This window comes from Polaromonas sp. P1_E11 (genome assembly GCF_056405995.1).
On the sequence record NZ_JBFUBA010000001.1, the window covers coordinates 1,068,524 to 1,126,194 of the forward strand.

The window sequence follows — 57,671 nt, forward strand, 5'->3', positions numbered from 1 at the left end:
GGCGTAGGCGTGAAATGAATGCACTCCACGTCGAGCCGGTCCAGGTTCAGGCCGTCGAGCTCATGCACGGGTTCGCGGTCGAACAGCTCGGGGCCCAGTGTCTTGATGCCAACACCCATCCCAACAACGGCATTGAGATCAGCGCGTATGCGTTCACGCACATCGCGCGCATCGGCAAAACGCGTGTTGTTGAAGCTGTTGAGGTAAAGCTTGAAGGATTTGCTTTCGACGATATTGGGTGACTCGCAGGGCACGGTGATGTGGGCCAGTGCCACCTGCGGCTTGCCGCGCATATTGAGCCAGCTCAGCTCAAACGCCGTCCACATGTCTGCGCCGAAAAACGGCGGCGTTCCGGTGACGCCGATCTCGGCACGCTTGCCTTCGCGCGGTATCGGGAACAGCAGCGAGGCGTCGTACTGGTCGATATAGGCCGACGATTTGCCGAGCTGGGATTGTTCAGGGGTGTTCATGCACCCATTTTCGCCGCTAACCGCTGCCAGGCTGAAAGCCGCAGTACAAAGCCCCAGGCTATGGGGCTGTATCAGCTTGCCGCTTTGAAGTGGGGGATCAGCAGCGCCAACAAACGGTCAACAACACCGGGCGGCAAATCGTGTCCCATGCCTTCAATGCTTTCAAAACGGGCACCGGCAATGCGCCTGGCCGTGTCCTGCCCGCCGGCCATGGGCACCAGCCGGTCTGCCTGGCCGTGCACCACCAGCGTGGGCGCCGTCACCCTGGCAAGTGCGGAGGCGCGGGCACTGTCAGCGGCAACGGCCACCATCTGACGCAGAACGCCCTGCGGATGAAAGCTGCGCTGCGCCGCGGCAGTGACTTTTTCGCGTATCTCGGCATCGTCCATGGGAAAGCCCGGGCTGCCGATGGCCTTGAGCAGCTTCACCGTGTGGTCGACGGCGGCCTGCACACCTCTGCCAGCAGGCCGGCTGAGCAGAACACGGGCCACCGCCGGACTGGCTTCCGGCAGGCCGCGCGCGCCGCTGGAGCTCATGATGCTGGTCAGGCTGAGCAGGCGCGAGGGAGCCAACACCGCAACGCGCTGCGCGATCATGCCGCCCATGCTCACACCCACCACATGTGCCTTGCCGATTTGCAGCGCGTCCAGCACGCCCACGGTATCGGCGGCCATGTCTTCAATGCTGTAGGGCGGCCGGATGCGCCAGCCCATGCGGAATTTGAGGCCCTCCCACAAAAGGCTAGGCGAGCCGAGGTGGTCAAAGTGCTGCGAAAGGCCGATGTCGCGGTTGTCAAAGCGCACCACACGAAAGCCCGCATCAGCGATCGCCTGCACCATGGCCGGCGGCCAGGCAATCAGCTGCATGCCCAGCCCCATGATGAGCAACACCACAGGTCGGCCCGTGGTGTCACCGGGGTGGGTGTCTTCAACTTCGATGTCGATGTTGTTGGTTTTGATTTTCATAAACCATTATGGTCCCCACCCCCGGAAGCCAGTCAATCACGGCGTCGCGCAAGCGTCATGGCGCATTCCCAACCAGCAGGGGCCGCGGGACTGGCTTTGCCAGACCGCAGGCGCCGCCCCCTGCAGCGGGGCTAACGCAGTGAGCCCCAATAGGGGTGTTAATCAAATTGTTTTTGCCGAAGCCATTTGGTGGCAATCCATTTCTCGCCAGTGGTAACCGGCTCGCCGCCATGCAGCGTGAGGCTGGAAGGCAGTGCCTGCGGGTAACTGAAAAACACCGCATTGCCGCGCCGTGGCGCCACCCGCACCTCGATATCCGGGAACACCGTGGCGCCGCCTTCCTCGGGCTCATACAGGTACATGATGAGCGTCGCCACGCGCTGGCCGCCGCGCTGCAGTATGGCGGGGGTGCCGGGCTCGGTCGGGTCAAAGTAGTCGTAGTGCGGCTTGTATTCGGTGCCGGGCCCGTAGTGAAGCACCTGCAGCCCTTCGCCGTTTTCCTGCGGCCAGCCGAAGATTCTGGCAATACGTGCCTCCACCTGGCGCACCACGGCGTTTTCAGCGCGCCTGAAAAACATGCCCTCGCTGGTACGGTCAGGGTTGAGTTCTTCGCCGCCGGTCTTGGTGTCCACCGTCAGCGAACGCACCAGCCGCGGCCGGGCGGCCTCCATCAGCGCCTCGCATTCACTCGGGCCCAGCAGGTTGCCCAGCACGATGACATTGGGTACCTGGGCGAAAAAAAGTATTTCCACCCACTTGTCGCCGGCATCGACCATGTTGTTGGTGACCGGCAAAGCCAGCGCAGGCACAACCACTGCGGCGAGATCTTCGGGCGTCAGCCGCACCGCCCGCGTGGCGGCGTCGCGGTTCCAGCCGGCTGCCAGCATGGCGTTAAAAATCTCGTCCCTGGAGTGGCCGAGGTTTGCCTGCGCCGTCATCCACGCCAGCACTTCCGGCGTGAGCTGCTGGTCGGTGCGGGCGGGCGTGCTCATGCGGGGCTGGGCTGCTCAGGCGGCCTGTTTGCGGCGGAACACCAGCCGGTCGGGTTCGGACACTTTAGGATCAAACCGGTAGCCTTCGGCGTCAAAGCTCTCAAGCTTCTTGACGGTAGACAGCTTCTTTTCGATCGCATGGCGCACCATGAGCCCACGGGCGCGCTTGGCAAAAAAACTGATGACCTTGTACTTGCCGGCTTTGTATTCCTCAAAGACGCAGCTCACCACACGCGCCTTGAGCGCCTTGCGGTCCACGGCCTTGAAGTATTCCTCGCTGGCGAGGTTGACGATGACCGGTGTGGTGTGGGCGGCCGCGCGCTCGTTCAGATAGGCGGAGATTTGCGAGCCCCAGAACTGGTAAAGATTTTTGCCTTGGGGCGTGGCCAGCGGCGTGCCCATTTCAAGCCGGTAGGGCTGCATGCGGTCCAGCGGGCGCAGCACGCCGTAAAGGCCGCTCAGGATGCAGACATGGTCCTGCGCCCAGGCGAGTTGTGCCTCGCCCAGCGTTTTTGCATCGAGCCCGCCATACACATCGCCGTCAAACGCCAGCGCGGCCTGTTTGGAATTCTTCGCGGTGAATTTCGGCGACCAGGCCTGGTAGCGCGCGACATTCAGGCCTGCGAGCGAATCTGACAGCTTCATCAGTTCGCTGATCTGCTGCGGGGTTCGGGTTTTGAGCACGTCAATCAACTGGGCCGACTGGCGGGTGAAGAGGGGTTGGGTGTGGGTCGCGACGTGCGGCGGCGTGTCGTAGTCCAGGGATTTGGCCGGCGAGATAAGAAACAGCATGCTTTGAGTTGTGGGGGTGAGGCAAGTAAGGCGAAACCCCCACTTTACGACAGGAGGGCGGCGCCACGGCCATGAGCCTTCAACTACTGCAGGTCGCTGGCCAAAGAGGCGAGCGTTTCCGCTGCAATCGTGGTGTGCGCCGGGTAATGCGTGTGGTCGCAGCCCAGTTTCACGCTTGCGCCTGCCTTGACAGCCGCGCACATCACCGCGTCCAGCTCAAAGCGCACAAAGTGCACGGCCGAGGTCTTCTCGTCGTTCTCGCGGTCCATGTCCTCGTCGGCAATGGCGTAGACACGGGCATGGCCTTCGACCTCGATGAACATGCGGTCTTCCACACCGATCAACCGGGCCAGTTCGCGCTTGCGTTCGTTGACGTCGGGGTACTCGAGCATCAGCGTGCCCTTCCAGTTGCTGCCGTCGGGCATCAGGGGCGCATAGGCTTCGATCTCCTGCTCTATGCCCTCCTCTTCAAAGATTTTCTCGACGCGCAGCATCTCCTGGATCTGGTAGCGGATGCTGGTTTCGCTTTCAAACTGGAGGTTGATGTGCTCGCCCAGGCGCACACTGCGCAGCTTGCGGTGGGCGATGATGGCGGGCTTGTTTTCCTTGCGGTACTTGCTGTAGGCCTCCAGCGTCATCAGGGATTCGCGCGTGATCTTTCCGGTGGTCTTCATGGTGTGATCTCATTTCAGGCCGTAGGCCGTGCGTATCAGCGTGAGCGGGTGCTTTTGCGGTGGCGCGCCCAGGCTGTTGACGTCAAAGCCCTGGGCGATGTGGTGGCCGCCCAGCGGGCAGTCGCTGCTGATGACGTCGGGCAGGCCGCCGTCTTTGTGGCTGGCCATGGCTTTAAAAAGCGGCTTGCCGATCTTCATGGCCTGCTGGTGGTAGGGCACCTTCACGCCGAAGGTGCCGGCATGGCCCGAGCAGCGCTCATGCGTGTGCACGCTGGTGCCCGGCACCATCTTGAGCATTTCCTCGGTTTTCTTGCCGATGTTCTGCACGCGGCCGTGGCAGGGGATCTGGTAGCTGATCTTGCCCAGCGGCGTGCTGAATTCGGTCTTGAGCAGGCCGTCGCGCTTGCGGGCCATCAGGTATTCAAATGGGTCCCACATATGCTCCTTGACGAGCTGCACGTCGGCGTCGTCGGGGTACATCAGCGGCAGCTCCTGCTTGAACATCAGCGTACAGCTGGGTACGGCGCTCAGGATGGCGTAGCCTTCTTTGGCGTACTCCACCAGCACCGGGATGTTGGCCTCCTTGCTGGTGTTCACCGAAGCCAGATCGCCGAGCTCCAGCTTGGGCATGCCGCAGCATTTTTCTTTTTCGACCAGCACGTAGGGCACCTCGTTGTGGTCCAGCACTTTGAGCAGGTCGTGGCCTATGCCGGGCTCGTTGTAGTTGATGTAGCAGGTGGAATAGATCACCACCTTGCCGGGCGTTTTGGCGCCGTCTTTCACCGCATGCGGCGGCGACTCAAGCGCGCCTGAGCGGAATTTCTTCGTGGCCAGGTCGGGCAGCCAGGCATTTTTGTCAACGCCCAATACTTTCTCCATCACGGCGCGTGCCGGTTTGGTCTTGTTGACCGCATTGGCCACCTGGACCACGATGGGGATGCCGGCGAACTGGCCGTGCACGTCGGTGGAGGACAAAAACCTTTCACCCGCACCGACTTCGCCCTTCTTGAACTTGATGGCCTTGGCGCGCAGCATGGTGTGGGGAAAGTCGAGATTGAATTCGTGCGGCGGCACATAGGGGCACTTGGTCATGTAGCAGAGGTCGCACATGTAGCACTGGTCGACCACTTTCATGTAGTCCTTCTTGTCCACGCCGTCGACTTCGCCGGTCTTGCTTTCGTCGACCAGGTCAAACAGCGTGGGGAAGGCGCCGCACAAACTCACGCAGCGGCGGCAGCCGTGGCAGATGTCGAAGATGCGCTCCATCTCGTGCAGGGCCGCGTCCTCGTTGTAGAAGTCCGGGTTTTTCCAGTCGATCGCGTGGCGCGTGGGCGCCTGGAGGTTGCCTTCTGTGGCCATGCTTGCCTCTTCTTTTTGAATCTCAGGTGGGATTTGAGAAAAGACTCTCGTGCGGAATCTTTTCCAAAACCCGCCACGCCTTGGCGGCGCAGCGAGGGATCAATCAGTCAACCAGTTCAGCCAAGGCCTTGGTATAGCGATTCGCGTGTGAGCGTTCGGCTTTTGCCAGGGTCTCAAACCAGTCGGCCACTTCATCATGGCCTTCGTCGCGCGCGGTCTTGGCCATGCCGGGGTACATGTCGGTGTACTCGTGGGTCTCACCGGCCACAGCGGACTTGAGGTTGTCGCGCGTGGCGCCAAACGGCAGGCCGGTGGCGGGGTCGCCGCATTGTTCCAGCCATTCGAGGTGGCCGTGGGCGTGGCCGGTTTCACCTTCTGCAGTGGAGCGGAACAGCGCCGCGACATCGGGCTGGCCCTCAACGTCGGCCTTGTTCGCGAAATACAGGTAGCGGCGGTTGGCCTGTGATTCGCCGGCAAATGCGGCTTTCAGGTTCTCTTCCGTCCTGGAGCCTTTAAGAGCAGCCATGGAAATCTCCTTCGTGGGTTGATGAACGAACAAATCGCCAATGCTTCAAACCCACACCCGACTTCTGGCGCAGGACCGAAGACTAAGGCCTGTTAAAGCTATTTATGCAAGATGCGTTGCGAGTCAAAAAGGCTTTGAGCAAGGCGCAAAACGCAGGCGGGTACGCCCCGTCAAGGCTTTGCAACGCCGCGCAAGGCCTTTTTGATCGCAACCCGGAGGGAGTGGGGTGAGAAAGCCGCCACTCGCATTTGCATAAATAGCTTTAACAGGCCCTAAACACCATAGACCTGTTGGAGGGATTCGTCTAATTGCCGGAATCAATGCATGACATTGATAAAAACTATCAAATTTATATTATCAATAAATTTAAAAAATTAAAGAAGTGGCAACCCATAGCCAGCGACGTACGGCAGCAAATTCATCGTTGAATTACGTTATGGTAAATTTATTACGGATAGGTAAACAATACGGTCAGAGCGGCCCACCGGAGCGGGCCTCCAGGAGAAGTGCATTCCGGCGTCCCGCAGTTGCTATTCTTTTGATAGCTGCTCGCGCCCGTCCAGAATGGCTAAAACGCCTGAAACACGTAAGAACCGCAGGAACAATCCATGCCGGAGACAAGCACAAAAGGCAGCGCCGCTGCGGCCACACTGGCGGCCGCGTTCACCAACGGCTATGAATTTGCCCAAGGCACGGGCTACACCCTGCCCGAATACCCGTTTGTGGAACCGCCCGAGCTGCAAACAGGCGAGGTCAAACGGCACCCCATCGTCATCGTGGGCGGCGGCATCACCGGCCTGACCCTGGCTTGCGCGCTGGCGCACTACGGAGTCAAAGCCGTATTGCTGGATGAAGACAATACCGTGGGAGTGAAGGGCGCGTCGTCGCGCGGCATTTGTTATGCCCAGAAAACCCTGGAAATCTTCAAGCGCCTGGGCATCTACGAGCGCATCGCCGCCAAAGGCGTGCAATGGAGCGTGGGCCGCACCTTCGCCGGCGCCGACGAGGTGTATTCGTTTGACCTGCGCCAGCAGCAGACGCATTCACTGAGCCGGCAACCGCCCTTTATCAATATCCAGCAGTTTTATGTCGAAGGCTTCCTGGTGGAGCAGCTCTACCGACCCGCGCCTGAGGACCGCCTCATTGATCTCCGCTGGAGCCACCGCGTCACGGCCTTCGGGCAGAACGACGACTTCGCGACGCTGCAGCTTCAAACGCCAGCGGGCGCCTACACCCTGCAGGCCGAACATGTGATCGATTGCACGGGCTCGCGCAGCCCGTTTCGCGCCTGGTGCGGCGCGGCAGTCACCGCGCAAAAAGGCGACGATCGCTGGTGCATTGCCGATGTGCGTTTTAAAAACCCGCCTCCGGTGGAGCGCCACACCTGGATCGAAGCGCCTTTTAACGAAGGGCGCGCCGTATGGCAGCACCTGATGGCCGACGGCGTCTGGCGCATCGACTACCAGATGCCGCCGCACGCCAACCCGGAAGAAGTCAGCCGCGAAGACGTGGTGCGCGCACGCCTGAAGGCGCAGTTCAAAAGCCAGGCGGGCCAGGTGCTGGACGACGCCGACTACGAGATTGTCTGGGTCGGCCCCTATGCATATCGCAGCGAATGTCTGGACAACCTGCGCCACGGCCACGTGTTTTTTGCCGGTGACGCAGCCCATGTGATGAGCCCCTTCGGCGCACGCGGCGGCAATTCGGGTGTGCAGGACGCCGACAACCTGGCCTGGAAGCTGGCCGCTGTGCTGCAAGGCCGCGCCGCGCCCGCACTGCTCGACAGCTATCACCATGAACGGCACGAGGCGGCAAAGCACAACGTGCTGGTCACCAACCGCACCGCACGCTTTTTGCGGCCGGCCGACGGCGCGGAGCGGCTGTTTCGCACGGCGGCATTGGGGCTGGCGCGCGAACACCTGTTTGCGCGCCAGCTCGTCAACACCGGGCGCATGTCGGCGCCGAACCATTACACGCGTTCCAGCGTTTGCGGCTCTGGCGGCGGGCGGGCCACGCAGAACGTGGGCTTCACCTGGGCCGACGGCAGCCCAGGTGAACTGCTGGACTTGCTGGCCTGGGCTCAGGGGCGCCTGCTGCTGCTGGTGTTTGGCGATGTGTCTGCCGCAGGGCTGGTGCGGCTGGCGGCGCTTTCCAGGGAAGCGTGCGTGCGCTGCGTGCAAGTGCTGGGGCCCGGCGAGAAAGCAGCAGCAAGGGAGCACGTGATCGACCGCGAAGGCCATCTGCAGGCGACCTGCCATGTTTTTGGGCATGCCTGGGCATTGCTGCGGCCCGACGGCCATATGGCGGCCACCGGCGAAAGCGTGGATGCCTCGGTGGTCCACGCCGTCGCAAGCGCCATGGGTGCGGGCGCCGGCCACGCAACAAGGGATGCATCATGAAGCAAGACACCCCAATGACCACCCGCCTGCATTTTCAGGACGCCGATGCGTTTTACGAATGCCTGCTGGACGCCCACCAGGGCCTCTCCCGGGAGGAATCCGAGCTGCTCAACGCCCGGCTGATCCTGCTGATGGCCAACCAGCTGGGCGACACCGCGGTACTGCAGGCTTGCGTGGCCGCAGCCCGCCAGGACTGAGCGCTACAAGGCCAACGGCCGGCAAGCGCAGCGGCAAGCCCCAGTCGAATAAAATCAGCGGAGTTTCACCCAACCCAAGGCGGCATCCCTTCGATGCCGTTTTTCATTGCCCCATGACCAACGCTGCCGCCCCCACCCTTGCCACCCCTGCAGATACCGCCAACACTGCTCCTGAGGCCGTGAAAGTCGCCACACCGGGGCTGGACGGCCTGGCCAAGTCCTTCGAGCCGGCCGCCATTGAAAGCCGCTGGGGCCCCGAGTGGGAGCAAAGCGGCCAGTACGAGCCCACGCTGGATGCGTCCAAACCCTCGTTCTCCATCCAGCTGCCGCCGCCCAACGTGACGGGCACACTGCACATGGGCCATGCCTTCAACCAGACCATCATGGATTCGCTCACGCGGTACCACCGCATGCGCGGCCACAACACGCTGTGGGTGCCCGGCACCGACCACGCCGGCATCGCCACGCAGATCGTGGTGGAGCGCAAGCTGCAGGGCGAGGGTAAAAGCCGCCACGACCTGGGCCGCAAGAATTTCGTCGCGAAGGTGTGGGAGTGGAAGGAAGAGTCCGGCACCACCATCACGCGCCAGATGCGCCGCATGGGTGACTCGGTGGCCTGGAAGCACGAGTACTTCACGATGGACCCGAAGATGTCGACGGTCGTCACCTCGACTTTTGTGCAGCTTTACAAGCAGGGCCTGATCTACCGCGGCAAGCGCCTGGTGAACTGGGACCCGATCCTCAAGTCCGCCGTGTCCGACCTGGAAGTCGAGAACGAAGAGCGCGACAGCTTCATGTGGCACATCGAGTACCCCTTCAGCGACGGCCCGCAAAAAGCCGCTGACGGCTCGGCGCTGCGCGGCATGCACATTGCCACCACACGGCCCGAAACCATGCTGGCCGACGGTGCGCTGGCGGTGCACCCGGACGACGAACGCTACAAGCACCTGGTCGGCAAGATGGTCGACCTGCCGCTGTGTGACCGGAAAATTCCGGTGATCACCGATGACTACGTTGACCCCGAATTTGGCAGCGGCGTGGTGAAGATCACCGGCGCGCACGACTTCAACGACTATCAGGTCGCCCTGCGCCACAACCTGCCGCTCATCACCATCTTCACCCTGGACGCGAAGATCAACGAAAACGGGCCCGCCCAATACCAGGGCCTGGACCGTTATGACTGCCGCAAAGCCGTGCTGAAAGACCTGGAAGCCCAGGGCTTCCTCGAAAAAGCCGTGCCGCACAAAAACATGGTGCCCGTGTGCGCGCGCACCGGCGCGGTGGTCGAACCCATGCTGACCGACCAGTGGTTTGTGGCGCTCAGCAAGGTAAGCGACCAAGACCCGACCGGAAAATCCATTTCGCAAAAGGCGCGCGATGCGGTGGCCAGCGGCGACGTGAAGTTCGTGCCCGAGCAGTGGGTGAACACCTACAACCAGTGGATGAACAATATCCAGGACTGGTGCATTTCGCGCCAGCTCTGGTGGGGCCACCAGATCCCGGCCTGGTATGACGAAGACGGCAAGGTCTATGTCGCTGAAAACGAAGCGGCAGCACAGGCGCAGGCGCCCGGTAAAAAACTCACGCGCGATGAAGACGTGCTGGACACCTGGTACTCATCGGCACTCGTTCCTTTCTCCTCGCTCGGCTGGCCCGAGAAGACTAAAGAACTCGATCTCTTTTTGCCATCGAGCGTGCTGGTCACCGGCTACGACATCATCTTCTTCTGGGTCGCCCGGATGATCATGATGACGACGCACTTCACCGGCCAGGTGCCCTTCAAACACGTGTACATCCACGGTTTGGTGAAGGACGCGCAGGGCAAGAAGATGAGCAAGTCCGAAGGCAATGTGCTGGACCCCGTCGATCTGATCGACGGCATCGAACTGGCGCCCTTGCTGGAAAAACGCTCGCAAGGCCTGCGCAAGCCCGAGACCGCGCCACAGGTGCGCAAGAACACCGAGAAAGAATTTCCGGCCGGTATCCCCGGCTACGGCGCGGATGCGCTGCGCTTCACTTTTGCCTCGCTGGCCAGCCTGGGCCGCAGCATCAACTTCGACAGCAAACGCTGCGAGGGTTATCGCAACTTCTGCAACAAGCTGTGGAATGCGACGCGCTTCACGCTGATGAACTGCGAAGGACAGGATTGCGGGCTCGAAGAGCACACCAAAGAACAATGCGCACCCGGCGGAGAGTTTCACAACTACCTGAGCTTCTCGCAGGCCGACCGCTGGATCTCATCGACCATGCAACGCGTGGAAGCCGATGTGGCCAAGGGCTTTGCCGACTATCGCCTGGACAACGTCGCCGGAAGCATTTACCAGTTCGTCTGGGACGAGTTCTGCGACTGGTACCTCGAGATCGCCAAGGTGCAAATCCAGACCGGCACGGACGCGCAAAAGCGCGCCACGCGCCGCACGCTGATCCGCACGCTCGAAGCCATCCTGCGCCTGGCGCACCCGGTCATTCCGTTCATCACGGAAGAGCTGTGGCAGACCGTGGCGCCCGTCGCGGGCAAGACCGGCAAGTTCATCGGCGTAGCACCGTACCCGCAAAGCCAGCCTGAAAAGATCGACGAGAAGGCGGAAGCGCACGTCGCCAAACTCAAGACGCTGGTAGACGCCTGCCGCAACCTGCGCGGTGAAATGAAGGTGTCGCCGGCTACCCGCATGCCGCTTTACGTGCTGGGCGACACCGCCTTCATGCAGGGCGTCGCCCCGGTGCTCAAGGCACTCGCCAAGCTCAGCGAAGTGAAGGTGTTCGACGACGAAGCCAGTTGGGCCGCTGCGGCGCAGTCTGCACCTGTGGCCATCGTCGGCGAAGCGCGCCTGTGCCTTTACATGGAAGTCGATCTGGCGGCGGAAAAGGTTCGCCTGCAAAAGGAGGAGGCTCGGCTGGCAGGAGAGATCACCAAGTCCGAAACCAAGCTCGCCAATGAAGCCTTCGTCAACAAGGTGCCCCCGGCCGTGCTGGAACAGGAACGCAAGCGCCTGGCCGATAACCTAGCCGCCCTGGCCAAGATTCGCGAACAACTGGCACGCTTGAAATAAGCGACAGCCACTCAGTAAAAAGCCCCGCAATGCGGGGCTTTCTATTGTTTGAAATGCGAAGCGAGCCCTAACAAGATCAGCAATGCCCGTCAAAAATAGAGGCCCTCTTCACCAGCAGGGGCCGCGGGACTGGCTTTGCCAAACCGCAGGCGCAGCACCCCCTCGGGGGGCAGAGAGCTACGCGTAGCGAGCGAACGTGGGGGCTTCTATCACTCCGCGGAACCGGCTTTGCCGGGCCGCAGGCGCAGCGCCCCCTCGGGGGCAGAGAGCTACACGAAGTGAGCGAACGTGGGGGCCAACATCTATCTGATCATGAATTCGGGTTCAGACCACTGCGACGGCGGGACACTGCCCGGCGACTCCAGACCCATAGGGGTGCTGGTCAACTGGTCCATGCCGCTGTGCTGCGTGCCCAGGGCTTCATGCATACGATGGGCTACATACCAGCTCGAGCGCAGGCGTGCCTCGCGTGTGTGGGAACCCAGGCGGGGCGTAACAAACAGGTTCTTCAATCCTTTGAGCGGTGAAGCATCGCCCAGAAAACTTGCTTCAGCGCCATCCAGGATGCAGGCTTCAATGCGGCCGTCGCACAGCGCAGCGGCCAGTGCGCCCTCATCAAACAATTCGCTGCGGCTGATGCCGACCCACAACTGGTTGCGTTTGCAGCCCGCCAGGAGTTTGTCGTTCACGAAACCCCGGAAACGCGTGGCATACAGCATTTGCACAGACACCGCGTCAGACTGGCTGACCAGTTCAGGCAGCGAAACAGGCTGTATGCGCAGGCGCTCCCAAATGGGCGCAGTGTGATGAACCGCAGGGTCATAGCCGACAAGCCGCACGCCGAGCCCGCTCAGCATGCCGGCCAGCGTGTGCGCCGTCGGGGCCAGGCCCAGAATGCCCACGGTGCTGCCATGAAGCTCGCGCCCCATTTGCGTCGTGGGATGGCGGCGTCCCATCAAGGCCGAGACAAGGCCGCGGCGGTACAGCAACAACAGGCTGCTCAAAAGGTATTCTGCGTTGGAGCGGACGTTGGCGCTGCTGGCATGCACGACCTTGATGTCGCGCTCCTTGCAGGCCTCCAGGTCGGTGTTGTCGGTACCCACGTGCAGGCGCCCGATGGCCTTGAGCCTGGGCAGGAAATCGAGGAACTCGCGCGTGACCACAGTCTGGCGCGGAAAAACAATGCCTTTGGTTTTGTACGCGATCTTGCGCAGCGATGTCAGATCGTCGGCAAGCTCTGGATGGTAGGCGACGCCATGCCGGGTTTCAAGCCAGGCCATTGCTTCGGGCACTAACGCATCAAGAAGTAAGATGTCCACTCAGTCAATCCTTTTTCCTGCAAACTCTCGATTGCGTGCTGTGCTCACGCAGATTCGGGCATTTGTCCGACCCATGCGCTGTACCAACAACGCAACACTTTAGGCTTTTATTCGGTCAAAGTCGATGCAAAAATTTACATTAAATAAAGCCGTTTTTCCGGTTGCTGGTCTCGGCACCCGTTTTCTGCCAGCCACCAAGGCCCAACCCAAGGAAATGCTCCCTGTGGTGGACAAGCCGTTGATCCAATACGCAGTGGAAGAAGCCTACGCCGCAGGCATCCGACACATGATTTTTGTTACTGGACGCAATAAACGGGCCATCGAAGATCACTTCGATACTGCTTATGAACTAGAGAACGAACTTGAAGTAGCCCAAAAGCACGCACTGCTATCACTGGTGCGCTCTGTCCAACCGGACGACATGAATTTTTCCTATGTGCGTCAGCCCCGCTCGCTGGGCCTCGGCCATGCCGTGCTGTGTGCCGAGCACCTGGTGGGCCAGGAGGCTTTTGCCGTGTTGCTGGCCGACGACCTGATGGTCGGTCCGAAGGGCGGCCAGCCCGTGCTGGCCCAGATGGCGGCGCAATTTGCCGAGGTCCAGCAATCCATTCTGGCGGTGCAGGAGGTCCCCCTCGATCAAACCCGCCGTTACGGCATCGTAGCCACGGAAGGCGCCAGCACCGGCCTCATGAAAGTCAAAAGGATTGTCGAAAAACCGGCGCCTGAGGTGGCACCTTCACGCATGGGCGTGGCCGGACGCTACATCCTGACGCCCGCGATTTTTGGGCACATCCGCAAGCAGACATCCGGCGTGGGCGGCGAGCTGCAGCTCACCGACGGAATTTCAAGCCTGCTGGGCCAGGAGAGCGTGTATGCCTTCCAGTACGAAGGCAAACGTTATGACTGCGGAAGCAAGGAAGGCTTCCTGGAAGCGACCGTAGAGTTGGCTCTGGAGCACCCAGAAGTGGGTGTGTATTTCCGGAATTACCTGGACAACCTGCAAATTGGTTGGTCGGGCCGGGAACGCCGCAAGCAGGTAGCCTGATAACCACCTGTTACAGAATCAGCGCCGCTTTAAAACGTGAATAAAGTCACTACCGGCAACCTGCTGCTCGACCAGTTCGTTGCCGGTTTGTTTGGCAAATGCCTGGAAATCACGCGTAGAGCCGGCGTCGGTTGATACAACTCGAAGCAGCTGGCCGCTGAGCATTTCCGTCAGCGCTTTTTTGGCTTTCAGGATGGGAAGCGGGCAATTGAAGCCGCGGGTGTCGAGTTCTTTGTCAATGTTCATGAAGATCCTTGGGTTGCCGCGATTTTAAGCAAAGCGCAAAGCCCCTTCTACCCGGCAATATCCGGTTTTACCCGGCCTTGCTGTCGCCGTCCGGTTCCACCTTGCTCAGCACGGTAGCCCAATCCACAAACTCAGGCTCATGGCCGCGCGTGCGCAGCCAGTCGGCCAGCGCGTAACCCGTGCCCGCAGGCCAGCATTTGAGCTTGTCCAGGTCGTAGAGCCGGTAGTCCACCAGTTCTGGCGACAGGCTGACATCCCCCGTGCAGACGGCGTGGTAGGCAATGATGATCTGGTTCATGCGCTGGAAGTCATAGACGCCGATCAGGTCCAGCGACGTGGTGTCCAGGCTGGTTTCTTCCTTGATTTCACGCGCAATGCCGCCTTGGGGCGTTTCCCCGGCCTCCATGAAACCGGTGATCAGCGCGTACATCTTGCCGGGCCAGGCGGCATTGCGGGCCAGCAAAACCTGGCCCTTGTATTCGATCACTGCGGCCAGCACGGGCGTGGGGTTGTTCCAGTGGGTGTAGCCGCAGGCCGGGCAACGCAGGCGCGCCTTCTCGCCACCGTCTTCCATCTGCGAGACCATGGCCAGCGGCGTCGCGCAGTTGGGGCAAAACCTGAATTCGTGGGTCATGGTCAGAAAGGAAAGAGGAAGAAAAAAGAGGATCTTGAGGCGCGCAATTCGCTATCTTTTTAATAGCTGCTTGCGCCCGTTCCATATCAGCTACAGCCCGTTTTACACCTTAAGACCGACTCAGGCCGGAAAGACCCCGGTCGACAGGTAGCGGTCACCGCGGTCACAAACGACAAAAACAATCACGGCATCTTTCACGGTTTTGGCGATTTCTTGCGCGACCCAGAGCGCCCCGGCCGCCGAGATGCCGGCAAAAATGCCTTCCTCGCGCGCCATGCGCCGGCACATGTCTTCAGCGTCAGCCTGGCTCACCAGCACCAGTTCATCGACCTGGCGGGGGTCATAAATCTTGGGCAGGTACTCTTGTGGCCATTTGCGGATGCCGGGAATGCGGGATCCTTCGCTGGGTTGGGCGCCGATGACCTTGACGGCCGGGTTTTTCTCTTTCAGATAGCGAGAAACGCCGGTAATCGTGCCGGTCGTGCCCATCGCACTGACAAAATGTGTCACCTTGCCTGACGTATCTGTCCATATTTCGGGCCCGGTGGTATCGTAATGGACGCGTGGATTGTCCGGGTTGGCGAACTGGTCCAGCACCCGGCCCTTGCCTTCTTTTTGCATCTGGTCGGCCAGGTCGCGGGAATATTCGATACCGGCGCTTTTCGGTGTCAGGATCAATTCGGCGCCAAAAGCCTTCATGGTCTGGGCGCGTTCGATGCTCAGGTCTTCCGGCATGATCAGGACCATCTTGTAGCCCTTGATCGCCGCGGCCATGGCCAGTGCAATGCCCGTGTTGCCGGAAGTGGCTTCAATCAATGTATCGCCGGGTTTGATGTCGCCGCGTTCCTCTGCCCGCTTGATCATCGACAGCGCCGGGCGGTCTTTCACGGAACCGGCCGGGTTGTTGCCTTCGAGCTTTCCCAGGATGACATTGCCGCGGGCGGCGTTTTCGGCGGCGTAAATGCGTTGCAGCGCGACCAGAGGCGTTTTGCCAATCGCGTCTTCAATGGTTGGATAGTTCATGGCCACACTGTGCCATAATTTGAGGCTTCGCTCCTCGCGGCCCGGGTGGTGAAATTGGTAGACGCAGGGGACTCAAAATCCCCCGCCGCAAGGCGTGCCGGTTCGATTCCGGCCCCGGGCACCACATCCCGAAAGCCGGACGGTTTCAGACCGATCCGGCTTTTTCTTTTGCCGCCGCAGCCAGCACAACGCAACCGGCATTGGTGAACACCACCACCAAACCGGCGCCAGGCACCAGAATTTCAAGACCAGCACGCGCACGCGCTGGTCGCAGCGGGTTGGTTCGGGAATATACCGGCCCGCAGGCCTGTTACTTTTTCTCTCTGATTTTTTTGACCCTGCTGCTTGTAACGCCATTTAATAACGAGCATTCTTGCGTTGCGTGGGGGTTGTTCCTTCCGTTCAGGAGTCCGTCATGTGCACCTTGCGTCAGTGGCTCTGCATCCTCCTTTCAAGCTTATTGCTGTCCGGCGCGCCGTGGCTTGCCACTGCACATGCGGCCACAGTGCAGCCACCGGCGGCACAAGCCATGATGGATGCGCTGACCCGTGCCACAACGGCAGTGGTCGGCGTCAAGGTCACCGCGATGGAAGATGCACGCTCGGCCGAAACGCTGGGCCTGCGCCGAGCCGGCTCGGGTGTGCAGATCAGCCCAGATGGGCTCATCCTCACCATCGGCTACCTGATGCTGGAGGCCGAACACATAGAGATCGTGACGCAGGACAACCGCACGCTGCCGGCGCGCGCCGTCGCCTATGACCTGGCCACCGGCTTCGGGCTGTTGCGCCCGCTGCTGCCGCTGCGTGGAGTGGGGGTAGCGGCCCTGGGCAACAGCAAAGACCTGCAGCCGGGCGAACCGCTGATGGCCGTCACCGGCCCGCAGGCAGATGACGACGGCGACGTGAGCATGACCCGACTGGTCAGCCGGCGCGCGTTCTCCGGCAACTGGGAATACCACATCGAATCGGCGCTCTTCACCAGCCCACCCGTGATGGCCAGCGGCGGCAACCACAGCGGCGCCCCGCTCTTCAACCAGAAAGGTGAGTTGATGGGCATAGGCTCGTTGCTCGTGTCCGACGCCACAGGCGAAAACCGCCGCCTGCCGGGCAATATGTTTGTACCGGTCGATTTGCTGCGCCCCATCCTCGCGGAGCTGCAGCGTTCAGGCGCCAGCACGAAAAGCCGCAGGCCGTGGCTGGGCATCACCTCCAATGATCAGGGCGGGCGCATACAGATTCTGCGGGTCAGCAAGGAGAGCCCCGCGGACCTGGCCGGGCTGGAGGCGGGCAACGTGGTGCTGGCAGTGGACGACGCCAAGGTCGTCACGCTCGAAGCTTTTTATAAAAAGCTGTGGGACCGTGCTGCGCCCGACGCGGAAGTCAGGCTGACGGTGCTGCAGGGTGCAGAAGTCAAAACCATTGTGCTCAAGCCCCAGGACAGGATGCTGACGCTCAAGAAGCCTGCCGGCATCTGATTTTTGCAACAAAATAGGCTGTAGCCAAGATAGGACGGGCGCAAGCAGCTATTGATTTAATAGCACTACAAGGGCTACGCGAATTGACAGCCCTGGCCCCACAAGCCAGGAATGGGCACAAACAGCGGAGCCTTCAAAAACGGTAGGCGACTTCGGTCCACATACGCGTTGAATCTGTCGTCCTGACCAGCTCGGGAGTCGACCCCAGGGGCGAGGCCAGATAGGCCCGGGCCCGCCACTGGTTAAACCCGGTCCAGTCAAGGCCGACCCCCGCTCCGCTGAGCGTTGCGCTGTTCGCACCTGCCACCCACGGCCGTTGATTGACCTTCAGGTAGGCACCGTCCCAGAACGCGACCGCCTGGAGCTTGCCGCCGACAACCTGCCCCAGGTCGTAACGCAGCTCGACGCTTGTGCGGTAACCCGTATCACCCGACAACGCACCCACATCGTAGGCACGCACCGAATAGGGCCCGCCCACGGACATTTTTTGCGACGAATCGAGGTTGGTGTTGGCCCACTGGCCTGCCCATGAAAAATGCAGCGTGCTGTTTTGCCCCAGGCGCTGCAGGCGGGAGAAGCCCAGATTGGCCTTGGAAAACCAGCCCTGCGTCCTTGCGCTGGCCGCATCGTCCAGTTGCGCCTCCGCGGCGTCAAAAACCACCCTGCCCCGGGTCCATCCCAGGCTCCAGGTGTTGATCCCGCCGGACAGCAAGGTGTCCCGCCAGTCCCCGGTCAGGCTCGACGTCCAGGAGTCGAGATGCCGGTCTGTTTTGATTCCCGCCACGTCGACACGCTCGCGCAACTGCACCGTGTCGTACTGAAGCTGTCCATAGACGTTGACCGTCTGGCTTCGCACCAGTGGATGCTTGCCCCAGAGGCTGCCGGTTTCGGCGGAACCATGCGCGCCAAGTATCTCAAGAGACCCGCCAATTCTGTAGTCCAGCAAGGAATAGGCGACTCCTGCGCGGGTGCCCTGGCCGTTCAGCAATGATTCGTAGCCCACCCGTCCGTAGTTCAGCCCCTTCCCGGAATTCAGGCCGCTCAGGCTCAGGACATCGCCATGCTTCAAAGGGTTGTTGACATACACCGTACCGCCCAGGCGGGCTCTTCCTGTGTAGGTGTTGCCGTAGTCGTCCACAACCAGGCTTCCTGAAACCGCCGGGCCGGGCGTGGTATCGATACTCAGATCGGAGGTGCCCATCCCGTCGCCGGGTCTTAAGGTTGCCTGCACCACCACACCGGGTATGTCCGACAGCAACAGCAGGGACTTGTCCAGCAAGGCCTGGTCGACTGGCTGCCCGTTTTTCAGCGGCGCTACCGTCGCCTGCAGCAGCAAGTCGTTCACACGTGTCTGGTTGTTGACGCCGACCTTGCCGTAGCGCGCCTCAATCACCAGAAAGCGAACAACGCCCGACTGGATCACCTGCGCAGGTACCACGGCCCGGGCAAAGGTTTGCCCCCGGCGGTGGTAGTACTGACCTATGCGCGCGGCCATTTCATCGAGCTGGTCAAGCGTCAGGCTTTTCCCTTCGGCATCGGCCACGAGTGCATGCAGCGTGGCTGTCTCGAACAGGGTGTTGCCGATGATGTTGATCGATTTGACATCCACCGTCACGGCGGGACGCGCAGGTGGCGGCGGGACATTCCCCTCATTGCTGAGGGGCGGCCTTTCTCCGCGGGGCGATGGGACGGCTTGCTGGGACGGCTGAACCTGCTGGAGGATGGTGCCGATATCAACCGGCAGTGGATCAGCCGCCTGGGCCGCAAACAGGGGCGCGGCTGCCAACAGCAGCACAGCCTGCTTACCGGATACGTTGCATTTCATGAGAAAACTTTTGTGGGTGGCCGTATTTACTTTTGAGCGGCCAGCACACCGTTTTGCAGCTGCACGCCGCCGTCAACGATATGCAGGCGCGGATCTTTTCTTACTGTGGCAACCACATCCTGCAACACCTCGACGGCCCCGCCGGAAACCACCAGCTCGCCTCCACCGGAGGCATCGGAGCTTGCGCTGCGGGTCACGCGGAGGACAGGCGACACCTCGATCAGGCCGGATTTGGAGCGTGTCCCATCCACGGCCTGTTGCATGGCGGCGTCGGCACCGTCATCAGCGCCTCCCCGCCCAAGCGTTCCCGCCCTTGTGGGCACGGCTGAGACAGGCAAGGGGGTGATAGAGGCCGTCAGCCCGGTCGGTTGCACCACCGTGTAGTTGGCCGCGTCAACCCCGCCCAGGGTATAGCCGGTCACGGTCACGGGCTTTGCGTTGCCCACATTCGCGTTGGCAAAAGCACCGCTGCCGCCGCTGACGCTGACCACATCGCCACCCAGGGCTGCCACAGCGGCGGTACCGCCCAAGGTGGCCGCAGCCGTACCGTCAAAAACCTTGTTCTGCGCATTCACACCGGTGACTGCCAGACTGGCCGGTGTGATGTTTGCCGTGACACCTGCAGGTTGCACCACGGTGTAGTTGCCGGCGTCGGCACCGCCCAGCGTATAGCCGGTCACGGTCACGACCTTGCCGTTGCCCACGTTTTTGTTGGCGAAGGCGCCACTGCCGGTACCACCCACAGTCACCACATCACCGCCCAGGGCTGTGACCCCCGCCGTTCCGTTAAGCGTGGCGTTGGTGGTGGTGTCGTAGACCTTGTTGTTGGCTCCCACACCCGTAATAGCCAGGCTGGCCGGTGTGATGTTTGCCGTGACACCTGTGGGCTGCACCACGGTGTAGTTGCCGGCGTCGGCTCCGCTCAGTGTGTAGCCCGTGACAGCGACGGCCTTGCCGTTGCCCACGTTCTTGTTGGCGAACGTACCGCTGCCGGTACCAGCCACAGTCACCACATCACCGCCCAAAGCAGCCACAGCGGCCGTGCCGTTGAGCGTGGCGTTGGTGGTGGTGTCATACACCTTGTTGTTCGCCCCCACACCCGTGACCGCGAGGCTGGCCGGTGTGATGTTGGCCGCGACCCCAGTGGGCTGCACCACGGTGTAGTTGCCAGCGTCAGCACCGGCCAAGGTGTAGCCGGTGACGGTCACGACCTTGCCATTTCCCACGTTCTTGTTGGCAAACGTACCGCTGCCCACTCCCCCCAAAGTTACAACATCACCGCCCAGGGCCGCGACGCTGGCCGTGCCGTTGAGTGTTGCGTTGGTGGTGGTGTCATACACCTTGTTGTTTGCCCCGACACCCGTGACGGCAAGAGTGGCAGGCGTGATGTTCCCCGTGACGCCGGTGGGCTGCACCACGGTGTAGTTGCCGGCATCGGCTCCGCTCAGTGTGTAACCTGTCACGGTCACAGCCTTGCCATTGCCCACGTTCTTGTTGGCAAAGGTGCCGCTGCCGGTACCGCCCACTGTCACGACGTCACCACCAAGAGCAGTAACGCTGGCCGTGCCATTGAGTGTCGCGGTGGTCGTGGTGTCGTAAACCTTGTTATTGGCCCCCACTCCCGCGACAGTCAGGCCGGCTGGCGTGATGTTTGCCGTGACGCTGGCAGGCTGAACCACGGTGTAGTTGCCCGCATCGGCGCCACCCAGTGTGTAACCTGTCACGGTCACAGCCTTGCCATTGCCCACATTCTTGTTGGCAAAAGTACCACTGCCGGTCCCACCCAACGTCACGACATCGCCCCCCAGTGCCGTGACGCTGGCCGTGCCATTGAGCGTGGCCGCAGTGGTCGTGTCGTATACCTTGTTGTTTGCGCCTACACCCGTGACAGCCAGGCTGGCCGGCGTGATGTCGGCGGTCAGCCCGGTGGGTTGCACCACGGTGTAGTTGCCCGCGTCAGCACCGCCCAGGGTGTAGCCGGCGACCGTCACAGCTTTGCCATTGCCCACGTTCTTGTTGGCAAACGTGCCGCTGCCGCCACTCACACTCACCACGTCCCCACCCAGTGCATTCACAGCGGCCGTGCCATTGAGGGTGGCGGCATTGCTGGCGTCATACACCTTGTTGTTCGCCCCCACACCGGTAACAGTCACACTTGCCGGTGTGATGTTTGCCGTGACGCCAACAGGTTGCACCACCGTGTAGTTGCCGGCGTCAGCACCGCTCAGGGTGTAGCCGGTGACATTTACGGCCTTGCCGTTGCCTACATTTTTGTTGGCGAACGTACCGCTGCCTGTGCCGCCCAGGGCCACCGTGTCACCAGCAAGCGCCGTGACTCCCGCTGTACCCGTGAGGGTGGCGGCATTGCCGGCGTCATAMACCTTGTTGTTTGCCCCCACACCKGTGACRGCCAGGCTGGCYGGSGTGATGTTTGCCGTCACGCCGGTGGGCTGGACAACGGTGTAGTTGCCGGCGTCAGCTCCGCCCAGCGTATAGCCGGTCACCGTCACAGCCTTGCCATTGCCAACATTTTTGTTGGCGAACGCCCCGCTGCCGGTGCCGCCCACAGTCACCACATCACCGCCCAAAGCCGTGACCCCCGCCGTTCCATTAAGCGTGGCAGTGGCGGTGGTGTCGTAAACCTTGTTGTTTGCTCCGATGCCCGTGACCGTCAAATTTGCCGGTGTGATATTTGCAGTCAACCCTGTTGGCTGCACCACGGTGTAGTTGCCGGCGTCGGCTCCGCCCAGCGTGTAGCCGGTCACGGTCACGGCCTTGCCATTGCCCACGTTCTTGTCGGCAAACGTTCCGCTGCCACCACTAACCGTCACCGTGTCGCCTGCGAAGGCCGCAATGCCGGCCGTGCCGTTGAGGGTGGCAGCGTTACTGGCGTTGTACACCTTGTTGTCCGCGCCCACGCCCGTGACGGCGCGGCTGGCYGGYGTGATGTTTGCCGYAACGGCGGTRGGYTGCACCACGGTGTAATTGCCGGCGTCGGCACCGCCCAASGTGTAGCCGGTCACGGTGACAGCCTTGCCGTTGCCCACATTCTTGTTGGCAAAGGTTCCRCTGCCGGTACCGCCCACCGTCACGACATCACCGGCGAGGCCCGYGACGGCCGCCGTGCCATTGAGTGTGGCGGTGGTGGTGGTGTCGTAGACCTTGTTGTTCGCGCCTACACCCGTAATGGCCAGGCTGGCCGGTGTGATGTTGGCCGTGAACCCTGTGGGTTGCACCACGGTGTAGTTGCCGGCATCGGCGCCGCCCAGTGTGTAGCCGGTCACGGTGACTACCTTGCCGTTGCCCACGTTTTTGTCGGCAAACCGGCCGATGCCCGTGCCGAGCACGTTCACCGTATCACCGGCGAAAGCTGCAACGCTGGCCGTGCCGCTGATGGTGGAGGCGTCGTTGGCGTTGTACACCTTGTTCTGGATCGTCACACCGCCAACGACAACGCTGGCCGGTGTGATGTTCGCGGTCAGGCCCGTGGGCTGCACGATGACATAGTTGGCGGCATCGGCGCCGCTCAGCGTATAGCCGGTGACGGTCACGGCTTTGCCGTTGCCCACGTTCTTGTTGGCGAAAGCACCGCTGCCGGTGCCGGCCACGCTCACCGTGTCGCCGGCAATGGCTGTTACGCTGGCCGTGCCGTTGAGGGTGGCGGTGGTGCCGGCGTCATACACCTTGCTGTTTGCGCCTACACCTGTGACCGTCAAGCTGGCGGGATTCACTGTCAGCGTGCCATTGGCGTAACTGATGTCGTAGCCCTGCTGGTTGGAATACAGGCCGGACGCTGTCACCGTATAGCTTCCGGCATTGACCGCGCCCTGGGCGGTTCCGCCGAAACTGATGCTTCCCGACAAGCTGCCGCAGGCCACGTTGAAGCAACTGACACCGGTTCCACCATTCCAGGACAGCCTGTCGTAGGTCTTGCTGGTACTGCCGACGGTGACCGTGGTGGCCTTCATGAGTGCCTTGAGCAGGGGGCGGCTATTTCCCTCATAAATACGCCAGACGCTGGTGAAATCCCAGTTCGGGTTGACGTTGCCGTTGGCAGCCGTGGCCGAGCTGAAATTGGCCTGTTGTTGCATCTGGGCTGTGGTCATGCCCATGCCGCCGCCCGAGCTGGTGGCCCGCCCGGTTGTGACGGTGTCCCAGAAACTGTTGTTGATCGCCGTCCCGGCGTCCCACAAGCCGACCAGCCCACCCAGGTTGCTGGTGCCGCTCACGGCCCCGGTCGCGTAGCTGTTGTTGATGGTGCCACCAGCATTGAACTTATAGCCCACCAGGCCGCCGACATTCGTGGTGCCGGACACCGTGCCACTCGCATAACTATTGCTGATCACAACATTGGCGGTGCCATTGCTGTCCCAATACCCCACGAGCCCGCCGACATCCTGGCCGGTGCTGGTGACGTTGCCGCTGGCGTAGCTATTGCTGACGCTTCCGCCGTTGAGCATGTCGCCCACCAGCCCGCCAACCCGCGAACTCGATGCGCCGACAGAGCCGGTGGCATAGCTGTCGCTGATAAGGCCCTGGTTCCAGCCAACCAGCCCGCCCACAATGAACGAGCCGATCACCGCGCCGCTGGCGTGGCTGTTGCGGATTACGCCCTGGCTGGTCCCCACCAGCCCACCAGCCTCGGATCCGGAGCCGGTCACTGAGGTGCTGGCGTAGCTGTTGGTGATATTGCCATTGCTCCACCCGGCCAACGCGCCGACTTTGGTTTGGCCCGTGACGCTGCCGCCGGCCAAGCCCAGATTGTTGATTCGCCCCGAAGCGCCTACATAGCCGAACAGACCGACGTAGGTGGCGGTGGGCCGGTTGATAGTGAGGCCGGAAATGGTGTGGCCCAAACCGTCCAGGATGCCACTGAACTGCGCCAGGTTGTTGCCCAGCGGTTCGAATCCACTGCCGCCGTTCCAGGCGCTGGTTGGCGAGGCGTCGATGTCAGCGCCCAGTGCGTAGCGACCGTTGAGATTGCCGCTCATGCCCTGTAAATCTGTGCCGCTGGTGCTGGTTGCGGTGCCCAGGTCAGTGATCACCGTATAGGCGACGGGGGTACCGTTGCTGCCTTGCTTGGTGCTGAAATTGTTGCCTGCCGGCAAATTGATCTTCGCGCCGTTGTTGAAGTTGTAAGAGTTGGTGATGCCGTTGGTATTGCCCTGGCCGTATTCCAGCGCCAGCTTGCCGGTGCCCGATGCGTTGAGGTTGGCGTTGATGTTGATGTTGTTCTGCGCGTTGAGCGTCAGCTGGTTGATGCTCCAGCTCACCACGTCGTTGACGTTGACGTCGCCCGCTGTGCCCGTGTTCCCGCTGCTGCTCTGGATGACGACGTTACCTGAGGCCAGGTTGGCACTCAGGGCCGCACCCGTGATGTTCCCGCCCGCAGCAGCGATGGTGAAATCCACCGGGTCGATCAGCCAGGTGCCGCTGTTACCGGCGGGGGCCCCCGTGGTGATCCGGGCGCCGTCGGCAATGTTCACCTGCGCGCCCGAGGTTTCCACAAAGCCGCCGTTGCCGCCGTTGGGCGCCGAAGCGTCCAGCGTGCCCGCAATGTTGGCGGTGCCGGCGGCCATGCCGCCCAGCAGGATGATGGTGCCGCTGCGGTTTTCCACGGTGCGCGCCTGGATCACCCCGGTGTTGTTGACTGCGCTGGCCAGCAGGGAATCCTTGGCACCGGCGCTCATCAGCGCCTGCCCGCCGTCAGCCAGAATCAATCCGCCGTTCTCGGCCAGGCTGTTGAGAACGCTCTGGTCCACCTCGATCTTGAGCAGCTGGTTGCCCTGGAAGGTCAAAGTAGCCGCGCTGCCTGCCGCCAGCGCCACGCTGCCCTGCGGGGCGTTGATGGTGCCCTGGTTGCGCACGGTATTGCCGACCAGTGCAACGTAGCCGCCCGTGGCAGCATTGATGCGGCCCTGGTTGACCACACTGCCTGCGCCTGCGCCGCTGAAGCTGCGCTTTCCGTTGCTCAGGTCCGCATCCTTGACATCCAGCGTCGACGCCACCAGCCCGCCCACATTGACCTGGGCGCCGGCGCCAAACAGGATGCCATTGGGGTTGATCAGGAAGACCTGCCCGTTGGCATTGAGCTGGCCCAGGATCTGGCTGCCATGGGTGTCCAGGATGCGGTTGACCGCAATCGCGCTGGCCGAAGGCTGCACGAAGTTCACGCTTTCCTGCGCACCTACGTTAAAGCTCTTCCAGGTCAGCGAAGCGTTCTGGCTGGATTGATTGATGGTGGTAGCGGAGCCGCTCTGCGAGATGCTGGCTGCGCCCGAAGTGACCTGGCCGTCCACTGGTCCGGCCTGCGCTGTTGCCGCTCCCAGCAGCAAAACAGCCGTTACGGGCTTGCGCAGGGTCCATCTGCCTGCGGCGCTGCCGGCCATCCGCCCCGGTGCATCAGAAAACGGCGGTGCCGCAGTGGGTGCGCACCAGTCGATATTTGTTACAACTTGCGCTGCCGCACGCGAATTTTTCGAGCTTTTTCTGTGCATTTTTCACATCCCGCGAGTCCCTTTGCGTCAGTCGATTGCAAGAAAAGGGGCACTCGGGTTAATAGTATTCACAATGGAATCAAGGCACATCAGGTAAAAAAAAGTTCTTTTTGCAGTTAATAGAAACGTGCGTAGGTCGACAGTATTGGTTTCAATTTGTTACCGCTTTGGTTGTAACATTCGACCGCAGCGCTGTTGCCAAAAAAATACACACAAATGAAAACGGGCTGCATGATGCAGCCCGTTTTCATTTCGGGGGGTCAACGGCATTCACTACGCCGCACCGCGCGCCCGGCGCGCTCAACGATCGCGCAGGCCGAGCGCTACTGTCGGGTAGCGCAAACGAAGCCGCAGCTCCTGCTTCAGGCGGGTGTTGTCCAGCCGGCGCGACTCGCTCATGAAGCTCAGCAGCATCAGTGGCAACTCTTCCTGTGCCGTGCCCCGTGCCAGGCGGGGCGGCCGCGGCAGGCCGTAGAGGTCCGCCGCCAGGTCGAAATAGTCGCCCATCTTCAGCTGCGTGTCGTCATTGGCATTGCTGACGCGCTGGGGCTTGCCGCGCCACAGCGCCGCCAGGCAGGCACGGGCCAGGTCGTCAGCGTGGATATGGTTGGTGTAAACGTCGTCTTCGGCACGCAGCACGGGTGTGCGCTTGAGCAGCCGGCCACGCGGCGTGCCGCCTTCGCGGTCGGGCGCATAGATACCCGGGATGCGCAGCAGGTGCACACGGGTGCCGGTGGCCCGGCCGAAAAGCCGCAGATGCGCCTCGGCATGCACACGCCGCTGGGCACGCGGTGTGTGGGGACTCAATGGCCGCGTTTCGCGCACCCATTCGCCGCCGCAGTCGCCATACACCCCGCTGGTGGAGCCGTACACCAGCGATTGCGGCAGGCTGCGCAGGCGCAGGGCGCGCAGCAGCGCCAGTGTCCGTGGGTCGGTATGCCAGTCGGGTTGGTCGCCGGGCGGCGGCGCCAGGTGCACCACCCGCGTAGCCAGCCCGGCAAGGCGCCGCAGGGAGGCAGCGTCGTCCAGGTTGCCTTGCAGCGGCGTGATGCGCTTTGCGCGTAGAGCCGGCGAGCGTTCCGGCGACGAGGTCAGCGCCATCAGGCGGACATTGCGCGGCAGCAGGCGGGCCACGCGCAGGCCGACATCGCCGCAACCGACGATCAAAACCCGCTCGCGGCGGAAGCGGAAAGGCAGCGCGCCTAGGGGGTTCAGGTTTGAGGGCAAAATTGGGGGTTGCCGGGGAAACCGGCCGAGTCGAGAACAGATACCGCAAGGATACCGAATATGAGCTTTAACGTGACCGTGCAACCCAGTGGCCGGACATTCATCGCCGAGGCGGATGAACCGCTGCTGGCAGCCGCCATTCGCCAGGGCATCGGCCTGCCCTATGGCTGCAAGGACGGCGCCTGCGGCTCCTGCAAGTCCAAAAAGCTGGAGGGCACCGTCCTCCATGGCGCGCACCAGGTCAAGGCCATGTCACCCGAGGAAGAGGCGAACGGCTTCATCCTGACCTGCAGCGCCAGGGCGACGAGCGATATCGTCCTCGAATCACGCCACGTCACGGATGAAAGCGCCTTCCCGGTCAAGAAAATGCCGGTGCGCGTCAACAGCCTGGCCAAGGCCTCGCACGACGTGATGCTGGTGCGGCTGCAATTGCCGGCCAGTGATGTCTTCAAATACCACGCTGGCCAGTACGTGGAATTTTTGCTGCGCGACGGCGACCGCCGCGCGTATTCGATGGGCAATGCGCCGCACACCCAGGCCGACAACCCGGGCGTCGAGCTGCACATTCGCCACATGCCGGGCGGCAAATTCACCGAGCATGTGTTCGGCCCCATGAAGGAAAAGGAAATCCTGCGCATCGAGGGCCCTTTCGGCAGCTTTTACCTGCGCGAAGACAGCGACAAACCCATGGTGCTGCTGGCCTCGGGCACCGGCTTTGCGCCCATCAAGGCGCTGATCGAGCATCTGCAACACAAGGGCATCACGCGCCCGGCCGTGCTGTACTGGGGAGGCCGCCGCCCGGCCGATTTGTACATGGACGAATGGGTCAGGGCCAAGACCGCGGAAATGCCGAATCTGCGCTATGTCCCGGTGATTTCCAACGCGCTGCCTGAAGACAACTGGACGGGCCGCACCGGCTTTGTCCACCAGGCCGTGCTGGAAGACTTTTCCGACCTGTCGGGCTATCAGGTATACGCCTGCGGCGCGCCGATCGTCGTGGACTCAGCCAAGGCCGCGTACACGACTGCGGGATTGCCGGACGACGAGTTTTATGCCGACTCTTTCGTGACGGAGAAAGAGAAGGCACAGGCTTCCGTACCCGCCGAGACCTGAACGGCGCATACACACTCGACAAAAAAAGAAGCGCCCCGGCTGATGCGTCAGCCGGGGCTTTTTTATGGGAATGCGCCCGGCTCAGGAAAAACCGGATTCGCTGCAGGCCAGCGAGACCCGATTATTTGCAACAATACGAAGCATGAACATTCGACCCGTTTCCCTTTTCACTTCCCTGCCCGGTAAATGCCTGGGTGTCCTTTTCATTGCCGGCGTGGCACTGTCAGCCCCCCTGGCACACGCCCAGCCCAAAGTCATGCGCATCATCGTGCCGTATGCAGCCGGTGGCCCGATTGACGTGACGGCCCGCCTGATGGCCGAACGCGTCAAGGACACGCTGGGCCCGGTCATCATTGAAAACAAACCCGGCGGCGGCGGCAACATTGGTGTCGATGCGATTGCCAAGGCGCAGCCCGACGGCATGACGATCGGCATTTCCGCCGTCGCCACGCACGCCATCAACCCCTGGCTTTACAGCAAGATGCCGTACAACGCGGCGACCGACTTTGCGCCCATCACACAGCTGGTGCGCGTGCCCAATGTGCTGGTGATCAACGCCGACTCTGCGCGGCGCCTGAACATCAACACGCTGACCGACCTGATCAAGTACGCCAAAGCCAACCCGGCCAAGCTCAATTACGCCAGCGGCGGCAACGGCAGCGCCGGGCACCTTGCCGGCGAAATGTTCAAGGCGCAGGCCGGCATCTTCGCGCTGCACATTCCCTACAACGGCGGCAACCCGGCGCAACTGGCGCTGCTGAGCGGCCAGGTGGACTACAACTTTGACAACCTGGCCACGGCGTCCGCCAACATCAAGGCCGGCAAACTCAAGGCGCTTGCGGTCACCACGGCCAAGCGCAGCGCCATGCTGCCCGATGTGCCTACAGTGGCTGAGACGCTCAAGGGTTTTGAGATCGACACCTGGTGGGGACTGGTGGCACCTGCGGGCACCCCGAAAGACGTGATCGCCAAACTCAACCAGGCATTCGTCGCCGCGCTGAATTCACCCGAAGCCAAAACCCGCTTTGCCACACTGATGGCGGAACCCGTAGGCAACACGCCCGAGCAGTTCGGCGCCTTCATGAAAAGCGAAATGGCGAAGTATGAAAAAGTGGTGAAGGCGTCAGGCGCGAAGGTGGACTGAAATAGGTCCACCCCCTTCCAGGCTCACTGCGTGTAGCCTGTTCCCCCCTCAGGGGGCGGCGCCTGGGGCCGGCGAAGCCGAAAAATTGGCACACCCCTATCGGGCTCACTGCGTGTAGCCCGTTTCCCCTTGCAGGGGACGGTGCCTGCGGCCCGGCAAAGCCGGTTCCGCGGCACCCACTGGTGAATACCTCCGCCGATAGTGCCCAAAGAATTCTTAAACCCAGCATGAGCCCCGGAACCGGCTTTGCCGGGCCGTAGGGCGGGCGGCCCCCTCGGGGGGCAGGGAGCTACACGCAGTGAGCGACCGTGGGGGCTTCATCACCACCGTGGGGGCTCAGCGGGTTACGCGATCCCCGTATCGAATGCTCTTCAGGGAACCGCCCTCAAACAGCAACATGGTCATGAACTGCCCGTAACCCGGGTTGTAAGTCCACTCTTCCACCTGCTGGCAGGTATTGATCGTCACGTTGGTGGTGGTGCTGGCGGTGGAACCTGCGGTATTTGGCGTCACGACGGTCGAGCTGGGCACTGCGTCAGGCGTGGCTTTGCAGAACGTGTCTTTCATGACAGGCTCGCCGCATTTTTGCAGGATCGTGCCTTTGGAATTGCCGATCTGCGCCAGGTCGCCCTTGCAGCGCAGTGACTGGGCCGAAGCCCCGGTGAAAAAAGATGAGGCCAGAAAGGCGAACATCACGACAGCAGTGCGGACAACATACTGGTTCATTTTTGGCTTCCCCCAGGTTCAACAAGGGTGCGCGTGGTGCGCACCTTTCGAACTTTATGCGTAAATATTTGGCGCCGCAAGGCATTTATGCCTTGCGCCGGCTGGTCAGATTTACGGGGTAACGCGCGTCCCGCGGCGCCTGCCGGCCAGCGGGCGCTCACTTATTCGCCGAGGTAAGCGGCCCTGACGCGCGGATCGTTCAGTAGCGCTTTCGCGTCACCGTTCATGGTGACGTTGCCCGACTCCATGACATAGCCGCGGTTGGCAATGCCGAGCGCGCGGCTGGCGTTCTGCTCAACCAGCAGCACCGTCACGCCGCGGGCTGAAACGTCCTTGACCACTTCGAAGATCTTGTCGACCATGATGGGCGACAGTCCCATGGAAGGCTCGTCCAGCAGCAGCACCTTGGGCCGGCTCATCAACGCGCGGCCCATGGCCAGCATCTGCTGTTCGCCGCCCGACATGGTGCCGGCCAGCTGGTCCTTGCGTTCACGCAGACGGGGAAACAGCACAAACATCTTTTCCATGTCTTCGGCGATGCCCGCCTTGTCGCTACGGATGTAAGCGCCCATCTGCAGGTTTTCGGTGATGGTCATGCGGGTGAAGACGCCGCGGCCTTCCGGCACCATGGCCAGGCCTTCCTTCACCAGATCCCAGGCGCCGCGGCCCTTGATGCTCTTGCCCAGGTATTCAATGTCGCCGCCCAACATCGGCAGCGTGCCGGTGATGGCTTTCATGGTGGTGGTCTTGCCGGCGCCGTTGGAGCCGATCAATGTGACCAGTTCGCCGTCGTTGACTTCGAAGTCAACGCCCTTGACCGCCTGGATGCCGCCGTAGGCGACCTTCAGGCCGGTCACTTTAAGGAGTGTGTTTGCCATGTTCTTGCTTTCCTTCAATGACCTGTGCCCAGATAGGCGGTGATCACTTTTTCGTCTTTTTGTACGTCCGCGGGCGCGCCTTCGGCGATCTGCTTACCGTAGTCGAGCACAGTGACCCGGTCGCACAGGCCCATGACCAGCTTCACGTCGTGCTCGATCAGCAGGATGGTGCGGTTGTCCTTGCGGATCCGGTCGATCAGCTCGCGCAGTTGCACTTTTTCGGTCGCGTTCATGCCGGCGGCCGGCTCGTCCAGCGCGATCAGCTGCGGGTCGGTTGCCAGGGCCCGGGCAATTTCCAGGCGGCGCTGGTCACCGTAGCTCAGCGTGCGAGCCTTGAAATCGGCGTATTTGCCGATGCCCACGTAGTCGAGCAACTCCTGCGAACGCTTGGCAATCGCCGCTTCTTCCTGCTTGAAGCCCGGTGTGCGCAGCACGGCGCCGATCAAGCCCGAGTTGGTGCGGATGTGCCGCCCGACCATCACGTTCTCAAGCGCCGTCATGTCGGCAAACAGGCGGATGTTCTGGAAGGTGCGGGCAATGCCGGCCTTGGCCACTTCGTGCACCGCCGTAGGCTTGTAGGGCTTGCCGGCGAGCTCGAAGGTGCCGCTGTCGGGTGTGTAAAGGCCCGTCAACACATTGAAGAAGGTGGTTTTACCGGCGCCGTTGGGACCGATCAGGCCATACACCTGGCCACGCTCGATATGGATGCCGACATCGGAAAGGGCCTGCAAACCGCCGAAGCGTTTGGAGACACCCGAAACTTTAAGAATGGTTTCGCTCATGTCCATTCTCCTTAGGGGTTGATTGACTGGATAGGGTCCGGGCCGACGGGCTTGTTCAGCGACTTGCCGTGCTCGGAAGCGGGCCACAGGCCGCGCGGACGCATCAGCATGACGCTGATCATGGCCAGTGCGATCAGCAACTGGCGCAGGATGGCGGAGTCGAGCCGGCCGTCGGTCATGGCCTGCAGCGGGCCGGCCACATGGCGCAGCACTTCAGGCAGCGCGGCCAGCAGCAAGGCACCCAGGATGACGCCGGGCAAATGGCCGATGCCTCCCAGCACCACCATGGCGACGATCATGACCGACTCCATCAGGCTGAATGACTCGGGAGACACGAAACCCTGGAAGGCGGCAAACATGGAGCCTGACACACCACCGAAGGTGGCGCCCATGCCGAAGGCCAGCAACTTCAGGTTGCGGGTGTTGATGCCCATGGCCTTGGCGGCGATTTCGTCTTCGCGGATAGCCATCCAGGCGCGGCCGATGCGGGAATTTTCCAGGCGGTGGCAAACCACAACCGAGACGATCACCAGCACCAGGAAGAGGTAGTAGTACATCGACACCGAGTTGACCTCGAAGCCGAAAAACTCATGCGGCTTGCCCAGATCGAATCCGAAGAACTTCATCGAGTCGATCTGGTTGATGCCCTTGGGGCCGTTGGTCAGATTGATGGGGCGGTCCAGGTTGTTCAGGAACACGCGGATGATTTCACCGAAGCCCAGTGTCACGATGGCGAGGTAGTCGCCGCGCAGCTTGAGGGTCGGCGCGCCCAGCACCACGCCGAAAAAGCCCGCCAGCGCCGCGGCCATCGGGATGATGGCCCAGATCGGCAAATGCAGCCCGTTCGGAAACTGCGCTGCAATCCAGGGAAAGGCGTCGGCCAGATGCGGCGAGCCGAGCAGCGCGAACAGGTAGGCACCGACCGCGAAGAACGCGACATACCCCAGATCCAGCAGGCCGGCGTAGCCGACCACGATGTTCAGGCCCAGGGCCAGCAGCACATAGAGCAGCGCCATGTCGACAATGCGCACCCAGGCGTTGCCGCCCTGCTGCAGGATCAGCGGCAGCACCAGCAGTGCCGCCGCGACGATCAGGAAGGTAATGAGTTTTTTCGATTTGACAGAATTCATGATTGTTCTCCTTGTGTACCGGATGGACGCGGCGTCACGCCCGGTCCGCTACACGCTCACCGAGCAAGCCTGAAGGCCGCAGCGTGAGCACAAAAATCAGCACGATGAAAGCAAAGATGTCGGAGTACTGGCTGCCCAGCACGCCGCCCGTCGCCGGGCCGATGTAGCCGGCGCCGATGGATTCGATCAGGCCCAGCAAAATGCCGCCAAGCACCGCGCCGCCCAGGTTGCCGATGCCGCCGAACACAGCCGCCGTAAAGGCCTTCAGACCGGGCAGGAAGCCCATGGTGTGCTGCACCGTGCCGTAGTTGGAGGCGTACATGACGCCGGCCAGCGCAGCAAGGATGGCGCCGATGATGAAGGTGGCCGAGATGACGGTATCGGGGCGCACGCCCATGAGCGCCGCGACGCGGGGGTTTTCAGCGGTGGCACGCATGGCGCGGCCCAGCTTGGTGTAATGAACCAGCCACATGAGGACAGAAAGGGAGACAACGGTTGCGCCCAGGATGAAGAGCTGGGTCACGGTGATGACGGCGCCGCCGACCTGGAAGGGCTCGGAAGGCAACAGCGTGGGATAGGGTTTGTAGTTGGGCTTCCAGATGATCATGGCCAGGGTCTGCAGCAGCAGCGACATACCGATGGCGGTGATCAGCGGGGCCAGTTTGGGGGAATTTCGCAGCGGCCGGTAGGCGATTTTTTCAATCGCGAAATTGAGGGCCCCGCACACCACAAAGGCGATCAGCAGCGAAATCAGCAAAATAATCCAGCCCGGCGTGCCCGGCATGGAATCCTGCATCAGGCCGATGATGGTCCAGCTGGTCAAAGCCCCCACCATCAGTACTTCGCCGTGTGCGAAGTTAATCAGGTTGATGATGCCGTACACCATGGTGTAGCCCAAGGCGATCAAGGCATACATGCTGCCCAGCACCAGACCATTGATGATCTGCTGTAGCAAAACTTCCATAACTCACTCTCCCGTCCAATTGATGAAATTGCGAACTCCGCCTGGCGGCTACCACCCACCGGGATCGCCGGTGACTGGCTTGAGTTAACAAAAAGCCCGCCTATCAAAGCCGGATGGCTGGTGAAGTTGGCGAGCTAATCCGCAAATTGTAGCCAAGCGTCTCTAGCGAGAATCGAGCCAGCGGTGCGGTTTTCGCGGGGTTTACCCTTGAGGAAGTGTATTTTCGGGGCTGGATCAGCCTTTATCAGCGGCTTTTGTTTTTTATCAGTTTTTCTTATTGTTCTTAATTTTCAACTCATTCAGCTTATCTGCGATACGTATCTCCAGCCCCCTGTCGACGGGACGGTAGAAACCTGGAGGCGGCATGCCCTCTGGAAAATAATTCTCACCCGCGGCAAAGCCGTCTTCCTCGTCGTGGGCGTAACGGTAGTTTTTGCCGTAATCGAGCTGTTTCATGAGCTTTGTTGGTGCATTGCGCAAATGCAGGGGCACCGGGCGGGTGCCGTCCCTGGCGATAAGCGCCTTGGCCTCGTTGAAGGCCTTATAGACCGCATTGGACTTGGGCGCGACCGCCAGATAGATGACGCACTGGGCCAGCGCCAGCTCGCCTTCGGGGGAGCCAAGGCGTTCGTAGACTTCTGCGGCGTCCAGCGCCATGCGCAAGGCACGCGGGTCGGCCAGCCCGATGTCTTCACTGGCCATGCGCACCAGCCGGCGCGCCATGTAGCGCGGTTCGGCGCCGCCGTCGAGCATGCGCATGAACCAGTAGAGCGCGGCATCGGGGTCGGAACCGCGCACCGACTTGTGCAGCGCGGAGATGGTGTCGTAGAACTGTTCGCCGCCCTTGTCGTAGCGCCGCATCCGCTCGCCCAGCACCTTGAGCAGCCAGACGTCGCCGACGTCGGCCACTTTTTCGGCCTTGGCCGCCACGCTGAGGGACTCGAGCGTGTTCAAGAGGCGGCGGGCATCGCCGTCGGCATAGGCAACCAGTCGGTCAACGGCTTCACTTGCTATTGTTTCAATAGCTGGCAGCGCCCGTTCAGCAAGCACCTTGGCCACAATTTGCTTGAGATCCGCCTCCCCCAGCGGTTGCAGCACATACACCACGGCGCGCGAGAGCAAGGCCGAATTCACCTCGAACGATGGGTTTTCAGTGGTGGCACCAATGAAGGTGAAAAGGCCGCTTTCCACATGCGGCAAAAAAGCGTCCTGCTGGCTTTTGTTGAAGCGGTGTACTTCATCGACAAAAACGATGGTGCGGCGCCCGCTCTGGGCTTGCCAGATGCTGGCCTGCTCCACGGCTTCGCGGATGTCTTTGACGCCGCCCAGCACAGCGGAGATGGTGATGAAGTGAGCGTCAAAACTGCTCGCCATGAGCCGCGCGATGGTGGTCTTGCCAACGCCGGGCGGTCCCCAGAGGATGCAGCTGTGCGGCTGGCCTGATTCGAACGCGATGCGCAGTGGCATGCCTTCACCCAGCAGGTGTTGCTGGCCGATGACCTCCCCAAGTGACCGGGGGCGCAAACGTTCTGCTAGAGGTTGATTTTTCGTTGGCATAAGGGGTATAGATGCGACATATGATTTGCGCGAGAGCCTTGGTGTTTGATCAGCAAACGCCTTGAGGTCGCACCCTGATAATCACTATTGACTCATTAACTCATCAAAACCTGCGGTAACTCTTCATGAAATTAAATCTTGGTTGCGGCCACAACAAGTTTGCCGGGTGTGTCAACGTGGACGCATTTCAGGAATGCAACCCGGATGTAGTTTTTAACGTGGAAGTGACTCCGTGGATTTGGGACGACAGTTCAGTCGATGCCGTCATCTTTAATCATTCTCTTGAACACATGGGCCAGCAATCCAGTGTTTTTCTGGGAATCATGAAAGAACTCTATCGGGTATGCAAAAACAATGCTGTCATTGAAGTTAACGTACCCCATCCCAGGCACGACAATTTCATCAGCGATCCTACGCACGTGCGAATCATCACGCCCGCCCTGTTTGCGCTGTTTGATAAAAAAAACAACGATGAGTGGAAATTGAATGGCTTCCCCAACTCACCCTTTGCCCACTATCTGGGGGTGGATTTTGTGACCACTGATGTAGAAGTAGTGATCGCCGATCCTTATAGCCAGATGTTTTCGGAGGGGAAAATTTCAGGCGAAGAGCTGGAAATCATGGCGCGCGAAAAAAACAATATCGTCGCAGAATACAGAATCAAGCTGTCGGTAAGAAAGCCGGAAAACCGGGTTTGATACTCCCATGAGTCCGCGAACTGAAACCAGCACGGGAAAACTGCCGCAGGCGTCTACTGGCGAATCAGATCCGCGCCAGCCGGTGGCTTGAACTGGAAGGCGGCAGGGCCAAGCGCAGGGTTGATCTCAAACTGACTGAAGGTCATCACTGACTTCTGGCCGAAGCTGTCGAGGATTTCCAGCATGGCGAGTTCGCTGCCCTTCCCGGTCGGTCTGAAACCGACGCTGATGCTCTGCAACTGGCCGTCTTTGGTTTTGGGTTTGGCCTGTATCCACTGCAAGCCATCCCTGTCAGGCAAGGAAGCAAGATTGAAATCGGCTTGCAGGCCCTTGAGGTCAGCAGCAGCAGCGATCACGGCGGCCGGGGTTCCGTTCAGTACCTGGGCCAGCTTGCGCGAGGTGACCTGGTTCAAGTCTGCGTCATAAAGCCACAAGGTCTGGCCGTCGGCCACGATCGTTTGCTCAAAAGGCTTTTTATAGACGAAGCGGAAACGGTTGGGCCGCGAAAACTCAAACGTACCGTTCGACGTCTTGCTGCGCGCAGCCTGGCCGTCCTTGCCAGGCGCAGTCACCACCTGGGTGAACTCGGCGCGGCCGCTGCTGACGGTCTTCACGAAAGTTTCGAGGCTTTCCAGGCCGTCGGCCCATACGGAATGGGCGCAAGCAGCTATCAAAACAGTAGCAAAATATTTCTTCATGATCGTCACTCCGCCCGTGAGGGCACCAGGATTTCGCGCTGGCCGCTGCCACTCATGGCGCTAACCAGCCCGGCTTTTTCCATGTCTTCGACCAGCCGCGCCGCGCGGTTGTAGCCGATCTTGAGATGACGCTGCACCAGCGAAATGCTGGCCTTGCGGTTCTTCAGCACGACTTCCACAGCCTGGTCGTACATCGGGTCTTTTTCACCGCCGCCGTTGCCGCCACTGCCGCCATCACCCAGCAAGTCGCCGTCTTCGCCATCGACGGTACCGCCTTCCAGCACGCCGTCGATGTAATTGGGTTCGCCCTGCAGCTTGAGGTAGGCCACCACGCGGTGCACTTCGTCATCACTCACAAACGCACCATGCACCCGAATTGGAAAGCCTGTACCACTCGGCATGTAAAGCATGTCACCCATTCCTAACAATGCCTCAGCGCCCATCTGGTCAAGAATGGTCCGGCTATCGATCTTGCTGCTGACCTGGAAAGACAGGCGCGTCGGGATATTGGCCTTGATCAGGCCGGTAATCACATCCACGCTTGGTCTCTGGGTAGCCAGCACCAGGTGGATGCCGGCGGCCCGGGCTTTTTGCGCCAGACGGGCGATCAGCTCTTCAATCTTCTTGCCGACCACCATCATCAGGTCGGCCAGTTCGTCGATCACCACCACGATGTAAGGCAGGCGCTCCAGCGGCTCAGGCTGCTCAGGCGTAAGACTGAAGGGGTTGTAGATGAATTCGCCCTTGGCCTTGGCCTCGTCAAGTTTGGCGTTGTAGCCGGCCAGGTTGCGCACGCCCAGCTTGCTCATGAGCTTGTAGCGCTTTTCCATTTCGGCCACACACCAATTCAGGCCGTGAGCGGCCTGGCGCATGTCGGTGACCACCGGCGCCAGCAAATGCGGAATGCCTTCATAGACACTCATTTCCAGCATCTTGGGATCGATCAGCAACAGCCGCACGTCACGTGCATCGGCCTTGTAGAGCAGGCTCAGGATCATGGCGTTGATGCCCACCGACTTGCCGGAGCCGGTGGTACCGGCCACCAGGCAGTGCGGCATCTTGGCAAGGTCGGCCACCACCGCGGCGCCGCTGATGTCCTTGCCCAGGCCGATCGTGAGCATGGACTTGGCTTCGTTGTAGACCTGCGAGCCGAGGATTTCACTGAGCTTGATGGACTGGCGCTTGGCGTTGGGCAACTCCAGCGCCATGTAGTTTTTGCCGGGAATGGTTTCGATCACGCGGATGGAAACGAGGCTGAGCGCGCGTGCCAGGTCCTTGGCCAGGTTGACGACCTGCGAGCCCTTCACGCCCGTGGCGGGTTCGATCTCATAACGTGTGATGACCGGGCCGGGAGCGGCGGCCACGACACGCACCTCGACGCCGAAATCTTTCAGCTTTTTCTCGATCAGGCGCGAGGTCATTTCCAGCGTCTCGGGCGCCACGGTTTCCTGGCGCGTCAGCGCACCGTCCAGCAGATCAACCTGCGGGAGCTTGGAGTCGGGCATTTCACTGAAGAGCGGTTTTTGCCGTTCTTTTGCCACGCGCTCGCTTTTGGGAATGTCGACGAGCACGGGTTCGATCAGGACCGGCACCGGGTGGTGCTCCTCAATCTCGATACGCTCGTCGATCAAGGTCTCTTCGCGCTCGCGCGCAGCCAGTTTGCCGAAGGCGAGGTCTTCGGCAATTTCGCGCTTTTCGCGGCGCGAATCGATCAGGTTGTCAATCCACGCGCCGACACGCAAGGCCACATGCGCCCAGGAAAAGCCGAACACGGCGGACACGGCAATCACGCCGAGCGCAATGAAAACCAGGCCCGAGCCAGCAAAACCCAGCCATTTCTCGCCCTGCGTTCCAGCCAGGTAACCGAGCACGCCGCCCGCGTGGCCGGGCAACCTGAATTCAAAACGATACAGCCGGGACCATTCCAGCGCCGCGCTGGCCAGTAACAGCAGGAGCAGGCTTAGCCAGAACCGGATCCGGCCGGCGGAGTGGGATGAATCGGCAGCAAGAGGCTCGCCGCGAAGCCAACGCGCCAATGAAGACAACCAGACCTGGGCACCCGCCGCCAATGCCCACCAGACGGAAAAACCCAGCAGGAAATAGCTCGCATCTGCCAGCCATGCGCCCAGGCGGCCACCCCAATTGCGGGCCACCGCTTGAGCGCCGCTCAAGACATCCGCGGTACCGGATGTCGACCAGGCAGCATCTTGCGGTGAATAGCTGAGCAGTGCCGCGAGCCAGAAAATCAGGCCGAGCAAACCCAGAATCAGGCTGACTTCATGGGCAAAACGTTTGATGCCGCTGGGCGCACCCGCGGCTGGGGAATTTCTGGAGTTCAGGGTATCGAGTGAGTAAGTCATGGCCCGGCTAGTACTGCAAGCCGGAAGTAGCGAGACAAAATGAAAGGGATGGATTCGTGCCCAGGGCAAGGCGCGAGCCACAGCGAAGGCTATATGCCTTCGCAAGGCTTGCAACGCCGCCATGGGTATGAAGACGCGCTTTCATGTTTCGATATTTCCGGGTTGCAGTACCAAGCTTACCGCAGTTGGATAAGGGCTTTGAGGGGGCGCTACAGACGCCAAACCGTACGGCAGGGAGTCTGCCAGGGCCCTATCCCAGCGTATGAAGACGCTCTTTCACCAAAAGCGAGCCATCGTCGCGGGTTTCGATGAATCCGCGCTCTTCAAGATCCTTCATCACACGGCTGACCATTTCGCGCGAAGCGCCGACCATCTTCGCCAGATCCTGCCTTGAAACCTTGTCGCGGATCACGGCATTTCCGCTGCCGTCTTCATTGGCGAATTCGAGCAATGCCCTGGCCACACGGCCATATACATCCATCAGGGCCAGCGACTCAATCTGCCGGTCTGCATGGCGCAGTCGCTGGACCAGCCCCTTCAGCACCGCATAGGCCATGGAGCTGTTTTCCGGAAGGCAACGTGCAAACTCCAGGCGGCCCAGGATCAGGGCATCGGTCTGGATCTCAGCGCGCACCGTGGCGGAGTGAGGTTCGTTGTCGATCAGGCTCATTTCACCCACATAATCGCCGGGGTGCATGGTGGCGAGAATGACCTCGCGGCCCCGGGAGTCCGTGGTGATGACGCGCGCGCGGCCGGTCAGGATGATGGAAAGGGCGTTGGATTTTTTGCCCTGCTCCACGATAGGCTCGCCGCGCTTGAACCGGCGCTTGACCACGGTATCGGCGACCGATGCAGCCTGGCTGGCAGTCAACACGGAAAAAAGAGGGACCCGGCGAATCAATTCCAGGTTAGACACCATCGTCGTCATAGCAGATATCTCCCAACCTCACATCCGACGGCTAGTCGCGTGAGTTCTTACAATGACACGTAATCTCATAAGAAATCAAATGCCTGAAAAGTACCAGCAGCTGTTTTTACTTGACGCTGCACTTATGCGGCATGACTCTACATGAGTTCTTACACTTTCCCAATCAGTTTTTCATCATGAAACATTCCAGAGTCCTCATCCTCGGTTCAGGGCCTGCGGGCTACACCGCAGCCGTCTACGCAGCGCGCGCCAATCTCAACCCCGTATTGATCACCGGCATTGCGCAGGGCGGCCAACTCATGACTACCACCGAGGTCGACAACTGGCCGGCCGACGTGCACGGCGTGCAGGGACCAGACCTGATGCAGCGTTTTCTGGAGCACGCCGAGCGCTTCAAGACCGAAATCATTTTTGACCACATCAACAAGGTCGACTTCAGCAAACGCCCCTTTACCCTGACCGGCGACAGCGGGACCTACACCTGCGACTCGCTGATCATCGCCACCGGTGCCTCCGCCAAATACCTGGGCCTGGAGTCGGAGACGGCATTCATGGGCCGTGGCGTTTCCGGCTGCGCCACCTGTGACGGCTTCTTCTACCGCGGGGAAGAAGTCTGCGTGGTGGGTGGCGGCAACACCGCCGTCGAAGAGGCACTGTATTTATCCAACATCGCCAGCAAGGTCACCTTGGTACACCGCCGGGACAAATTCAAGGCAGAAGCCATCCTGATCGACAAACTGCACGAAAAAGTGGCCGCGGGCAAGATCGAGCTCAAACTGCACCACACGCTGGAGCAGGTGCTCGGTGATGCTTCAGGGGTAACTGGCGTCCGTCTGAAGAGCACAAACAGCGATGCCTCGCAAGACATCACCCTCAAAGGCTGTTTTATCGCGATCGGGCACCAGCCGAACACCGACATCTTTGCAGGGCAGCTGGAGATGAAAGACGGCTACATCATCACTAAAACCGGCCTGCAGGGCTTTGCCACCATGACCAGCGTTCCGGGCGTCTTCGCTGCCGGCGATGTGCAGGACCATATTTACCGCCAGGCAATTACCAGCGCCGGAACAGGCTGCATGGCGGCGCTGGATGCCCAGCGCTTCCTCGAACAAGGCTCCTGAAAACCAGAGGAAGCGCTGACTTCCTCTTTTTGTCTCTTTTTTCCAGCTCTTTTGCCACCCTGCCGAGGCTCTCAATCGGCAGAATTGGACCAAATCAGTTTTCAGGCTATAATCTATGGCTTAGCTGAGCATTTGCAGGTCTGTCTCGTGCAGATTTACCCTTTGCCAGCATCCGATTTCTAATTTTTTACGGAGAGTGCTCATGGCACGCGTCTGTCAGGTAACGGGCAAAGGCCCGATGGTGGGAAACAATGTTTCTCACGCAAACAACAAAACCAAGCGCCGGTTCATGCCTAATCTGCAGTACCGCCGCTTCTGGGTCGAAAGCGAAAACCGCTGGGTGCGCCTGCGCATCACCAGCGCCGGTCTGCGCTTGATCGACAAAAAAGGCATCGATGCAGTCCTGGTGGACCTTCGTGCCCGCGGTGAAGTCTAAGGAGAAGCATCATGGCTAAAGGCGCACGCGAAAAAATCAAGCTGGAATCGACTGCCGGCACGGGTCATTTCTATACGACCACCAAAAACAAGAAAACCACGCCCGACAAGATGCTGATCATGAAATTTGATCCCAAGGCACGCAAGCACGTGGAATACAAAGAAATCAAGCTGAAATAAATAGTTACGAGTCCGTGCGTAGTTAATAACTACCCGCCCGGTCTGCACATTCAGAAAAGGACACCTCGGTGTCCTTTATTTTTTTGAGGTTCAGAAAGAAAAACTTCCACCAAATAGGCAGGTTGCTACGCGGCTTGTTTGAATCCTGTCGAAATCTGATCCACATAAGCCCCATCTGTGGTTCAAGTCTTTAAAGACGGGCGCATCACGCACAGCGCAATCACCCGGCAAGCCACTTCCGCAACCAACTCAGGCTAACTCCAAGAGCAGGGCCACCGACGCAAACTTATAGGCCATCTCCCAAATAGGGCCAGAAGGTTATGACACCGGTTGCCGCTGCTGCGCAAGCCGCAATTAACACGCCGCCGGCAGCAAGATCCTTTGCGCATTTGACTGCCAATGAATATTGTGGCGACACAACATCGCAGAGCGACTCCACTGCAGTGTTCATGGCCTCTGCCATCCAAACCATGGTCATCGCACCAATCAGCCAGCGCCAATCGCCGGCGTCCACTCGGCACCAACCGGCCAGCCCCGTCACTAGTATTGTGGCGATGAGATGCAGCCATGCGTTGTGCTGTGTTTTAAGCATCAAGGCAATCCCCTCGAAGGCATAACCAAAGCTCTTGAGGCGTGCGACCAGAGTGAATCGTTGCGCCGCGCGGGCATGAGGGACTTCTTTCATTTCCCATCCTTCCTGTTTACCAAGCGCCAAGCCTGGGCAACACATGAACGTCGAACGGTGCACACCTGCATAACCTGCAACCCATACAAGCAGCCCCATACCGTGGCCATCAAAATACAGCAACCCATCACAGCGCGCAGGCCGGCTCCAGCGTCAAACAGGTGCGCCCAGCAAGCGGAATCTGCAAGCACACATTTCCCATGCCATCAGCCAGAACCTGCGTCGGGCATGCGCCTGTGACCCGATAAGGTGCCAACGGACGCAAGCCCGACACGCCCAAGCTCTTAATGCCATCACCGGCTCCGCCGTACAGCACCGCTTGCAAAGAGCTGCTTACAGCATCTGAGTGCGCAGCCGCAACCAGCACATCGGGATAGGACAGGGGTTCCAATCTGGGACCTTTTGATGGAAGCGGGTTACTGATCAGGTTTCGAAAGCTGTCGCGCCCTCCCGAGTGCGCCATCAGCTCGACACCATGCGCCCATACCGAGGCCTTATTCCTGTGGGCGACCCCGTGACTGAGAGTAGTTGGACACTCGTACTCCAGGGCATCCATGCAGTTTTGATACACAGACTCATCGCCCAACTCTGCCGCCGCCAAGGCCGTCGCTGCGTAGGCACTGCCTCTTGAGAAACCATAGTTTCCTGTGTCGATGGGCCAGAATTCACTGCGTCGAAGTCCCTCACGACTATCGAACAGCTGACGTCTCAACAACAGCCATTGGCGACGCGCCAGGTCAGGTTCCAGCGCATTCAAAAAGTAGCAGGGCATCGCCAGGGGCATTGCGCCACCAATGGCGGGCAAGGCCAGTCCCGTGTACGTAGAACGGCATGGCACGTAGCGACCCATGCCATCCAGAAACTCCGCGTCCAGATGCCGGCGAAACTCTGGCGCGTGACCGGCCCATTTCATCTGACCGTACTGCGCATCGTGGGCACGCAATGCCGCGGCTCCCATTGTGTTGCACAGGGGATAGACCCAGTTGGGCTCGCAGGCCATCAAATAGAAGGGTGAACGTTCGTATTCTTTTTCCAAACTGTACAGCAAGGACTCAAAACTGTGTTCGTAGCGTTTTCCGTTCGGATGCACCAGCGTAAAGGCACCTTTTTTCGAAAACTCCTGACTTCCTGTGCTGGCCTGGAACAAGGCCATCTGCAGCGCCACGAAGCCCGTGTACATGATGTTTTCACGGGCAGCAGGGTCGGGGTTCCACCGCAAGTTTCCCCATAGATTTTCCAGCGACCAGTAGGCCCATGCGCGATGCTGTGTCTGCTTGTTCAGCAACCTGCTTTGCGCGTCGCTCATGTACCCGCCTAACGCAGGCGTGAAGCGTGCCTGCGTCAAGGCAATGCCATAAGCCAGAAAGTTGACTTGATACCGAAGCGCCGCCGTCTGAAATTGATCGCGTTGCTCGAATCCCGAAAATTCATCGAAAGGTTGCAGAGCTCGATCGAGTGCGAACCTCAGACGACGCAGATGCGCCAAAGACATTTCCGGTTTTTGCCTTGATGATTGAGCTGTGAAGATCACGTCCAATCGAGCCATTTGTCGAACCAGGTAATCGTTATCGATGCGCCTTTGCCGGCTTGAAAACATAAACCAGGCCAGCATCGACAGGCAGCCCGCCGCAGCAAACAGCGCGAGCACGCAGTACACATTAAGAACCACACCTGGCTGAATTGCACCATGGCTCATGCTCGCGGCCCAAAACGCCGAACCGAGCCAAACAAGCGGAGGCAGCAGCACATTGCCCGTGCCAAACCAGACCAACAGCGCAAACGCCAAGGCACCAACCGAGCACAGCCAGGCGGCTATATGACCTATGCCACGGCCTGTGCAGATATCGGCGTGCGCCAGAAATCCGCCGCCCGGCACCATCAACCCCAAGCCGAAAATCTGCAAGCCATCCTGATGCCCGAAAAGCAGCAAAGCCGAGCCGCCCGCAACGAGCAGCAGATACAGTTTTAAAAGTCGGACAGTCTTTCCCGTCGTTACCGGACCGAAAATGCGTGTGTATGGCGGAAGAGTAGCGACGCTACGGATTGAACTCACAGACCGACCTTTCTTCGAAATGAAAACACCAGGTTGATGCACTCGGCTTTCGATAGGTGCAGTCTGATATGCGCCTGTGAGGTCTTGATGAACTGTATGAAGTGGGTGTGAAGTCGACTGCCAGACGACCATTTACGCTGCGGAACATCGACCCAATAGCCCGTTTTGAGTTGCGGGTGTGTAAATCTGCATCAAGGTGCACCGCTGTTTCCGCGATTCTTGCCTCGAGTATTGGCAAACAGCCGGCTTCCTGGAGGAAGAACCTCAAGCACTACGACCTGCCGTTGGCAGCGTTTGGCTCGTCAGTGGGCGCGACCACCAGCTGTCGAATGTGGGGACAGCGCTTTCACCTCGAGAGTGTGTCAGGTTCAGCGCAATTCACGTGAGAAGGCTCTTCTGTGTGCAGAAGATGACGAATCTCGGACGCCCTGATCAGTGCGCTGGTAGCGACCCTACCATTACCAAATCCTGGGGCGCTCGATCATGGAACTCGTACTTTGCGCCGAACAATAAAAAACCGCTCCTGGATTTCTCCGGAAGCGGCCTTGAAGTTTCGACCGGGTGACCAGGTCGGATATGTAGCGTCAGGTCAGGTGCGGGCAGCCCGCAGCTTCATCGAGAATTCGCGCAAGGCGGCGATACCGCTTTCCTCAGCACGGTGGCACCAGGCCTGCAGGTCCGCAGCCAGCTGCTCGCGGGAAGCGGAAGTGGTCAGCCACATCTGGCGCAGTTCTTCCCGCATGGTGACCATCTTGTCCAGCACGGGGTGTTCGGCGCGAGCCTGCGCCAGCTGGGGTTTGGCGGCGGCCGGCACCTTATCATCATCGCGGTGCAGCCAGCGATTGGCTGCGCGCAACACGGACACGTCGGCTTTCTTGGCCTTCAGCACTTCGAGTTCGGCCCTGCCGGCGCGGCGCAGTTCGCGCGCGAAACCCGCCATGACTTCGTAGCGATGGGCGATCAGGGCTTCCAGGGTTTTTTCATCTGCCACAGGCTGGATGGAACCCAGCTGGAGCTTGGGCGGGACCTTCTTGACGGAGGCCAGGCCAACTTTTTCCATGGCACGGATATACACCCAGCCGATGTCGAATTCGTAGGGCTTGACCGAGAACTTGGCCGATGTCGGGTAGGTGTGATGGTTGTTGTGCAGCTCTTCGCCGCCAATCATGATGCCCCAGGGCGAAATGTTGGTGCTGGCATCAGGCGCCTCAAAATTGCGATAGCCCCAATAGTGGCCAATGCCGTTGATGATGCCGGCCGCCGTCACGGGGATCCAGGCCATTTGCACGGCCCAGACAGCCAGGCCTGCAGCACCGAAGAGCGCCAGGTCGATGATCATCATCAGGCCCACGCCCTGCCAGCTATAGCGGGTGTAGACGTTGCGCTCAATCCAGTCATTGGGCGTGCCGTGGCCGAACTTGGCCATGGTTTCCTTGTTTTTGCTTTCGGCGCGGTACAACTCGGCGCCTTCCCAGAAAACCTTCTTGATGCCGTAAGCCTGCGGGCTGTGCGGATCTTCAGAGGTTTCGCACTTGGCGTGGTGCTTGCGGTGAATGGACACCCATTCCTTGGTGACCTGGCCCGTACCCAGCCAGAGCCAGAGACGGAAAAAATGCGAAGGAATCGCGTGCAGGTCCATGGCGCGGTGCGCCTGGTGACGGTGCAAGTAGATGGTGACGCTGGCAATGGTGATATGGGTGGTCACCAGCGTGTACAACACGATTTGCCACCAGCTGGCGGCAAGCAACCCATTGGCAAGCCAGTCGAGGGCCGCATCAAACAAGATCATAAAAATCCTTTAAACAATCTGAAGCAGTCGCCCATCCAGATGTGTCTCCAGGCGCTGCAAAAAATAACCACTTATTGTAAGGCGATCCCCCACAAATACCAAGTCACTTTCAGCACAGGACCCAAGGTCAAAACAGTGCGAAAAATCACGAATGAATATGTAACTTCGGCCTATCTGTCGTCTTTTGTCGCCAAAAATATCACGACTTTTGCCATACTGCTGCGAAAAACCCGTCCGTCTGATGCAGGTAAGGCCAGAGCCGAAGGTAGGGTCCGCGGCAGAGTTTTTCAGCGTGTTCCACCCCCAGATGAGTCAACAAGGGCCCTGTTTCAAGGACGTTGAACTCTTTATTCGCCTCACTGAAGGCTTCAGCGATGGCTTCGTTTTCTTCACGCAAAACGCTGCAGGTCGCGTAAACCAGGCGTCCGCCGGGCTTTAAAAGCCGCGCAGCGCTCTGCAAAATGGCAGTTTGCTTGGCCCTGAGCTCTTCAATCGCCTTGGGCGTCTGCCGCCATTTGAGGTCAGGATTGCGCCGCAAGGTGCCCAAGCCCGAGCATGGGGCGTCCACCAGGACCCGGTCTATCTTGCCGGCCAGGCGCTTGATCCGGTCGTCACGCTCATGGGCAATGGCCACCGGATGAACATTGGAAAGGCCGCTGCGCGCCAGCCGCGGCTTGAGCGCATCCAGCCGGTGTCCCGACGTATCAAACGCGTAAAGGCGCCCGGTATTGCGCATGGAAGCCCCGAGGGCCAGGGTCTTGCCGCCCGCCCCTGCACAAAAGTCGACCACCATCTCACCTCGCTTGGCATCGACCAGCAGGGCCAGCAGCTGCGAGCCTTCGTCCTGCACTTCAATGGCGCCACGCGTGAAAGCATCCAGTTTGCCCAGCTGGGGCTTGCCGTCGGCAATGCGCAGGCCCCAGGGTGAATACGGTGTTGCTACGGTTTTGATAGCTGCCTTCGCAAGCTCCTTCTGGACTTCAGCCCGTTTATCCTTGAGCGTGTTGACGCGCAAATCAAGTCCGGCCGGTGCGTTCAGGCTCTCGACCAGCGGCCAGAAATCATCACCCAGCTGCTCTTTCAACGGGTCAACCAGCCACTGCGGGAGGTTGTGGCGATGCAGCTCCATCAGGTCCGATGGTTTGACCTGGTCGCAACGCGCCAGCCAGTCTTTTTCCTGGTCGGTCAGCGCACCCATAAGAAAGTCGCGGTCCGCCGCAAAACCGAGAATCGCAAGACGCCGCTCCGGCGCGCCGCTGCCATGCTGGGCCAGATAGGTATAAAGATTTTTCTTGCGCAGAACGCCGTAAATCGTTTCCGCCACAGTGGCGCGTTCACGCGGGCCGAGGCGATAGTCGCGGAAATAGCGCGACACCACCATGTCGGCGGGATGATCAAATTTGAGGACCTGCTTGAGAAGCTCGGAACAACTGTCGAGTAAGGCTTTAGGATGCATAGCCTCCATTGTCCCACCGAGCCACCGCGCAATATTTTTAAACCCCCTGATCCCTCATGCCAGAAGCCACCGCACACGCATTGCCTCCCCTGATAGAAACCCCGCCCGGTCTGTACCGCCACTACAAGGGCATGCTGTATGAGGTGGTCGGCACCGTGCGCCACAGCGAAAGCCTGGAGCCGATGACGCTGTACCGCGCGCTGTATGGCGAAAAAGGGCTATGGGTGCGGCCTGCTGGCATGTTCAATGAAGAGGTCGTGATCGACGGGGTGAAGCAACCGCGTTTCGCCCGGCAACCTGGTTAAGCACCGCATCCCCAATAAGAGAAACGGCGGCCGCCGCGCCGGGCCGCCCCAAGCAAGGCCAGCCCCCTCGGTGGGCAGCGACCCGCGTAGCGGTGAAGCGTGGGGGCCACATTCCAGCGCCGGACGCTCCCAGCCCCTGTTTCACAGGAAAGGGGCAGCGCCCCACACGCAGTGTGGAAGCGTGGGGGCCACCTCACCGATAATCATGGGTTATGTCCGACACCCAAGCTTCCACCGAAATCGAAAAACAGGTCAAGCGCCGCCGCACGTTTGCCATCATCTCCCACCCCGACGCGGGTAAAACCACGCTGACTGAAAAGCTGCTGCTGTTCTCGGGCGCGATCCAGATCGCCGGCAGCGTCAAGGCCCGCAAGGCCGCACGCCATGCCACGTCCGACTGGATGGAAATTGAAAAGCAGCGCGGCATCTCGGTGGCCAGCTCGGTCATGCAGATGGAATACCGCGACTGCGTGATCAACCTGCTCGACACACCGGGCCACCAGGACTTCTCCGAAGACACCTACCGCGTGCTGACCGCCGTGGACGCGGCACTGATGGTGATCGATGCCGCCAACGGCGTGGAGCCGCAAACCCGCCGCCTGCTGCAGGTCTGCCGCGCGCGCAACACGCCCATCCTGACTTTCGTCAACAAGATGGACCGCGAGGTGCAGGATCCGATGAGCGTGATGGACGAGATCGAACGCGAGCTCGGCATGACGGTCATTCCCTTCACGTGGCCGGTCGGCATGGGCAAGCTTTTCCATGGTGTCTACGACAGGCGCGAAGACCGCATGCGCGTTTTCAGCCCCGGCGAAGAAAAAGCCGGTGGCGACGATGAAATCCTGGCCGGCCTGGACAACGCCGAAGCCGCCAAGCGTTTTGGCGCCGAATACGCACAGGCGCAAGGCGAAATCGAACTCGTGGCCGGCGCCACACCTGAATTCAACCGCGCCGAATTCCTTGCCGGCAAGCAAACGCCCATGTTCTTCGGTTCGGCCATCAACAACTTCGGCGTGCAGGAAGTGCTGGACGCGCTGGTCGACCTGGCACCCGCCCCCGCGGAGCGCGAAGCCATCCAGCGCGTGGTGCACCCCGAAGAGAAAAAATTCTCCGGCGTGGTCTTCAAGATCCAGGCCAACATGGACCCGGCGCACCGCGACCGCATCGCATTTTTACGTGTGGCCAGCGGCGAGTTCACCCGCGGCATGCGCCTGAAGGTGGTGCGCAGCGGCAAGGAGCTGCGGCCCAACACCGTGGTGAGCTTCATGAGCCAGCGCCGCGAGCTGCTCGACACCGCCTTCGCCGGCGACATCATCGGTATTCCCAACCACGGCGTGCTGCAGCTGGGCGACACGCTCACCGAAGGCGAAGCCCTGCAGTTCACCGGCCTGCCCTTCTTTGCGCCTGAAATGTTCCGCGCCGTCGAGGTGGCCGATCCGCTGCGCAGCAAGCAGCTGCGCGCCGGCCTCACCCAGCTGGGAGAAGAAGGCGCGATCCAGGTGTTCCGCCCGATTGCCGGCTCATTGCTGCTGCTGGGCGCCGTCGGCCAGTTGCAGTTTGAAGTGGTGGCTCACCGCCTCGAACATGAATACGGCGTCAAGGCCCGCATCATGGGCAGCAACTTCAACCTGGCGCGCTGGGTGACGTCCGAGGACCCGAACGAGCTCAAGAAATTCATGGACGCCAACGCCCACCGCGTGGCACTGGATGCGGTCGATGCGCCCACCTTGCTGGTGGACCACAGCGCCACCCTGCGTGCCGTGGAGCAGCAGTGGCCCAAGATCAAGTTCCATGCGCTGCGCGAGCACGCCGGGCTGGTTTTTCAGTCAAAAATGTAAGTGCTTTTGGCCTGCAGGCCAATCAGGACGGGCGCAAGCAGCTATAAAATTTATAGCGACCTGTGCTCGTTCCGTGACGCACCGGCTTACTGGGCCTTGAGGAAATCGCCCACTTCCATCAGGATCAATTCGTTGTCGTCCGCCTTGTTGGGTTCGCGGCTGCTGGAAAACGGAAGGTTGTTGTCGTTGCCGACCACGATGTGCGTGGCGTCCACCACGTCCACGTTTTCAATCGTGAAGAACGGAAAGGTCAGCACGCCGTTGTTCAGGGGCTTGCGCGCCAGTTTCGCCGGGTCGGCAATGGCCATCAAATCGATGTAGCCGATCTTGCGCAGCGCACCGCCGGCATTGGCGTCGCTCAGCTCCACCTTGTAGACACGCTTGAACTTCGCGATGTCGTGGAAGCAGTCGGTGCGCTTCTGGCCTTCAGGGCAAGCCTTGTCGGCCGTGCCTTCGCCGTTGTCGCGCTCGATGATCAACCCGGTCGTGCCATCGATCATGTTGAAGTCGCCAATCGCGTGGCTGTTGCTCTCCAGCATGTACTTCCAGTGGCGGCCGGTCCAGGATTCGCTCTTCACGTCAAACTCCAGCACGCGAAGGTAGTCCTTGCCGCCCACGTTTTCATTGCCTTTGGTGGCGGCGTCATACAGCGCGCCCTCAAGCAGCGCATACAGCTTGCTGCCGTCTTTCGAAGCGGCCATGCCTTCAAACCCCTTGGAGCGGCGAACCTGGAAATCCACCGCACCGCCCGGCACGCCGGGTGTCGTCACGGCCGGATGGTCGGGCGAACGCACGGCCTTGCCGTCAACCAGCGTGTCAAACACCGCCAGCACCTTGCCCTTCATGTCGGCCTTGATAAGGAAAGGGCCGAACTCGTCGCCAATCCACAAGGCGCCGCCGGCGAACTGGAAGCTTTCGGTGTCAAAGTCGCTGCCCGTGAGGTAACGCTGCTTCGTGCCTTCATGGACGATACGAAACGGCACTTTTTTGTCGGGATCGTGCAGAAAAATCGTTTCCAGCCGCTTCATGGCGCCGCCCTTGAAATCAACCTTGTAGCGGTTCAGGTACAGCATGGCATCCGGTGAATTGGCTTTGGAGCCAAAGCCGTTGTCGGTCAGGATCCAGAAGCTGCCGTCGGGCATTTTTTTGATGCCTGAATGGCCCTGCAGCGGCTGTCCCTTGAAAGGCACGCTCACCCCTGTGGGCCTGCCGGCAGACAGGCCCTCCACCATGCCCAGCGCTTCGGTGCGCTTGCCATTGGTGAACTTGCCGCTGACCTGCAGGTCCTGCGGCGCATCTTTGGGTGCGGCAATAAATGATTGTGCAGGTACCACCACATGGCCGGTCAGTGTGGCCGGAAAGGCGGTTTGGGCTTGCAGCGGCGCAGCCAGCGCAACGGCTGCCAGCGCAGGAAAGATGGCTTTGAAGAGAGATTTGAATGCGGGGCGCCGGTTGGCGGCAAAACGGGAAGAAGGCATGGGCAATCCACTGTTGAAGAAAGCCGGATGGTGGCCAACGCATGTGACGCCCTGATTACACACATCTACTCCGCTTGCGCAGCGGACGTTCGCGGGTAGGGCCATAGCCTTCCGGGCAGACCCGGTTTTTGCCATAAGCTATGCAGATGTATCGAACGGCAAGCCTGCGTGGTTTTTTCCTGATGTTGCTCTGCGCATTCTGCGGCGCAGCCCATGCACAGGTCTTTGACCGCCTGTACGAAGACAGTCCCACAATCACGCTGGCCCAGCCGCTGCAATGGGTCGCGGTGCCCAAGGATTCCATCGAGTCACCTGATGCCTTGACAGCCGGCGATCCCGCAACCGGCCCGTGGAACTTTCAGCCCTATACAGACGACTCCATCCTCCCCACCTCGAACACGCAGGACGTCTGGGCCAGTTTTTCACTGCCGGCCACCGAAGCCCTGCAGACCTGGTACATCCGGATGCCGGGTCAGGCCATCTTCAGGGTGAGCCTTTTTTCGCGCAACCCGCAAGGCGGCTGGCTGGTCCAGTCCGCGGGCGAAGCGATTGCCCCGGCCGCGTGGGCGCTGCGCACCCGTGTGCCGAGTTTTGAGCTGCAAACGCGCGGCGACGGAATCCAGACCTACTACCTGCGCTTTGAGCACCGCAGGGCCCTCACGGAGCGGCCCATGCTGCTGTCGCCCGTCGAATACATCGACGGCGCGTCCCGGGTTGGCGTGGTGATCGGGTTGATGTGGGGCATGTTCAGCCTGCTGGCCTTGCTGTGCCTGGCCGCGTTCGTCATGGCGCACAACAAGGTATTTTTGTGGTTCGGCGCTGTCGTGGTCACGCTCATGTTCACGCAACTGGTGCTGATCGGCTACGGCGGCTGGCGCATCTGGCCGCACAGCGCACACCTGAACCAGGTCATGGGCTGGGTGCTGTCCTCGGTGAGCATGGCCGCCGGTGCATGGTTTTGCACCCAGGCCAGTTATGCCAAGAGCGGCTACCCGCGCATACACCGGCTGCTGCTCACCGTGACGGCGGGCAGCCTGTTCATGGCCTGCCTGATGGCTGCCAGCCAGAATCTTGTGCCGCGAGATCTTCGCAACCTGTGGCTGGCGTTTTCCACCCTGGCCATCATGGGAAGCCTCCTGTGGATGTCTTTGCGGGGACAGACCTGGAACCTCCTCATCCTGCTGGGCGCCGCGCCCATCGGGCTGGCCGCGCTGGCCCGGCTTTCCTACAACGCGGGCTGGGTCTGGAATGTTGAAGCGGCACAGGCAGCCGGTGTCCTGTCGGCAATGATCGGCCTGCTCTGGGTTTTCCTTGTGCTGGCATGGCGCAGCCGGGCCGCACTGTTTGCCAACCACCGCAGCGCCGCACTGGCGACTTACGACCCGGCCAGCGGGCTGATGTTGCCGCGGATCATCGACGACAGGCTGCCGCCCATGCTGCTGCGCGCGCGGCGGCAGAAGTCGGCATTCGGCGTATTGATGTTGCGCTGGCTCGACCAGGCCCCGAGCCACGACGAGGCCAGCGACCAGAAGCGCGGTGCCGCACTTTCCCGCATCGGCGAAATCCTGCGCGGGGCAGCACGCGACGTCGACACCGTCGTTCGCCATGGCGAAAACGACTTCATGATGCTGATCGAAGGCCCGGTCAACCGCACCACCCTGTCCGAAGTTTCAACCAAAATCCTGGCCGACTGCATACGCGCCTCTGAAAAGCTGGGCGACGCAAATGCCTTTAACCTGCACGTCGCCCTGTGGCATGACACGCCCAGCGCCCAGACCACCGTGCAGGAAGTGGTTGAAAGGCTCAAGTCCCGCCTGCACCAGATGGCCTCCGGAACAAAGCGCTATGTGCAGTTTGTCGATTCACCGAGCGATACAGTAAGTGCCGCAGGAGAAGACGTGAGCCGCCGGGAAGACCTGCTGGCCAAGATCAACGAAATTGAAATTTCGCACCCGGCCCTGGCCACCGAACAGACGTCAGCCCCGGGGCGCTGACACCCTCGCGATGGGTTCAGGCGACCTTGTCACAGGCAAAGGCAAGGCCGTCTTGTACCTGACCTGCTTGAGCGCAAAGCTCGAGCGTATCTTCTCGATGCCCGGAATCGGCGACAGTTGCTCCAGGATGAATTTTTCAAGCGCACCGATGTCGGCGACCGCCACACGAATCAGGTAGTCGCTGTCTCCCGACATCAAATAGCACTCCATCACGTCGTCGTGCTCGGCGATGCGCCGTTCAAAGTCGGCCAGCGACTCCTTGCTTTGCGTGCGCAGGCTGATGGAGATGAAGACATTCAGGCCCAAACCCAGCGCCGCCGCATTGGCAATGGCCACATAGCGGTCGATCACGCCGCCGGCCTCCAGCGCCTTGACGCGGGCCAGACACGGCGAAGGGCTCAGGTGCACGCGGCGCGCCAGCTCCACGTTGGTCAGCGAGCCATCCCGCTGCAACTCGTCCAGAATCTTCAAATCAAGGTTATCGAGCTGCATCATCTTCAAAATTCGTTATTTACAGCATTTTATGCTTTTAAATGGCGCCACGTCCCGATATTGAAGCAACACCTTCCGGGTGATTCTGCGTAAAGTGATTGGTGCCATGAACGATTCCACACCCCACCATTTACTGATGCAGGCCGCTTCTCATACCGATCCTTCCGCTGACCCTGACCCGCAGGAAACTGCCGAATGGCGTGAGGCGTTTGAAGCCCTGGCCCTCACGCAGGGCCCTGCCCGTGCACGCGAAATGCTGCATGAGCTGAGCCGCGTTGCGCGCAAGCAGCGCATCGGCTGGCAGCCCGAACTGGCCACGCCTTACGTCAACACCATCGGCGTGGACGAGCAGCCCGTGTTCCCCGGCGACCTGGCGATGGAAGAGCGCCTGGCCTCGCTGATGCGCTGGAATGCGCTGGCGATGGTCGTGCGCGCCAACCAGGCCGAGACCGGCGGCTCGGCCGAACTCGGCGGCCACATCGCCAGTTATGCCAGCGCAGCCGATTTGTTCGAAACCGGCTTCAACCACTTCTTTCGCGCACGCGAAGGCGTGGGTGAGGGTCAACATCGCGGCGACCTGGTGTTCTTCCAGCCGCACAGCGCACCTGGCGTGTATGCACGCGCCTACCTGGAAGGCCGCCTGGACGAAAAAGACCTGGGCTTTTACCGCCAGGAGCTCACCGCACCCGCGCAGGGCGCTCAAGGCCTGTGCAGCTACCCGCATCCTTATCTGATGCCGGACTTCTGGCAGTTCCCGACCGGCTCCATGGGCATTGGCCCGATCAGCTCGATCTACCACGCGCGCTTCATGCGTTACCTGACGCACCGGCGTCTGCTCGACTGCACAGGCCGCAAAGTGTGGGGCGTGTTCGGCGATGGCGAGATGGACGAACCCGAATCGATGAGCGCGCTGACCCTGGCCGCGCGCGAAGGGCTTGACAACATGGTCTGGGTCGTCAACTGCAACCTGCAACGCCTGGACGGCCCGGTGCGTGGCAACGGCCGCATCATCGACGAGCTCGAAAAGCTTTTTGCCGGCGCCGGATGGAATGTCATCAAGCTGGTCTGGGGCAGCGACTGGGACGGCCTGTTCGCACGTGACCTGACGGACGCACTGGCTAAAACTTTTGCGCAGACGGTGGACGGCCAGATGCAAACCTTTGCCGCCAAGGACGGGCGCTTTAACCGCGACAACTTCTTCGGCCAGAACGCTGAACTCACACGCCTGGCCCAAGGCATGACGGACGAGCAGATCGACCGCCTCAAACGCGGCGGCCATGACCTGGTGAAGATCCATGCCGCCTACGCCGCGGCGGCCAGCCACCAGGGCCAGCCCACGGTGATCCTGGCGCACACCAAAAAGGGCTATGGCATGGGAAGCGCCGGCCAGGGCAAGATGACCACGCATTCGCAGAAAAAATTCGACGGCGAAGAGCTGATCGAATTCCGCAACCGCTTTAACCTGCCGCTGTCTGACGAGCAAGCCAAAAACCTGGCCTTCTACAAGCCCGCTGCAGACAGCGCAGAGATGCAATACATGCACGCCAAACGCGCAGCACTGGGTGGCTATTTGCCGCGGCGTGAAACGGCGGCCGACATCGTGAACATCCCGGCACTGCCCTCTTACGCCCAGTTCGCACTGGCCGCCGACGGCAAGGAAATGAGCACCACCATGGCCTTTGTGCGCATGCTGGGCGGCTTGCTGAAAGACGCGGCGCTGGGCCCGAAGATCGTGCCTATCGTGGCCGACGAGGCACGCACCTTCGGCATGGCCAACCTGTTCAAGCAGGTGGGCATTTACTCCAGCGTCGGCCAGCGTTATGCACCGGAAGACATCGGCTCGGTGCTGAGTTACCGCGAGGCGCTCGACGGCCAGATTCTGGAAGAAGGCATCAGCGAAGCCGGCGCCATGGCCAGCTGGACGGCCGCGGCCACCAGCTACAGCGTGCACGGGCTGGCGATGCTGCCCTTCTACATTTACTACTCGATGTTCGGCTTTCAGCGCGTGGGCGACCAGATCTGGGCCGCTGCCGACCAGCGCGCCCGCGGCTTCCTGCTGGGTGCCACGTCAGGACGAACCACGCTGGGCGGCGAAGGCCTGCAGCACCAGGACGGCACCAGCCACCTGATTGCCGCGACCATTCCCAACTGCAAGGCCTATGACCCGGCGTTTGCGGGCGAGCTGGCCGTGATCCTGGACCACGGCATGCAGGAGATGATGGTCGAACAAAAAGACGTCTTCTACTACGTCACGCTGATGAACGAGAACTACGCCCAGCCTGATTTGCAAGCCGGTTCCGAGGCGGACATTATTCGCGGGTGCTATCAATTCAATAGCTGGTCGCGCACGTCCTTATTGCCCCACAGCCCTGAAACATCTTCAAGAAAGGCTCAAAAAATCGTTTTGATGGGCTCGGGAGCGATCCTGACCGAAGTGATCAAGGCTGCGCAGCAGCTGGCCACGCAGGGCATTGAGGCCACGGTATTCAGCGTGACCAGCTGGAGTGAGCTGGCGCGTGACGGTGCAGCTTGCCAGCAAGAGGCGATCAATCACGGCGCTGTGACTGTGCCCTTCATCGCACAGCAGTTGCAGGGCAGCAGCGGCCCCATCGTTGCCGCCACCGACTATGTGCGCGCCGTACCGGAAAGCATCCGCGCCTTTGTGCCCGAAGGCCGGCGCTACCTGACGCTAGGCACCGACGGCTTTGGCCGCAGCGACACGCGCGCCGCGCTGCGTGAATTCTTCAGCGTCGATGCGCAAAGCATCGTGAAGGCGGCGCTGCACATGCTGAACCAGAAGTAGGCCAACCCACGAAAGCCCGCGCGCGGCAGGCCGCGCACGAGCTCGGGAAAGAAGCGCCGGCTTACTTGGGCAGCAGCACCTTGTCAACCACGTGGATCACACCGTTGGACTGGTAGACGTCGGCAATCGTCACAGTCGCAACGCCGCCCTTCTCGTCGGTCACCGTGACCTTGCCGCCAGCCGACCTGGCCACCAGCGTGCCGCCGGCCACCGTCTTGATCGAAGCCATGCCCTTGCCGTCGGCAATCATCTTGCTGATGGCAGCGGCGTCCCACTTGCCGGGCACGACGTGGTAGGTCAGGATGCCGGTGAGCATGCCCTTGTTTTCGGGCTTGAGCAGGGTGTCCACCGTACCTGCGGGCAATGCGGCAAAGGCCGCATTGGTGGGCGCAAACACGGTGAACGGGCCCGGGCCCTTGAGCGTATCGACCAGGCCGGCGGCCTTGACGGCGGCGACCAGCGTGGTGTGGTCTTTGGAATTGACGGCGTTGTCGATGATGTCCTTGCTGGCCAGCATGGGCGCGCCGCCCACCATGACCTGGGCGAAAGAGGGAACCGCCGCGAACGACAGTGCCAGGGCCACGCCGATGGAAGCGAGTTTGTGTTTTGTCTGCATGTAAATTCCTTTGGAAGGTGTTGAAGAAAAATTGAACCTCAGCCGAAATCTCAGGGATTCAAGCGGCTGTGATGAATACGGAGCGAGTGCTCCGGTGGATTCAAAACAGACGAGGTATCAACACCTTGCAGGGCGCATCACTGACAACAAAGGGTAAGCAGCGACCGCTGGCAGCGGCCGCAGGTCACAGTTCAGGCGGCGCGTTCGAAGAAGGCGCGCACCGCCTTCGGATAGATCAGGTGCTCCTGCGTGAGCACGCGCGCGGCCAGCGCCTCGGCCGTATCTCCCGGCAAGACCGGCACCACGGCTTGCGCCAGTGTCTCGCCATGGTCCAGCTCGGCGGTCACCTGGTGCACCGTGGCGCCCGCCACCGTGCAGCCGGCATCGATGGCGCGCTGATGCGTGTGCAGGCCCGGGAAGGCCGGCAGCAGCGAAGGATGGATGTTGATGAGCCGCCCGGCATAGTGCGCAACAAATCCCGGCGTGAGGATACGCATGAAGCCGGCCAGCACGACCAGTGCCGGCGCATGCCTGTCGATTTGCGCCATCAGCTCGGCATCAAACGCCTCGCGTGACGCATACGCGGTATGCGGGACCACGGCCGTGGCAATGCCCATGCCCCTGGCCAACTCCAGGCCGCCGGCGCTTGCCTTGTTGCTGATGACAGCGGCCACCTGCACCCCCCACCGGCTGCGCCAGGCTTCTTTTTCAGCGGTGCGGGCGATAACCGCCAT

Annotated in this window: 46 protein-coding genes and 1 tRNA gene (2 of these 47 running past the window's edge); 16 read left to right on the plus strand and 31 right to left on the minus strand. The window is 60.9% G+C overall.

What is annotated here, in order from left to right:
* From queF to AC1D11_RS05305, 7 genes are all read right to left on the minus strand, one after another.
* A protein-coding gene (gene queF / locus AC1D11_RS05275) for an NADPH-dependent 7-cyano-7-deazaguanine reductase QueF (protein ID WP_477647311.1) crosses the window boundary here: on the minus strand, positions 1-470 show its 5' portion. The gene continues 358 nt to the left of window position 1, outside the view; only the first 470 of its 828 coding nucleotides appear in the window; its start codon is at positions 468-470; the stop codon falls past the left edge of the window.
* A 71-nt stretch (positions 471-541) separates the two neighbouring features.
* Entirely contained in the window at positions 542-1,435 is an 894-nt protein-coding gene (locus AC1D11_RS05280) for an alpha/beta fold hydrolase (RefSeq protein ID WP_477647312.1), read from the minus strand.
* A 158-nt stretch (positions 1,436-1,593) separates the two neighbouring features.
* Positions 1,594-2,427, minus strand: coding sequence for a 2OG-Fe(II) oxygenase (locus AC1D11_RS05285; RefSeq protein ID WP_477647313.1), 834 nt, complete (start codon positions 2,425-2,427; stop codon positions 1,594-1,596).
* A 15-nt stretch (positions 2,428-2,442) separates the two neighbouring features.
* The gene (gene yaaA / locus AC1D11_RS05290) at positions 2,443-3,219 is read right to left on the minus strand and encodes a peroxide stress protein YaaA (protein ID WP_477647314.1); all 777 of its coding nucleotides are present in this window, start codon (positions 3,217-3,219) and stop codon (positions 2,443-2,445) included.
* An 83-nt stretch (positions 3,220-3,302) separates the two neighbouring features.
* The gene (locus AC1D11_RS05295) at positions 3,303-3,893 is read right to left on the minus strand and encodes a DUF3501 family protein (protein ID WP_477647315.1); all 591 of its coding nucleotides are present in this window, start codon (positions 3,891-3,893) and stop codon (positions 3,303-3,305) included.
* Between the two features lie 9 nt (positions 3,894-3,902).
* The gene (locus AC1D11_RS05300; RefSeq protein WP_477647316.1) at positions 3,903-5,252 is read right to left on the minus strand and encodes a (Fe-S)-binding protein; all 1,350 of its coding nucleotides are present in this window, start codon (positions 5,250-5,252) and stop codon (positions 3,903-3,905) included.
* A gap of 103 nt (positions 5,253-5,355) precedes the next feature.
* Positions 5,356-5,778, minus strand: coding sequence for a rubrerythrin family protein (locus AC1D11_RS05305; protein WP_477647317.1), 423 nt, complete (start codon positions 5,776-5,778; stop codon positions 5,356-5,358).
* A 608-nt stretch (positions 5,779-6,386) separates the two neighbouring features.
* Between AC1D11_RS05305 and AC1D11_RS05310 the strand changes: the two genes are divergently transcribed.
* From AC1D11_RS05310 to AC1D11_RS05320, 3 genes are all read left to right on the plus strand, one after another.
* A complete protein-coding gene (locus AC1D11_RS05310; protein ID WP_477647318.1) occupies positions 6,387-8,177 on the plus strand; it encodes an FAD-dependent oxidoreductase in 1,791 nt (596 codons plus the stop codon).
* Between the two features lie 14 nt (positions 8,178-8,191).
* Positions 8,192-8,374, plus strand: coding sequence for a DUF2783 domain-containing protein (locus tag AC1D11_RS05315; RefSeq protein WP_477647341.1), 183 nt, complete (start codon positions 8,192-8,194; stop codon positions 8,372-8,374).
* Between the two features lie 113 nt (positions 8,375-8,487).
* Entirely contained in the window at positions 8,488-11,424 is a 2,937-nt protein-coding gene (locus tag AC1D11_RS05320) for a valine--tRNA ligase (protein WP_477647319.1), read from the plus strand.
* Positions 11,425-11,726: 302 nt separating this feature from the next.
* Here AC1D11_RS05320 and AC1D11_RS05325 read toward each other — a convergent pair whose 3' ends face one another.
* Positions 11,727-12,743: an NAD(P)-dependent oxidoreductase gene (locus tag AC1D11_RS05325; RefSeq protein WP_477647320.1), complete on the minus strand. Its 1,017-nt coding sequence runs from the start codon at positions 12,741-12,743 to the stop codon at positions 11,727-11,729.
* A 124-nt stretch (positions 12,744-12,867) separates the two neighbouring features.
* Here AC1D11_RS05325 and galU point away from each other — a divergent pair, with 124 nt between their 5' ends.
* On the plus strand, positions 12,868-13,788 hold the full coding sequence (galU, locus tag AC1D11_RS05330) for a UTP--glucose-1-phosphate uridylyltransferase GalU (protein WP_457279474.1): 921 nt from the start codon (positions 12,868-12,870) through the stop codon (positions 13,786-13,788).
* An 18-nt stretch (positions 13,789-13,806) separates the two neighbouring features.
* On the opposite strand, the gene AC1D11_RS05335 is transcribed toward galU, so the two are convergent.
* From AC1D11_RS05335 to cysM, 3 genes are all read right to left on the minus strand, one after another.
* A complete protein-coding gene (locus AC1D11_RS05335; protein ID WP_477647321.1) occupies positions 13,807-14,034 on the minus strand; it encodes a sulfurtransferase TusA family protein in 228 nt (75 codons plus the stop codon).
* A 67-nt stretch (positions 14,035-14,101) separates the two neighbouring features.
* Positions 14,102-14,668 (minus strand): NUDIX hydrolase, encoded by a 567-nt coding sequence (locus AC1D11_RS05340; RefSeq protein ID WP_477647322.1) that lies wholly within the window; start codon positions 14,666-14,668, stop codon positions 14,102-14,104.
* 120 nt (positions 14,669-14,788) lie between these two features.
* Complete coding sequence (gene cysM, locus AC1D11_RS05345) at positions 14,789-15,691, minus strand: cysteine synthase CysM (RefSeq protein ID WP_477647323.1); 903 nt, start codon at positions 15,689-15,691, stop codon at positions 14,789-14,791.
* A gap of 39 nt (positions 15,692-15,730) precedes the next feature.
* On the opposite strand from cysM, the gene AC1D11_RS05350 reads away from it, so the two are divergent.
* Positions 15,731-15,815: transfer RNA gene (locus tag AC1D11_RS05350), tRNA-Leu, on the plus strand.
* 291 nt (positions 15,816-16,106) lie between these two features.
* The gene (locus AC1D11_RS05355) at positions 16,107-17,165 is read left to right on the plus strand and encodes a S1C family serine protease (RefSeq protein ID WP_477647324.1); all 1,059 of its coding nucleotides are present in this window, start codon (positions 16,107-16,109) and stop codon (positions 17,163-17,165) included.
* A 133-nt stretch (positions 17,166-17,298) separates the two neighbouring features.
* Here AC1D11_RS05355 and AC1D11_RS05360 read toward each other — a convergent pair whose 3' ends face one another.
* The 3 genes from AC1D11_RS05360 to AC1D11_RS05370 all read right to left on the minus strand — a co-directional run bounded on the left by AC1D11_RS05360 (position 17,299) and on the right by AC1D11_RS05370 (position 26,714).
* Complete coding sequence (locus tag AC1D11_RS05360) at positions 17,299-18,990, minus strand: ShlB/FhaC/HecB family hemolysin secretion/activation protein (protein ID WP_477647325.1); 1,692 nt, start codon at positions 18,988-18,990, stop codon at positions 17,299-17,301.
* A gap of 26 nt (positions 18,991-19,016) precedes the next feature.
* Entirely contained in the window at positions 19,017-25,487 is a 6,471-nt protein-coding gene (locus AC1D11_RS05365; RefSeq protein ID WP_477651427.1) for a YDG domain-containing protein, read from the minus strand.
* Between the two features lie 300 nt (positions 25,488-25,787).
* Positions 25,788-26,714: an SDR family oxidoreductase gene (locus AC1D11_RS05370; RefSeq protein WP_477647327.1), complete on the minus strand. Its 927-nt coding sequence runs from the start codon at positions 26,712-26,714 to the stop codon at positions 25,788-25,790.
* Between the two features lie 60 nt (positions 26,715-26,774).
* Here AC1D11_RS05370 and AC1D11_RS05375 point away from each other — a divergent pair, with 60 nt between their 5' ends.
* On the plus strand, positions 26,775-27,827 hold the full coding sequence (locus AC1D11_RS05375; RefSeq protein WP_477647328.1) for a CDP-6-deoxy-delta-3,4-glucoseen reductase: 1,053 nt from the start codon (positions 26,775-26,777) through the stop codon (positions 27,825-27,827).
* 142 nt (positions 27,828-27,969) lie between these two features.
* The gene (locus AC1D11_RS05380) at positions 27,970-28,971 is read left to right on the plus strand and encodes a Bug family tripartite tricarboxylate transporter substrate binding protein (protein WP_477647329.1); all 1,002 of its coding nucleotides are present in this window, start codon (positions 27,970-27,972) and stop codon (positions 28,969-28,971) included.
* Between the two features lie 336 nt (positions 28,972-29,307).
* On the opposite strand, the gene AC1D11_RS05385 is transcribed toward AC1D11_RS05380, so the two are convergent.
* The 6 genes from AC1D11_RS05385 to AC1D11_RS05410 form a co-directional block, all read right to left on the minus strand.
* Positions 29,308-29,697: a DUF2845 domain-containing protein gene (locus AC1D11_RS05385; protein ID WP_477647330.1), complete on the minus strand. Its 390-nt coding sequence runs from the start codon at positions 29,695-29,697 to the stop codon at positions 29,308-29,310.
* Positions 29,698-29,858: 161 nt separating this feature from the next.
* A complete protein-coding gene (locus AC1D11_RS05390) occupies positions 29,859-30,575 on the minus strand; it encodes an ABC transporter ATP-binding protein (protein ID WP_457279484.1) in 717 nt (238 codons plus the stop codon).
* Positions 30,576-30,589: 14 nt separating this feature from the next.
* Positions 30,590-31,357, minus strand: a complete 768-nt coding sequence (locus tag AC1D11_RS05395; RefSeq protein ID WP_477647331.1) for an ABC transporter ATP-binding protein — start codon at positions 31,355-31,357, stop codon at positions 30,590-30,592.
* Between the two features lie 11 nt (positions 31,358-31,368).
* A complete protein-coding gene (locus AC1D11_RS05400; RefSeq protein ID WP_477647332.1) occupies positions 31,369-32,487 on the minus strand; it encodes an ABC transporter permease subunit in 1,119 nt (372 codons plus the stop codon).
* A gap of 34 nt (positions 32,488-32,521) precedes the next feature.
* A complete protein-coding gene (locus AC1D11_RS05405; protein WP_477647333.1) occupies positions 32,522-33,451 on the minus strand; it encodes a branched-chain amino acid ABC transporter permease in 930 nt (309 codons plus the stop codon).
* A gap of 264 nt (positions 33,452-33,715) precedes the next feature.
* Positions 33,716-35,008 (minus strand): replication-associated recombination protein A, encoded by a 1,293-nt coding sequence (locus tag AC1D11_RS05410; RefSeq protein ID WP_477647334.1) that lies wholly within the window; start codon positions 35,006-35,008, stop codon positions 33,716-33,718.
* Positions 35,009-35,133: 125 nt separating this feature from the next.
* Here AC1D11_RS05410 and AC1D11_RS05415 point away from each other — a divergent pair, with 125 nt between their 5' ends.
* On the plus strand, positions 35,134-35,706 hold the full coding sequence (locus tag AC1D11_RS05415; RefSeq protein ID WP_477650945.1) for a class I SAM-dependent methyltransferase: 573 nt from the start codon (positions 35,134-35,136) through the stop codon (positions 35,704-35,706).
* Between the two features lie 53 nt (positions 35,707-35,759).
* Here AC1D11_RS05415 and lolA read toward each other — a convergent pair whose 3' ends face one another.
* The 3 genes from lolA to AC1D11_RS05430 all read right to left on the minus strand — a co-directional run bounded on the left by lolA (position 35,760) and on the right by AC1D11_RS05430 (position 39,692).
* Positions 35,760-36,404, minus strand: coding sequence for an outer membrane lipoprotein periplasmic chaperone LolA (gene lolA, locus AC1D11_RS05420; RefSeq protein ID WP_477647336.1), 645 nt, complete (start codon positions 36,402-36,404; stop codon positions 35,760-35,762).
* Between the two features lie 5 nt (positions 36,405-36,409).
* The gene (locus tag AC1D11_RS05425) at positions 36,410-38,764 is read right to left on the minus strand and encodes a DNA translocase FtsK (protein WP_477647337.1); all 2,355 of its coding nucleotides are present in this window, start codon (positions 38,762-38,764) and stop codon (positions 36,410-36,412) included.
* A 250-nt stretch (positions 38,765-39,014) separates the two neighbouring features.
* Complete coding sequence (locus AC1D11_RS05430) at positions 39,015-39,692, minus strand: Crp/Fnr family transcriptional regulator (protein ID WP_431097946.1); 678 nt, start codon at positions 39,690-39,692, stop codon at positions 39,015-39,017.
* Between the two features lie 176 nt (positions 39,693-39,868).
* On the opposite strand from AC1D11_RS05430, the gene trxB reads away from it, so the two are divergent.
* From trxB to rpmG, 3 genes are all read left to right on the plus strand, one after another.
* Positions 39,869-40,813 (plus strand): thioredoxin-disulfide reductase, encoded by a 945-nt coding sequence (gene trxB, locus AC1D11_RS05435; RefSeq protein WP_457279492.1) that lies wholly within the window; start codon positions 39,869-39,871, stop codon positions 40,811-40,813.
* Positions 40,814-41,015: 202 nt separating this feature from the next.
* The gene (gene rpmB, locus AC1D11_RS05440) at positions 41,016-41,249 is read left to right on the plus strand and encodes a 50S ribosomal protein L28 (RefSeq protein ID WP_293403299.1); all 234 of its coding nucleotides are present in this window, start codon (positions 41,016-41,018) and stop codon (positions 41,247-41,249) included.
* Between the two features lie 11 nt (positions 41,250-41,260).
* A complete protein-coding gene (rpmG, locus tag AC1D11_RS05445; RefSeq protein WP_007863188.1) occupies positions 41,261-41,428 on the plus strand; it encodes a 50S ribosomal protein L33 in 168 nt (55 codons plus the stop codon).
* 286 nt (positions 41,429-41,714) lie between these two features.
* On the opposite strand, the gene AC1D11_RS05450 is transcribed toward rpmG, so the two are convergent.
* The 4 genes from AC1D11_RS05450 to AC1D11_RS05465 form a co-directional block, all read right to left on the minus strand.
* Complete coding sequence (locus AC1D11_RS05450; RefSeq protein ID WP_477647988.1) at positions 41,715-42,113, minus strand: diacylglycerol kinase family protein; 399 nt, start codon at positions 42,111-42,113, stop codon at positions 41,715-41,717.
* 127 nt (positions 42,114-42,240) lie between these two features.
* Positions 42,241-44,166, minus strand: a complete 1,926-nt coding sequence (locus AC1D11_RS05455) for a linalool dehydratase/isomerase domain-containing protein (RefSeq protein ID WP_477650946.1) — start codon at positions 44,164-44,166, stop codon at positions 42,241-42,243.
* Between the two features lie 589 nt (positions 44,167-44,755).
* The gene (locus AC1D11_RS05460; RefSeq protein WP_457279495.1) at positions 44,756-45,955 is read right to left on the minus strand and encodes a DesA family fatty acid desaturase; all 1,200 of its coding nucleotides are present in this window, start codon (positions 45,953-45,955) and stop codon (positions 44,756-44,758) included.
* A 199-nt stretch (positions 45,956-46,154) separates the two neighbouring features.
* A complete protein-coding gene (locus tag AC1D11_RS05465) occupies positions 46,155-47,411 on the minus strand; it encodes an RsmB/NOP family class I SAM-dependent RNA methyltransferase (protein WP_477647990.1) in 1,257 nt (418 codons plus the stop codon).
* A 56-nt stretch (positions 47,412-47,467) separates the two neighbouring features.
* Here AC1D11_RS05465 and AC1D11_RS05470 point away from each other — a divergent pair, with 56 nt between their 5' ends.
* The gene (locus AC1D11_RS05470) at positions 47,468-47,716 is read left to right on the plus strand and encodes a DUF1653 domain-containing protein (RefSeq protein WP_457279497.1); all 249 of its coding nucleotides are present in this window, start codon (positions 47,468-47,470) and stop codon (positions 47,714-47,716) included.
* A 212-nt stretch (positions 47,717-47,928) separates the two neighbouring features.
* Positions 47,929-49,554: a peptide chain release factor 3 gene (locus AC1D11_RS05475; RefSeq protein WP_477647991.1), complete on the plus strand. Its 1,626-nt coding sequence runs from the start codon at positions 47,929-47,931 to the stop codon at positions 49,552-49,554.
* Between the two features lie 86 nt (positions 49,555-49,640).
* Here AC1D11_RS05475 and AC1D11_RS05480 read toward each other — a convergent pair whose 3' ends face one another.
* Positions 49,641-51,032, minus strand: coding sequence for an esterase-like activity of phytase family protein (locus AC1D11_RS05480; protein ID WP_477647992.1), 1,392 nt, complete (start codon positions 51,030-51,032; stop codon positions 49,641-49,643).
* Positions 51,033-51,178: 146 nt separating this feature from the next.
* Between AC1D11_RS05480 and AC1D11_RS05485 the strand changes: the two genes are divergently transcribed.
* On the plus strand, positions 51,179-53,026 hold the full coding sequence (locus AC1D11_RS05485; protein ID WP_477647993.1) for a 7TM diverse intracellular signaling domain-containing protein: 1,848 nt from the start codon (positions 51,179-51,181) through the stop codon (positions 53,024-53,026).
* Here AC1D11_RS05485 and AC1D11_RS05490 read toward each other — a convergent pair.
* Positions 53,009-53,518, minus strand: a complete 510-nt coding sequence (locus AC1D11_RS05490; RefSeq protein ID WP_477648066.1) for an Lrp/AsnC family transcriptional regulator — start codon at positions 53,516-53,518, stop codon at positions 53,009-53,011. The two genes, AC1D11_RS05485 and AC1D11_RS05490, sit on opposite strands and share 18 nt — an antisense overlap.
* 106 nt (positions 53,519-53,624) lie before the next feature.
* On the opposite strand from AC1D11_RS05490, the gene mdeB reads away from it, so the two are divergent.
* A complete protein-coding gene (gene mdeB / locus AC1D11_RS05495) occupies positions 53,625-56,321 on the plus strand; it encodes an alpha-ketoglutarate dehydrogenase (protein ID WP_477647994.1) in 2,697 nt (898 codons plus the stop codon).
* A gap of 61 nt (positions 56,322-56,382) precedes the next feature.
* On the opposite strand, the gene AC1D11_RS05500 is transcribed toward mdeB, so the two are convergent.
* The gene (locus AC1D11_RS05500; RefSeq protein WP_477647995.1) at positions 56,383-56,937 is read right to left on the minus strand and encodes a fasciclin domain-containing protein; all 555 of its coding nucleotides are present in this window, start codon (positions 56,935-56,937) and stop codon (positions 56,383-56,385) included.
* A 191-nt stretch (positions 56,938-57,128) separates the two neighbouring features.
* Positions 57,129-57,671: the 3' portion of a phosphoribosylglycinamide formyltransferase gene (purN, locus tag AC1D11_RS05505; RefSeq protein WP_457279504.1), read on the minus strand. 54 nt of this gene lie beyond the right edge of the window; the window shows 543 of its 597 coding nt (coding positions 55-597); its start codon lies beyond the right edge, outside the window; it ends in the stop codon at positions 57,129-57,131.

What these genes read in the sequence shown, in the direction of transcription:
- AC1D11_RS05280 (WP_477647312.1), bottom strand. Translation starts at nt 1,435, where the DNA reads ATGAAAATCAAAACCAACAACATCGACATCGAAGTTGAAGACACCCAC.
- AC1D11_RS05285 (WP_477647313.1), bottom strand. Translation starts at nt 2,427, where the DNA reads ATGAGCACGCCCGCCCGCACCGACCAGCAGCTCACGCCGGAAGTGCTG.
- yaaA (WP_477647314.1), bottom strand. Translation starts at nt 3,219, where the DNA reads ATGCTGTTTCTTATCTCGCCGGCCAAATCCCTGGACTACGACACGCCG.
- AC1D11_RS05295 (WP_477647315.1), bottom strand. Translation starts at nt 3,893, where the DNA reads ATGAAGACCACCGGAAAGATCACGCGCGAATCCCTGATGACGCTGGAG.
- AC1D11_RS05300 (WP_477647316.1), bottom strand. Translation starts at nt 5,252, where the DNA reads ATGGCCACAGAAGGCAACCTCCAGGCGCCCACGCGCCACGCGATCGAC.
- AC1D11_RS05305 (WP_477647317.1), bottom strand. Translation starts at nt 5,778, where the DNA reads ATGGCTGCTCTTAAAGGCTCCAGGACGGAAGAGAACCTGAAAGCCGCA.
- AC1D11_RS05310 (WP_477647318.1), top strand. Translation starts at nt 6,387, where the DNA reads ATGCCGGAGACAAGCACAAAAGGCAGCGCCGCTGCGGCCACACTGGCG.
- AC1D11_RS05315 (WP_477647341.1), top strand. Translation starts at nt 8,192, where the DNA reads ATGACCACCCGCCTGCATTTTCAGGACGCCGATGCGTTTTACGAATGC.
- AC1D11_RS05320 (WP_477647319.1), top strand. Translation starts at nt 8,488, where the DNA reads ATGACCAACGCTGCCGCCCCCACCCTTGCCACCCCTGCAGATACCGCC.
- galU (WP_457279474.1), top strand. Translation starts at nt 12,868, where the DNA reads ATGCAAAAATTTACATTAAATAAAGCCGTTTTTCCGGTTGCTGGTCTC.
- AC1D11_RS05335 (WP_477647321.1), bottom strand. Translation starts at nt 14,034, where the DNA reads ATGAACATTGACAAAGAACTCGACACCCGCGGCTTCAATTGCCCGCTT.
- AC1D11_RS05340 (WP_477647322.1), bottom strand. Translation starts at nt 14,668, where the DNA reads ATGACCCACGAATTCAGGTTTTGCCCCAACTGCGCGACGCCGCTGGCC.
- cysM (WP_477647323.1), bottom strand. Translation starts at nt 15,691, where the DNA reads ATGAACTATCCAACCATTGAAGACGCGATTGGCAAAACGCCTCTGGTC.
- AC1D11_RS05355 (WP_477647324.1), top strand. Translation starts at nt 16,107, where the DNA reads ATGTGCACCTTGCGTCAGTGGCTCTGCATCCTCCTTTCAAGCTTATTG.
- AC1D11_RS05360 (WP_477647325.1), bottom strand. Translation starts at nt 18,990, where the DNA reads ATGAAATGCAACGTATCCGGTAAGCAGGCTGTGCTGCTGTTGGCAGCC.
- AC1D11_RS05375 (WP_477647328.1), top strand. Translation starts at nt 26,775, where the DNA reads ATGAGCTTTAACGTGACCGTGCAACCCAGTGGCCGGACATTCATCGCC.
- AC1D11_RS05380 (WP_477647329.1), top strand. Translation starts at nt 27,970, where the DNA reads ATGAACATTCGACCCGTTTCCCTTTTCACTTCCCTGCCCGGTAAATGC.
- AC1D11_RS05385 (WP_477647330.1), bottom strand. Translation starts at nt 29,697, where the DNA reads ATGAACCAGTATGTTGTCCGCACTGCTGTCGTGATGTTCGCCTTTCTG.
- AC1D11_RS05390 (WP_457279484.1), bottom strand. Translation starts at nt 30,575, where the DNA reads ATGGCAAACACACTCCTTAAAGTGACCGGCCTGAAGGTCGCCTACGGC.
- AC1D11_RS05395 (WP_477647331.1), bottom strand. Translation starts at nt 31,357, where the DNA reads ATGAGCGAAACCATTCTTAAAGTTTCGGGTGTCTCCAAACGCTTCGGC.
- AC1D11_RS05400 (WP_477647332.1), bottom strand. Translation starts at nt 32,487, where the DNA reads ATGAATTCTGTCAAATCGAAAAAACTCATTACCTTCCTGATCGTCGCG.
- AC1D11_RS05405 (WP_477647333.1), bottom strand. Translation starts at nt 33,451, where the DNA reads ATGGAAGTTTTGCTACAGCAGATCATCAATGGTCTGGTGCTGGGCAGC.
- AC1D11_RS05410 (WP_477647334.1), bottom strand. Translation starts at nt 35,008, where the DNA reads ATGCCAACGAAAAATCAACCTCTAGCAGAACGTTTGCGCCCCCGGTCA.
- AC1D11_RS05415 (WP_477650945.1), top strand. Translation starts at nt 35,134, where the DNA reads ATGAAATTAAATCTTGGTTGCGGCCACAACAAGTTTGCCGGGTGTGTC.
- lolA (WP_477647336.1), bottom strand. Translation starts at nt 36,404, where the DNA reads ATGAAGAAATATTTTGCTACTGTTTTGATAGCTGCTTGCGCCCATTCC.
- AC1D11_RS05425 (WP_477647337.1), bottom strand. Translation starts at nt 38,764, where the DNA reads ATGACTTACTCACTCGATACCCTGAACTCCAGAAATTCCCCAGCCGCG.
- AC1D11_RS05430 (WP_431097946.1), bottom strand. Translation starts at nt 39,692, where the DNA reads ATGACGACGATGGTGTCTAACCTGGAATTGATTCGCCGGGTCCCTCTT.
- trxB (WP_457279492.1), top strand. Translation starts at nt 39,869, where the DNA reads ATGAAACATTCCAGAGTCCTCATCCTCGGTTCAGGGCCTGCGGGCTAC.
- rpmB (WP_293403299.1), top strand. Translation starts at nt 41,016, where the DNA reads ATGGCACGCGTCTGTCAGGTAACGGGCAAAGGCCCGATGGTGGGAAAC.
- rpmG (WP_007863188.1), top strand. Translation starts at nt 41,261, where the DNA reads ATGGCTAAAGGCGCACGCGAAAAAATCAAGCTGGAATCGACTGCCGGC.
- AC1D11_RS05450 (WP_477647988.1), bottom strand. Translation starts at nt 42,113, where the DNA reads ATGAAAGAAGTCCCTCATGCCCGCGCGGCGCAACGATTCACTCTGGTC.
- AC1D11_RS05460 (WP_457279495.1), bottom strand. Translation starts at nt 45,955, where the DNA reads ATGATCTTGTTTGATGCGGCCCTCGACTGGCTTGCCAATGGGTTGCTT.
- AC1D11_RS05465 (WP_477647990.1), bottom strand. Translation starts at nt 47,411, where the DNA reads ATGCATCCTAAAGCCTTACTCGACAGTTGTTCCGAGCTTCTCAAGCAG.
- AC1D11_RS05470 (WP_457279497.1), top strand. Translation starts at nt 47,468, where the DNA reads ATGCCAGAAGCCACCGCACACGCATTGCCTCCCCTGATAGAAACCCCG.
- AC1D11_RS05475 (WP_477647991.1), top strand. Translation starts at nt 47,929, where the DNA reads ATGTCCGACACCCAAGCTTCCACCGAAATCGAAAAACAGGTCAAGCGC.
- AC1D11_RS05480 (WP_477647992.1), bottom strand. Translation starts at nt 51,032, where the DNA reads ATGCCTTCTTCCCGTTTTGCCGCCAACCGGCGCCCCGCATTCAAATCT.
- AC1D11_RS05485 (WP_477647993.1), top strand. Translation starts at nt 51,179, where the DNA reads ATGTATCGAACGGCAAGCCTGCGTGGTTTTTTCCTGATGTTGCTCTGC.
- AC1D11_RS05490 (WP_477648066.1), bottom strand. Translation starts at nt 53,518, where the DNA reads ATGCAGCTCGATAACCTTGATTTGAAGATTCTGGACGAGTTGCAGCGG.
- mdeB (WP_477647994.1), top strand. Translation starts at nt 53,625, where the DNA reads ATGAACGATTCCACACCCCACCATTTACTGATGCAGGCCGCTTCTCAT.
- AC1D11_RS05500 (WP_477647995.1), bottom strand. Translation starts at nt 56,937, where the DNA reads ATGCAGACAAAACACAAACTCGCTTCCATCGGCGTGGCCCTGGCACTG.